The sequence below is a fragment of the Streptomyces sp. NPDC096136 genome (genome assembly GCF_044763325.1).
GTDB lineage: Bacteria > Actinomycetota > Actinomycetes > Streptomycetales > Streptomycetaceae > Streptomyces.
On record NZ_JBIWFZ010000007.1, the window covers coordinates 225,985 to 281,351 of the forward strand.

The 55,367-nt window shown below is 74.1% G+C and carries 51 protein-coding genes (2 of these 51 only partly in view); 13 read left to right on the forward strand and 38 right to left on the reverse strand.

What is annotated here, in order from left to right; all coding sequences use genetic code 11:
• On the forward strand, positions 1 to 317 hold the 3' portion of the coding sequence (locus ACIRBY_RS17665) for a glycerate kinase (protein ID WP_403901436.1). 832 nt of this gene lie to the left of the window's left edge; 317 of the gene's 1,149 nt are visible here — the last part of the coding sequence; the start codon falls outside the window, past its left edge; it ends in the stop codon at positions 315 to 317.
• Positions 318 to 400: 83 nt separating this feature from the next.
• On the opposite strand, the gene ACIRBY_RS17670 is transcribed toward ACIRBY_RS17665, so the two are convergent.
• A complete protein-coding gene (locus ACIRBY_RS17670) occupies positions 401 to 997 on the reverse strand; it encodes a cysteine hydrolase family protein (protein ID WP_403901437.1) in 597 nt (198 codons plus the stop codon).
• Between the two features lie 113 nt (positions 998 to 1,110).
• On the opposite strand from ACIRBY_RS17670, the gene ACIRBY_RS17675 reads away from it, so the two are divergent.
• Positions 1,111 to 2,097 carry a GlxA family transcriptional regulator gene (locus ACIRBY_RS17675; RefSeq protein WP_403901439.1) on the forward strand — a complete coding sequence of 329 codons (987 nt, stop codon included), beginning with the start codon at positions 1,111 to 1,113 and terminating at the stop codon, positions 2,095 to 2,097.
• Complete coding sequence (locus ACIRBY_RS17680) at positions 2,094 to 4,895, forward strand: SpoIIE family protein phosphatase (protein ID WP_403901440.1); 2,802 nt, start codon at positions 2,094 to 2,096, stop codon at positions 4,893 to 4,895. Before ACIRBY_RS17675 ends, ACIRBY_RS17680 begins: the two co-directional genes overlap by 4 nt.
• 45 nt (positions 4,896 to 4,940) lie before the next feature.
• Here ACIRBY_RS17680 and ACIRBY_RS17685 read toward each other — a convergent pair whose 3' ends face one another.
• The 7 genes from ACIRBY_RS17685 to ACIRBY_RS17715 form a co-directional block, all read right to left on the reverse strand.
• The gene (locus ACIRBY_RS17685; protein ID WP_403901441.1) at positions 4,941 to 7,019 is read right to left on the reverse strand and encodes a SpoIIE family protein phosphatase; all 2,079 of its coding nucleotides are present in this window, start codon (positions 7,017 to 7,019) and stop codon (positions 4,941 to 4,943) included.
• A 136-nt stretch (positions 7,020 to 7,155) separates the two neighbouring features.
• A complete protein-coding gene (locus ACIRBY_RS17690) occupies positions 7,156 to 7,635 on the reverse strand; it encodes a DUF3574 domain-containing protein (protein ID WP_403901443.1) in 480 nt (159 codons plus the stop codon).
• Between the two features lie 88 nt (positions 7,636 to 7,723).
• Positions 7,724 to 8,638, reverse strand: coding sequence for a DNA-binding protein (locus ACIRBY_RS17695; RefSeq protein WP_403901444.1), 915 nt, complete (start codon positions 8,636 to 8,638; stop codon positions 7,724 to 7,726).
• Positions 8,635 to 9,843 (reverse strand): MAB_1171c family putative transporter, encoded by a 1,209-nt coding sequence (locus ACIRBY_RS17700; RefSeq protein ID WP_403901446.1) that lies wholly within the window; start codon positions 9,841 to 9,843, stop codon positions 8,635 to 8,637. The genes ACIRBY_RS17695 and ACIRBY_RS17700 overlap by 4 nt, the downstream gene beginning before the upstream one ends.
• Positions 9,840 to 10,490: a hypothetical protein gene (locus ACIRBY_RS17705; RefSeq protein WP_403901447.1), complete on the reverse strand. Its 651-nt coding sequence runs from the start codon at positions 10,488 to 10,490 to the stop codon at positions 9,840 to 9,842. The genes ACIRBY_RS17700 and ACIRBY_RS17705 overlap by 4 nt, the downstream gene beginning before the upstream one ends.
• Before the next feature lie 202 nt (positions 10,491 to 10,692).
• Positions 10,693 to 11,889, reverse strand: a complete 1,197-nt coding sequence (locus ACIRBY_RS17710; protein ID WP_403901448.1) for an aromatic amino acid transaminase — start codon at positions 11,887 to 11,889, stop codon at positions 10,693 to 10,695.
• Positions 11,882 to 12,889, reverse strand: a complete 1,008-nt coding sequence (locus ACIRBY_RS17715) for a DMT family transporter (protein WP_403901449.1) — start codon at positions 12,887 to 12,889, stop codon at positions 11,882 to 11,884. Before ACIRBY_RS17715 ends, ACIRBY_RS17710 begins: the two co-directional genes overlap by 8 nt.
• Positions 12,890 to 13,048: 159 nt before the next feature.
• On the opposite strand from ACIRBY_RS17715, the gene ACIRBY_RS17720 reads away from it, so the two are divergent.
• A complete protein-coding gene (locus tag ACIRBY_RS17720; protein ID WP_403901451.1) occupies positions 13,049 to 13,537 on the forward strand; it encodes an Lrp/AsnC family transcriptional regulator in 489 nt (162 codons plus the stop codon).
• Positions 13,538 to 13,555: 18 nt separating this feature from the next.
• On the opposite strand, the gene ACIRBY_RS17725 is transcribed toward ACIRBY_RS17720, so the two are convergent.
• Positions 13,556 to 14,437 carry a LysR family transcriptional regulator gene (locus ACIRBY_RS17725; RefSeq protein WP_403901452.1) on the reverse strand — a complete coding sequence of 294 codons (882 nt, stop codon included), beginning with the start codon at positions 14,435 to 14,437 and terminating at the stop codon, positions 13,556 to 13,558.
• Between the two features lie 89 nt (positions 14,438 to 14,526).
• Between ACIRBY_RS17725 and ACIRBY_RS17730 the strand changes: the two genes are divergently transcribed.
• A complete protein-coding gene (locus ACIRBY_RS17730; RefSeq protein WP_403901454.1) occupies positions 14,527 to 16,128 on the forward strand; it encodes an AMP-binding protein in 1,602 nt (533 codons plus the stop codon).
• Here ACIRBY_RS17730 and ACIRBY_RS17735 read toward each other — a convergent pair.
• Positions 16,119 to 17,075, reverse strand: a complete 957-nt coding sequence (locus ACIRBY_RS17735; RefSeq protein WP_403901641.1) for a phosphotransferase family protein — start codon at positions 17,073 to 17,075, stop codon at positions 16,119 to 16,121. The two genes, ACIRBY_RS17730 and ACIRBY_RS17735, sit on opposite strands and share 10 nt — an antisense overlap.
• 85 nt (positions 17,076 to 17,160) lie before the next feature.
• On the opposite strand from ACIRBY_RS17735, the gene ACIRBY_RS17740 reads away from it, so the two are divergent.
• Positions 17,161 to 17,922: a GNAT family N-acetyltransferase gene (locus ACIRBY_RS17740; RefSeq protein WP_403901455.1), complete on the forward strand. Its 762-nt coding sequence runs from the start codon at positions 17,161 to 17,163 to the stop codon at positions 17,920 to 17,922.
• A 7-nt stretch (positions 17,923 to 17,929) separates the two neighbouring features.
• Here ACIRBY_RS17740 and ACIRBY_RS17745 read toward each other — a convergent pair whose 3' ends face one another.
• Entirely contained in the window at positions 17,930 to 19,012 is a 1,083-nt protein-coding gene (locus ACIRBY_RS17745) for a LuxR C-terminal-related transcriptional regulator (protein WP_403901457.1), read from the reverse strand.
• A 183-nt stretch (positions 19,013 to 19,195) separates the two neighbouring features.
• Here ACIRBY_RS17745 and ACIRBY_RS17750 point away from each other — a divergent pair, with 183 nt between their 5' ends.
• Positions 19,196 to 19,921: an IclR family transcriptional regulator gene (locus tag ACIRBY_RS17750; protein WP_403901458.1), complete on the forward strand. Its 726-nt coding sequence runs from the start codon at positions 19,196 to 19,198 to the stop codon at positions 19,919 to 19,921.
• Between the two features lie 4 nt (positions 19,922 to 19,925).
• On the opposite strand, the gene ACIRBY_RS17755 is transcribed toward ACIRBY_RS17750, so the two are convergent.
• The 3 genes from ACIRBY_RS17755 to ACIRBY_RS17765 form a co-directional block, all read right to left on the reverse strand.
• Positions 19,926 to 20,435: an O-acetyl-ADP-ribose deacetylase gene (locus ACIRBY_RS17755; RefSeq protein ID WP_403901459.1), complete on the reverse strand. Its 510-nt coding sequence runs from the start codon at positions 20,433 to 20,435 to the stop codon at positions 19,926 to 19,928.
• The gene (locus ACIRBY_RS17760) at positions 20,435 to 21,853 is read right to left on the reverse strand and encodes a phytoene desaturase family protein (protein ID WP_403901460.1); all 1,419 of its coding nucleotides are present in this window, start codon (positions 21,851 to 21,853) and stop codon (positions 20,435 to 20,437) included. The genes ACIRBY_RS17755 and ACIRBY_RS17760 overlap by 1 nt, the downstream gene beginning before the upstream one ends.
• Before the next feature lie 63 nt (positions 21,854 to 21,916).
• A complete protein-coding gene (locus ACIRBY_RS17765) occupies positions 21,917 to 22,744 on the reverse strand; it encodes an inositol monophosphatase family protein (protein WP_403901462.1) in 828 nt (275 codons plus the stop codon).
• 184 nt (positions 22,745 to 22,928) lie between these two features.
• On the opposite strand from ACIRBY_RS17765, the gene ACIRBY_RS17770 reads away from it, so the two are divergent.
• A complete protein-coding gene (locus tag ACIRBY_RS17770) occupies positions 22,929 to 23,939 on the forward strand; it encodes a glutathione S-transferase family protein (RefSeq protein ID WP_403901464.1) in 1,011 nt (336 codons plus the stop codon).
• A 43-nt stretch (positions 23,940 to 23,982) separates the two neighbouring features.
• Here ACIRBY_RS17770 and ACIRBY_RS17775 read toward each other — a convergent pair whose 3' ends face one another.
• From ACIRBY_RS17775 to ACIRBY_RS17790, 4 genes are read right to left on the reverse strand one after another with little or no spacing between them, the layout of a single operon-like run.
• Positions 23,983 to 24,996, reverse strand: a complete 1,014-nt coding sequence (locus ACIRBY_RS17775) for a TIGR03842 family LLM class F420-dependent oxidoreductase (protein WP_403901465.1) — start codon at positions 24,994 to 24,996, stop codon at positions 23,983 to 23,985.
• 56 nt (positions 24,997 to 25,052) lie between these two features.
• Positions 25,053 to 26,453: a dihydropyrimidinase gene (hydA, locus tag ACIRBY_RS17780; protein WP_403901467.1), complete on the reverse strand. Its 1,401-nt coding sequence runs from the start codon at positions 26,451 to 26,453 to the stop codon at positions 25,053 to 25,055.
• A gap of 9 nt (positions 26,454 to 26,462) precedes the next feature.
• A complete protein-coding gene (locus ACIRBY_RS17785) occupies positions 26,463 to 27,758 on the reverse strand; it encodes an aspartate aminotransferase family protein (protein ID WP_403901468.1) in 1,296 nt (431 codons plus the stop codon).
• The gene (locus tag ACIRBY_RS17790; RefSeq protein ID WP_390689395.1) at positions 27,755 to 28,597 is read right to left on the reverse strand and encodes a nitrilase-related carbon-nitrogen hydrolase; all 843 of its coding nucleotides are present in this window, start codon (positions 28,595 to 28,597) and stop codon (positions 27,755 to 27,757) included. Before ACIRBY_RS17790 ends, ACIRBY_RS17785 begins: the two co-directional genes overlap by 4 nt.
• A gap of 534 nt (positions 28,598 to 29,131) precedes the next feature.
• Here ACIRBY_RS17790 and ACIRBY_RS17795 point away from each other — a divergent pair.
• Positions 29,132 to 31,825, forward strand: coding sequence for an ABC transporter substrate-binding protein (locus tag ACIRBY_RS17795; RefSeq protein ID WP_403901470.1), 2,694 nt, complete (start codon positions 29,132 to 29,134; stop codon positions 31,823 to 31,825).
• Between the two features lie 44 nt (positions 31,826 to 31,869).
• Here the strand turns inward: ACIRBY_RS17795 and ACIRBY_RS17800 are convergent, their stop codons facing one another.
• Together ACIRBY_RS17800 and ACIRBY_RS17805 are read right to left on the reverse strand one after the other, a co-directional pair.
• The gene (locus ACIRBY_RS17800) at positions 31,870 to 33,447 is read right to left on the reverse strand and encodes a hypothetical protein (protein WP_403901471.1); all 1,578 of its coding nucleotides are present in this window, start codon (positions 33,445 to 33,447) and stop codon (positions 31,870 to 31,872) included.
• 102 nt (positions 33,448 to 33,549) lie between these two features.
• Complete coding sequence (locus ACIRBY_RS17805; RefSeq protein ID WP_366452941.1) at positions 33,550 to 33,801, reverse strand: helix-turn-helix transcriptional regulator; 252 nt, start codon at positions 33,799 to 33,801, stop codon at positions 33,550 to 33,552.
• Between the two features lie 64 nt (positions 33,802 to 33,865).
• On the opposite strand from ACIRBY_RS17805, the gene map reads away from it, so the two are divergent.
• Positions 33,866 to 34,633, forward strand: a complete 768-nt coding sequence (gene map, locus ACIRBY_RS17810) for a type I methionyl aminopeptidase (protein WP_403901472.1) — start codon at positions 33,866 to 33,868, stop codon at positions 34,631 to 34,633.
• A gap of 54 nt (positions 34,634 to 34,687) precedes the next feature.
• Here the strand turns inward: map and ggt are convergent, their stop codons facing one another.
• Positions 34,688 to 36,487 carry a gamma-glutamyltransferase gene (gene ggt / locus ACIRBY_RS17815; RefSeq protein WP_403901473.1) on the reverse strand — a complete coding sequence of 600 codons (1,800 nt, stop codon included), beginning with the start codon at positions 36,485 to 36,487 and terminating at the stop codon, positions 34,688 to 34,690.
• A 101-nt stretch (positions 36,488 to 36,588) separates the two neighbouring features.
• Between ggt and ACIRBY_RS17820 the strand changes: the two genes are divergently transcribed.
• Positions 36,589 to 37,311: a hypothetical protein gene (locus tag ACIRBY_RS17820; protein ID WP_403901474.1), complete on the forward strand. Its 723-nt coding sequence runs from the start codon at positions 36,589 to 36,591 to the stop codon at positions 37,309 to 37,311.
• Here ACIRBY_RS17820 and ACIRBY_RS17825 read toward each other — a convergent pair.
• The 6 genes from ACIRBY_RS17825 to murJ all read right to left on the reverse strand — a co-directional run bounded on the left by ACIRBY_RS17825 (position 37,271) and on the right by murJ (position 43,382).
• Entirely contained in the window at positions 37,271 to 38,512 is a 1,242-nt protein-coding gene (locus tag ACIRBY_RS17825) for a cytochrome P450 (protein ID WP_403901476.1), read from the reverse strand. The genes ACIRBY_RS17820 and ACIRBY_RS17825 overlap by 41 nt on opposite strands.
• 287 nt (positions 38,513 to 38,799) lie before the next feature.
• A complete protein-coding gene (locus ACIRBY_RS17830) occupies positions 38,800 to 38,973 on the reverse strand; it encodes a hypothetical protein (protein WP_403901478.1) in 174 nt (57 codons plus the stop codon).
• A 67-nt stretch (positions 38,974 to 39,040) separates the two neighbouring features.
• The gene (locus ACIRBY_RS17835) at positions 39,041 to 39,544 is read right to left on the reverse strand and encodes a hypothetical protein (protein ID WP_403901479.1); all 504 of its coding nucleotides are present in this window, start codon (positions 39,542 to 39,544) and stop codon (positions 39,041 to 39,043) included.
• Positions 39,541 to 41,004 (reverse strand): ATP-binding protein, encoded by a 1,464-nt coding sequence (locus ACIRBY_RS17840; protein ID WP_403901480.1) that lies wholly within the window; start codon positions 41,002 to 41,004, stop codon positions 39,541 to 39,543. The genes ACIRBY_RS17835 and ACIRBY_RS17840 overlap by 4 nt, the downstream gene beginning before the upstream one ends.
• A gap of 9 nt (positions 41,005 to 41,013) precedes the next feature.
• A complete protein-coding gene (locus ACIRBY_RS17845) occupies positions 41,014 to 41,694 on the reverse strand; it encodes a response regulator (protein ID WP_403901481.1) in 681 nt (226 codons plus the stop codon).
• Positions 41,695 to 41,735: 41 nt separating this feature from the next.
• Positions 41,736 to 43,382 carry a murein biosynthesis integral membrane protein MurJ gene (gene murJ, locus ACIRBY_RS17850; protein WP_403901483.1) on the reverse strand — a complete coding sequence of 549 codons (1,647 nt, stop codon included), beginning with the start codon at positions 43,380 to 43,382 and terminating at the stop codon, positions 41,736 to 41,738.
• Between the two features lie 333 nt (positions 43,383 to 43,715).
• On the opposite strand from murJ, the gene ACIRBY_RS17855 reads away from it, so the two are divergent.
• Together ACIRBY_RS17855 and ACIRBY_RS17860 are read left to right on the forward strand one after the other, a co-directional pair.
• Positions 43,716 to 44,942, forward strand: a complete 1,227-nt coding sequence (locus ACIRBY_RS17855) for an Ig-like domain-containing protein (RefSeq protein ID WP_403901485.1) — start codon at positions 43,716 to 43,718, stop codon at positions 44,940 to 44,942.
• 172 nt (positions 44,943 to 45,114) lie between these two features.
• Entirely contained in the window at positions 45,115 to 46,704 is a 1,590-nt protein-coding gene (locus ACIRBY_RS17860) for an alpha/beta fold hydrolase (protein WP_403901486.1), read from the forward strand.
• 16 nt (positions 46,705 to 46,720) lie between these two features.
• Here ACIRBY_RS17860 and ACIRBY_RS17865 read toward each other — a convergent pair whose 3' ends face one another.
• The 11 genes from ACIRBY_RS17865 to ACIRBY_RS17915 form a co-directional block, all read right to left on the reverse strand.
• On the reverse strand, positions 46,721 to 47,599 hold the full coding sequence (locus tag ACIRBY_RS17865) for an amino acid ABC transporter permease (RefSeq protein ID WP_403901488.1): 879 nt from the start codon (positions 47,597 to 47,599) through the stop codon (positions 46,721 to 46,723).
• On the reverse strand, positions 47,596 to 48,240 hold the full coding sequence (locus ACIRBY_RS17870) for an amino acid ABC transporter permease (RefSeq protein WP_366452929.1): 645 nt from the start codon (positions 48,238 to 48,240) through the stop codon (positions 47,596 to 47,598). The genes ACIRBY_RS17865 and ACIRBY_RS17870 overlap by 4 nt, the downstream gene beginning before the upstream one ends.
• Positions 48,241 to 48,257: 17 nt before the next feature.
• Positions 48,258 to 49,166 carry a glutamate ABC transporter substrate-binding protein gene (locus ACIRBY_RS17875; protein ID WP_403901490.1) on the reverse strand — a complete coding sequence of 303 codons (909 nt, stop codon included), beginning with the start codon at positions 49,164 to 49,166 and terminating at the stop codon, positions 48,258 to 48,260.
• 12 nt (positions 49,167 to 49,178) lie between these two features.
• Entirely contained in the window at positions 49,179 to 49,922 is a 744-nt protein-coding gene (locus ACIRBY_RS17880) for an amino acid ABC transporter ATP-binding protein (protein WP_390689381.1), read from the reverse strand.
• Between the two features lie 126 nt (positions 49,923 to 50,048).
• Complete coding sequence (locus tag ACIRBY_RS17885) at positions 50,049 to 50,492, reverse strand: DUF6278 family protein (protein WP_403901492.1); 444 nt, start codon at positions 50,490 to 50,492, stop codon at positions 50,049 to 50,051.
• A 63-nt stretch (positions 50,493 to 50,555) separates the two neighbouring features.
• Positions 50,556 to 51,335, reverse strand: a complete 780-nt coding sequence (locus ACIRBY_RS17890) for an exodeoxyribonuclease III (RefSeq protein WP_403901493.1) — start codon at positions 51,333 to 51,335, stop codon at positions 50,556 to 50,558.
• A 30-nt stretch (positions 51,336 to 51,365) separates the two neighbouring features.
• On the reverse strand, positions 51,366 to 51,998 hold the full coding sequence (locus tag ACIRBY_RS17895; protein ID WP_403901494.1) for an MBL fold metallo-hydrolase: 633 nt from the start codon (positions 51,996 to 51,998) through the stop codon (positions 51,366 to 51,368).
• 24 nt (positions 51,999 to 52,022) lie between these two features.
• On the reverse strand, positions 52,023 to 52,613 hold the full coding sequence (locus tag ACIRBY_RS17900) for a hypothetical protein (RefSeq protein ID WP_403901496.1): 591 nt from the start codon (positions 52,611 to 52,613) through the stop codon (positions 52,023 to 52,025).
• Positions 52,610 to 53,770 carry an ROK family glucokinase gene (locus ACIRBY_RS17905; protein WP_403901498.1) on the reverse strand — a complete coding sequence of 387 codons (1,161 nt, stop codon included), beginning with the start codon at positions 53,768 to 53,770 and terminating at the stop codon, positions 52,610 to 52,612. The genes ACIRBY_RS17900 and ACIRBY_RS17905 overlap by 4 nt, the downstream gene beginning before the upstream one ends.
• On the reverse strand, positions 53,767 to 54,645 hold the full coding sequence (locus ACIRBY_RS17910) for an ATP-binding cassette domain-containing protein (protein ID WP_403901500.1): 879 nt from the start codon (positions 54,643 to 54,645) through the stop codon (positions 53,767 to 53,769). The genes ACIRBY_RS17905 and ACIRBY_RS17910 overlap by 4 nt, the downstream gene beginning before the upstream one ends.
• Positions 54,612 to 55,367: the 3' portion of an ABC transporter permease gene (locus tag ACIRBY_RS17915; protein WP_403901502.1), read on the reverse strand. Its footprint extends 282 nt past the window's final position; only the last 756 of its 1,038 coding nucleotides appear in the window; its start codon lies beyond the right edge, outside the window; it ends in the stop codon at positions 54,612 to 54,614. The genes ACIRBY_RS17910 and ACIRBY_RS17915 overlap by 34 nt, the downstream gene beginning before the upstream one ends.

Genomic DNA, 55,367 nt, shown 5'->3' on the forward strand with positions numbered 1-55,367 from the left:
AGCTGATGCTGGAGGTGCTGGGCTTCGCCCCGGCGCTGGAGCGGGCCACGCTGGTGATCACCGGTGAGGGCTCCCTGGACGAGCAGACCCTGCACGGCAAGGCCCCGGCCGGTGTCGCGGCCGCGGCGCGGGCCGCCGGCAAGCCGGTGGTGGCGGTGTGCGGCCGGCTGCTGCTGGGCCAGGAGGCCCTGGAGGCCGCCGGCATCCGCAAGGCGTACCCGCTGACGGACCTGGAGCCCGACCCGGCCAAGTCCATCCCGAACGCCGGCCCGCTGCTGGAGCGCGTCGCGCAGAACATCGCCGCCGACGTCCTGTAGGTCCCCGGCTCCGTGGCCCGGCGCCCCCGCGGGGGTGCCGGGCCACGGCCGTGTCCGGGGGCGGCCCGCGGGCGGCGCATCCGCTACGCGGGCCCGGCCGCGGCCAGCAGGCCGGCGGTGGTGGTCACCCGGGCGAAGCCGCCGCCGTGGAGGTTGACGGCGGTGGCGGCGGCCAGCTGGTCGGCGGTGAGGGCCCGGCCCTCCGGGCCGGCGAGGTCGAAGGTGTGGGTGGCGTCCAGCGGGACGAGCACCTCGTAGCCGAGGTTCCCGCCCATCCGCGCCGTGGTCTCGACGCACATGTTGGTCTGGATGCCGACGACCACCAGCTGGCGGATCCCCCGGTCCTCCAGCCAGTCCGCGAGGTCGGGGGTGCCGTAGAAGGCCGAGTTGACGGTCTTGGTGATCAGGAGGGACTCCTGCCCGGTCCGCTCGGCGACGAAGTCCTTGAAGGCGTATCCAGGATGGTCGGCGGCCAGGACGGAGCCGGGCCGCAGCGAGGCGTGCCGGACCAGCACCACCGGGCGGCCGGACTCCTGCCAGGCGTCCATCAGGGCGGCGATGTTGTCCTCGGCCTCCGGGTTGTTGCGCGGCCCCCAGAAGGAGGCCTCGTCGAAGCCCTTCTGCACGTCGATGACGATCAGGGCACTGTCGGGGGCGATCTCGATCGCGTTCTCGGTCATGGATCGATCATGTCCGCCGGGGTCCCGGCGCCCCAGGGGCTGCGGGGACGGCGAACGATGGGATCCTGCCAGGCTGGCAGGATCACCCGGGCGGTCTCTGGCAGAGTGGCCGCATGCACCGCGTCGCGATCGTCGCCCAGCCCGGGATCCGCGCCTTCGACCTCGCCGTCATCACCGAGGTCTGGGGGCCCGACCGCAGCCGCTCGGGCGTGCCCCCGTTCGAACTGCGCCGCTGCGCGCTGGAGCCCGGGCCGATCACGCTGCCCGGCGGGCTCACCCTCGCCCCCGACCGGGGCCTGGACTGGCTCGACGAGGCCGACCTGGTCGTCGTGCCGGCTCTGGCGGAGCCCTCGGACCCGACGCCCGGGCCGGTGCTGGCCGCCCTGCGCCGGGCCCACGCCCGGGGGGTGCCGGTGGCCGCGCTGTGCGCGGGCGCGTTCGTCCTGGCCGAGGCGGGGCTGCTCGACGGGCGGCGGGCGGTGACGCACTGGTGGCTGGCCCCGCAGCTGGCCGCCCGCCACCCGGCGGTGCTGGTGGAGGAGGCCCCGCTCTTCGTGGAGGACGACGGGCTGTGGACCTCCGCCGGAGTGGCCTCGGGCATCGACCTGTGCCTGCACCTGGTGCGCGAGGCCCACGGCGCGGAGGCCGCCGCCGCCATCGCCCGTTCGATGGTGACCGGCCCCTTCCGCACCGGGGACCACGCCCAGTACCTGGACCGGCCCACCCCGGCCGCCGACCGGACCGCCGAGGCGCTGGCCGCCGTGCGCCAGCAGGCCCTGCGCCGGCTGCACGAGCCGCTGGACGTGGCCACGCTGGCCCGCTGGGCGGGGATGTCCCCGCGCTCCTTCGCCCGGCACTTCGCCGCCTCGACCGGGACCACGCCCCACAAATGGCTGCTGAGCCGCAGACTGGACGAGGCCCGCAAGCTCCTGGAGCGCACCGACCATCCGGTGCCCGAGGTGGCCCGCCGGGCGGGGTTCGCCAGCGAGGTCACCTTCCGCCAGCACTTCCGGGCGGCCTTCGGGCGCGGGCCCCGCGCGTACCGCACGGCGGCCGCCAACGCTCCCCTGACCGGTGACAGTGTTAGAAAGGGCTCATGACCGGACGTTCGGGTCGGAACAGGGAGGCGCGGCCGGCGAGCCTGCTCGCGCGCCTCTCCCTGGCCCGGGACAGTCTCGCCGGTCAGGTGTTCTCGCTCCAGGCCCTGATCGTGCTGCTGCTGATCACGGCCGCCGCCCTCGCCCTGGTGTTCCAGGCCCGCTACGACAGCGAGAAGGACGCCCGCAACCGCTCGCTCGCCGCCGCCGAGGCCTTCGCCCGCGCGCCGGGACTGCCCGCCGCCCTGGAGTCGGCGAACCCCACCGCCGAGCTGGAGCCCCTGGCCGACGGCGCCCGCAAGGCCTCCGGGCTCGACTTCATCGCCGTCATGACCCCGGACGGGATCCGCTACACCGACTCCCGCCCCGAGCTGATCGGCAAGCGCGCCACCGGCGACTTCGCCCGGGCCGCCGCCGGGCAGTCCTTCACGGAGGTGTTCCGGGGCGCCCCCAGTGACGCGGTCCGCGCCGTGGTCCCCGTACGGGACGCCCGGGGCAAGGTGGTCGGGCTGGTCTCCACCGGCATAGAGATCGAGAACGTCGGCCATACCGTCGAGGGCCAGATCCCCCTGCTGATCGGCGCCGCCCTGGGCGCCCTGCTGCTGGGCACCGCCGGCGCCGCGCTGGTCAGCGGGCGGCTGCGGCGCCAGACACGGGGCCTGGGCGCCGCCGAGCTGGCGCGGATGAACGAGCACCACGAGGCGGTGCTGCACGCCGTGCGCGAGGGCGTGCTCATCGTGGACGCCGACCACCGGCTGCTGCTCGCCAACGACGAGGCGCGCCGGCTGCTCGACCTGCCGGCCGACGCAGAGCAGCGGCACGTCGGCGAGCTCGGCCTCGATCCGGGCATCGCCGAGCTGCTGCTGTCCGGGCGGGTGGCGACCGACGAGGTCCACCTGGCGGGCGACCGGCTCCTGGCCCTCAACGTGCGGCCCACCGCGCCCTTCGGCGGGCGGCTGGAGGGCAGCGTCATGACCCTGCGCGACACCACCGAGCTCGCCTCGCTCTCCGGCCGCGCCGAGGTGGCCCGCGAACGGCTCCAGATGCTCTACGACGCGGGGGTGCGCATCGGCACCACCCTGGACGTGGTGCGCACGGCGGAGGAGCTGTCCGAGGTGGCCGTGCCGCGCTTCGCGGACTTCGTCACCGTCGAGCTGCTGGAACCGGTGCTGCGCGGGGACGAGCCCTCGCCGGTGGAGGGCATGCACACCCGGATGCGGCGGGCGGCGATGAGCGGGGTGCGCACCGACCAGCCGCTCCAGCCGGTCGGGGACACGATCTTCTTCGCGGTGCCGACGGCTCCGATGGCGGCGGCCCTGGACGCCGGGCACGCCGTGCTGGCCGCCGATCTGCACGCCGCGATGGGCTGGCGGGCGGCCGACGCGCCCGGGACCCGGGTGGCCCTGGAGTACGGGTTCCACTCGCTGATCTCCGTACCTCTCCAGGCGCGGGGCGTGGTGCTGGGCATGGCGAACTTCTGGCGGGCGGCGGACACCCCGGAGTCCTTCGACGAGGAGGACCTCTCCTTCGCGGAGGAACTGGGGGCGCGCGCGGCCGTCTCCATCGACAACGCCCGCCGCTTCACCCGCGAGCACGCCACCGCCGTGACCCTCCAGCGCAGCCTGCTGCCGCGGGTGCTGCCCGACCTGAGCGCGGTGGAGACCGCCTTCCGGTACCTGCCGGCGAAGGCGGGGGTGGGCGGGGACTGGTTCGACGTGATCCCGCTGCCGGGGGCGCGGGTGGCGCTGGTGGTGGGCGACGTGGTCGGGCACGGGGTGCACGCGGCGGCCACGATGGGCCGACTGCGCACGGCCGTGCACAACTTCTCGACGCTGGACATGCCGCCCGACGAGCTGCTGAGTCACCTGGACGAGCTCATCGACCGGATCGACCAGCTGGAGAGCGGCGGGGAGGCCGGGGGCGCGGAGCCCGGCGCCGGGCTCGGCGACGGGGCCGAGGAGCCGGCCGGCATCACGGGCGCCACCTGCCTGTACGCCGTCTACGACCCGGTGTCGGGGCACTGCGTCATGGCCAGCGCCGGCCATCCGGGGCCCGCCCTGGTCCACCCGGACGGGCGGGTGGAGTTCCCCGAGCTGCCCACGGGGCTGCCGCTGGGCGTGGGCGGGATGCCCTTCGAGGCGGCGGGGCTGATCCTGCCCGAGGGCAGCCGGCTGGTGCTGTTCACGGACGGGCTGCTGGAGGACCGCGACCGGGACTTCGACGCCGGGCTGGAGCTGCTCGGCCGGACCCTGGCCCAGCCGGGCCGCAGCCCCGACCAGGCCTGCGCGGACGTCCTCGCGGCGATGCTCTTCCCCGCCCCGAGCGACGACATCGCGCTGCTGATCGCCGAGGCCCGGCGGCTGGACCCGCGGCGGATCGCGGAGTGGGAGGTGCCCGACGACCCGGCGGCCGTCTCCCGGGTGCGCCGCGCGGCGGCCGGACAGCTGGAGGCGTGGGGGCTGGAGGAGCTCTCGTTCACCGCCGAGCTGGTCCTCAGCGAGCTGATCACCAATGCCATCCGGTACGGGAACGAGCCGATCCGGGTCCGCCTGCTGGACGACCGGAACCTGATCTGCGAGATCTCCGACGGCAGCAGCACCTCCCCGCACCTGCGGTACGCGGCCACCACCGACGAGGGCGGCCGGGGGCTGTTCCTCGTCGCGCAGTACGCGGAGCGCTGGGGCACCCGCTACACGCAGCGGGGCAAGGTCATCTGGGCGGAGCTGTCGCGCTCGGCGGGCGCGGAGCCGCCGCTGCCGCTCGACCTGGACCTGGACGCCCTGGGCGACCTGGCCTGGTGACCCGCCGGGCCGGCGGTCCCGCGCGTTCCACCGGTTCTGGCGGGGTCAGGGCCTGACCGGCCGGTCGGTGGTGCGGGCCAGCAGGACCGCGACGTCGTCCTGGGGGGCGGTGGGCAGCAGCCGGGTCAGGATGCCGTCGCAGAGTTCCTCCAGCGGCCGGGCGGGCCGGCCCAGGGCCCGGGCGAGCCGCTCCATCCCCTCGTCGAGGTCCCGGTCGCGGGCCTCGATCAGCCCGTCGGTGTAGAGCGCGAGGAGGCTGCCGGGGGGCAGCGGGACCGTTTCGGTGCGGAAGGAGCGGCCTCCGGTGCCCAGGGGGGTGCCGGAGGGGCCCCGCAGGAAGGTGACCGTGCCGTCGGCGGCGACCACGGCGGGCGGCGGGTGGCCGGCGCGGGCGATGACGCAGCCGCCGGTGGCCGCGTCGTGGACGGCGTAGACGCAGGTGGCCATCTCGTCCTCGCCGAGGTCGGAGACGACGGCGTCCAGCGAGCGGAGCATCCGCGCCGGCGCCACGTCGTGCCGGGCGAGGGTGCGCACGGCGGTGCGCAGCTGGCCCATGACGGCGGCGGCGTGGATGCCGTGGCCCATGACGTCGCCGATGACCAGGCCGGTGCGGCCGCGGGGCAGCCGGATGACGTCGTACCAGTCGCCGCCGACGTCGTGGTCGCTGGCCGGCAGGTAGCGGCCGGTGAGTTCGAGGCCGGGGACGCACGGGAGGGCGTGGTTGGTGAGGCTGCGCTGGAGGGTGAGGGCGGCGTGGCGCTGGGCGGTGTACATGCGGGCGTTGTCGATGTTGAGGGCGGCCCGGGCGACGAGTTCGTCGATGAGGACGCAGTCCTGCGCGTCGAAGGGCTCGCGGCTGCGCAGCCGGGTGACGGCCACGGCGCCGAGCACCTTGCCGCGGGCGACGAGCGGCACCATGCGGGCGGAGCCGAGGGTGGCGAGGTAGGCGCGCAGGGCGTCGGCGCGGGGGTCGGTGATCAGGGCGGGGACGTCGGAGGCGTAGAGGTTCATGGGCACGCCGTCGGCGACGACCCGTTCGTAGACCGTCCCGACCGGGATCTGGAAGGTCTGGCCGGCGGCCAGGCGGGCGGTGGGGGCGTCGGGGTCGGGGAAGGAGGCCGCGAGGCGGCGCATGAGCCCCTGGGTGGCGGCGGCGGCCGCGGCGGTCTCGTCGGGGTCGAGGGCGGATTCGAGGAGCTGTACGTCGGCCGAGTCCGCGAGCTGCGGCACCAGCAGGTCCACGATCTCCTGGGCGGTGCGGCCCAGGTCGAGGGTGGTGCCGATGCGGGTGCCGGCCTCGGCGAGGAGGGCGAAGCGGGTCCGGGCCCGTTCGGCCTCCAGCTGGGCGCGCTGCCCCTCGGTGATGTCGATGAGGGAGGCGATCAGGCCGAGGGTGCGGCCGGAGCCGTCGAGCAGCGGGGCGTAGGAGCAGGACCAGGTGTGGTCGTGCTCGGGGTCGGCGGGGGTGCGGCCGGTGCGGCGGACGTCGAGGACGGCGGTGCCCCGTTCGAGCACCTGCCGCATGGTGGCCTCCAGGGCGGTGGCGTTGACCCCGGGGACCACTTCGGTGAGGCGCCTGCCGAGGTGCTCGGCGGCGGAGACGCCGTTCATCCGGGCGAGGGCGTCGTTGACGCGCAGGAAGCGCAGGTCGGGGCCGAGGGTGGCGAGGCCGATCGGGGACTGGGTGAAGAGGCTCTGGAGGGCGGCGAGGGAGTCCCGCATGTGCAGGACCTGGGAGGTCTCGACGGCGATGAGCATGGCGCCCCGGCGGCCCCGCGGGTCGGCGGCGGGCACGATCCACATCTCCATGGCGACGCGGTGGCCGTCGCGGTGGCGGACGGGCAGGGTACCGACGACGGTCTCGCCGGCCTGGACGCGGCGGGTCAGGTCGTCGGCGAGGGCGCGGTTGGCCTCGGGGACGAGGACGGCGGCGCCGGGGCGGCCGAGGACGTCCTCGGGGCGGTGGCCCAGCAGCTCCTGGGCGGCCAGGGACCACTCCACGACCCGTCCGTCCGCGTCCTCCCGCCACAGGGCGATCGGCAGCAGCTCGCGGAGCACGCCCGCGTACCCGACGGCCGCGTCCGGCGGATCGGGCACCCTGCTCGCCGACTGGTACGTGTCCAATGCACCGACCTCACCCCGAGGGGTCCCCTTCGTACCGATTCACCCTATCCGAGGGCCCGGCGCGGGGCGCTGCGGCGGGGTCGGGGCGGCGCCGGGGGGCTGATCCGCTCCCCCGGCGCCGGGCGCGCCGGCCCCGTCAGAAGTCCACCTGGGCGCGGACGTCGGCCCGGCCCACGGACTCCAGCTCCCAGGTCTTGCAGTACAGGCGCCGGATGTACTCGATGTCGGCGTTGCGGGCGGCGGCCTCGCGCACCGGGTACATCACGGTGAGCTCGAACGATCTCTCGCGGTTGATGTCGCCCTCCTTGTCACGCCACTGGCCGCGCCCGTCCTGGAGGGTCAGCCCGGACGGGAACCGCGGGGTGACGACGTCGGCGACGAACTTGTTGAACTCCTCCTCGGTGATCGGCGGGTTCCCGTTGTGCCGGCCCGTGCCGAAGTAGAGGTGCGTGGAGATGTACGGGCTGCCCTGCTCGACGGCGGGCTGCGGGGTCGGGGCGGCGGAGGCGGCGGGCGTGCCGAATGCGGCCTGCGACACCGGGCCGCCGAAGGCGAAGAGGAGGGCCGCCGCGGCCAGCAGGCCGGCCGCGGGCGTGGAGATCCTTGGGGAGCGCATGTCGTCGTCCTGTCTGTGGAAGGGTGCGTGTCCGTGTCGCGTCGGGGGGCCGCCGGGCGGGATCCGTCCGGGGGGCGGCCGGGGCCGGTCAGGCCGGCAGGGACTCCCGGAGGAAGGCGGCCGCGTCCCGCAGTGAGGCCGGGGCGCCGCAGCTGCGGCGCAGGGCGGCCGCGGTGGCGGCGAGCGTCTCGGTGGTGCGGGCCGAGCCGATGCCCGCGGCGCGGGGGGCGACCCGTCCGATGAGCTCCTCCGCCTCCCGCCAGGCCCCGGCCCCGGCGAGGGCCGCGAGGAGCTCCGCGGTGAACAGGTGCCGGTAGGAGGGCCCGGGGGCGCCGGCCGCCTCGTACAGCAGGGGGATGGCCCGGTCCCAGCGGCGGAGCCGGGCCTGGACCCAGCCCTGGTGGCCGAGGAGCTCGGTCTGGTCGATCCACCAGGCCCAGTGCGGGTCCCGGCGGGAGATCCCGTCCAGGAAGCGGCTCTGGGCGCGGGCGATCAGCTCCAGGGGCTCCCGGCCGCCGCCGAGCACGGCGATCGCGTGCGCCCGGCGGACCAGGACGAGGCTGGCGACCCGGGCGGGCAGCGGGCGGGGCCCGGCCACCCGGGCGGCGGCGGCGAGGGCGGCGCGCGGCCGGCCGGTGTGGGTGGCGAGCATGCTGTGGTTGAGCAGGGTCAGCCGGGCCGTCCAGCGGTCCCCGCACAGGGCGGCCAGGGCCAGGGAGCGGGCGTTCATCCGGTGGGCGGGCCCGTAGTGGCCCGCGTCGAAGAGGATCCAGCCGATGACCTCGGCCAGCTCGGCGAGGGCGGCGAGCCGGTCGGCGCCGAGGCCGCCCAGGGCGGCCGGGTCCGCCGACAGCTGCGGGACCGTGCGCACGGCCTCCCGTACGGCGGGCACGGCGGCGGCCGCGCCCCGTCCGGCGTCGAGGGCCACCAGGCGTGCGACGGTGCGCAGCGCCAGCGGGACCAGGCCTTCGGGGCCCTCGGGCTCCCGCTCCGGCGCCGTCATGACAGCAGGCCGGCGTCGACCGGCCCGGGGCGGTCCTGGCCGAGCCGGTTGAACGACGAGGCCACCTGGCTCAGCCACTCCACCTCGTCGCGGAAGTCCTCGTACGGGGGCCGCGCCGGGATCTCGGAGGCGTCGGCGCGCTCGGCCCGCTCCTCGGCCGGCCGGCTCAGGACGGCGCGCACCTGGAGGGCCTCGCCCAGCGGCGAGGTGGGGTCCTCGGGGAGGTCCAGGGAGCGGGCCACGCGCGCGAAGTCCTCCAGGGAGAGCGAGGTGCGCAGGATCAGCTGGCCGTCGCGGATCTCGATGACGCGGCGGTAGAGGCTGTAGTGCGGGTCCCGGGGCGGGACCAGGTCGCGCAGCCAGGACCGGGGCGGGTCCAGGGCGATGTCGGGCGAGGCCTGGTAGAGGGCCCACCACAGGGGCCGCAGCCGCCGGTAGGAGCGGTAGGAGCGGGCCCAGCCCCGGGCGCGGGTGATGCGGATGCCCCAGGAGGGGATGGTCCAGCCGGCGATCTGGAGGAGGGCGCCGACGCTGCCGGCCGTCCACTGGATGGGGTCGAGGGCGCTGCCGTCGAAGTCCAGGCGGGTCCCGGCGATCTGGACGCCGCGGGTGACGCAGTACACCAGGATCATGCTGGCGCCGACGGTGACGGTGCGCATGCCGACCTTGAGCCACTGGCGGTTCGCCATGGTCGTGAAGCGCAGCGACAGGCGTACGGTCTCGAACTGCCCGACGGCGCAGATCAGCAGGTAGAAGGACATGTAGAGGGCGTATCCGCCGTGCTGGATGCTGAGCAGGATCGTCGAGGTCGCCGTCTCGGAGTGCGCCACCGGCCCGACCGCGAAGGAGGAGACGACGAGCACGGCGAGCGCGCCGCCGAAGACCAGGACGCGGTTGCGCGCCATGCGCCGGGCCTCGGCGGGCGGCGAGGACCAGTAGACGAGGACGACCTGCTGGGCGGCGGTGAGCACCACGACCGCCGCCTGGGTGATCAGCGAGGTGATGTTGGGCAGCCCGAAGAAGGCGGAGATGTGCAGCCGCAGCAGGTCCAGGTCGACCAGGAAGCTGATGCCCGAGCAGAGGAAGTAGGTGCACAGCGCCCACAGGGCCACGTCGTGCCGGCGCCGCAGCAGGTCCGGGAGCCGGTACGCGAAGGCCGCCAGGCCGACGAAGGCGCAGACCCAGGCGAGGATCGCGTAGATCACGCCGGCCCCTGCTCGGGCCGGCCCAGGCCGCTCTCGATCCGGGCCACGATCTCGGCGGCCTCGTCCGGCACTCCCCAGGCGGGCTCGGTCCAGCGCTTGTTGGCCCGGGCCAGGATCAGGGAGGCCATGGTCTCGGCCTCCTGCTCCTCGTCGTCGCTGTACCGCGAGCGCATCAGCACGCTGCGGACGGCCTCGGGGTCGACGTCGGAGAACAGCAGGCCCGCCTCCCCCGCCTCTCGCACCTCTCCCGCCTCTCGCACCTCTCCCGCACCGTCCGGCTCTTGTGCACCGGGGTCGGCCTGGTCCAGTTGCAGGGACCCTTTGTGGTCGAAGGCGATATGGGCGAGTTCGTGGGCGATGATGTGTTCCTTGTGCGACGCCGAGGCCGCCTTCTCGAAGGCGATGATGTCGAAGTCATCCGTTTTCAGCCATATCCCGAACAGGTGGCGTTCGGGGAAGGCCGTCGGAATCAAATGGATCGGGCGCCCGCGCTGCTCGCTGAGATATGCGTGGAGTTCGTCGATGCCGCAGCCGTGCTCCATGCCCCATTCCGCGAGCAGCCCCTCGCAGGTCCGGCGCACCTTCTTCAGGCGACGCCTGAGCGTCCGGTCCTCCGACGCCGGTAACGCGGAGCCAGGTAACTTCATCCCTCACTCCTCCGGCGAACCCAGCGGTCGACAACGCGGCCATGATGCCATACGGCCAACTCCCCACCGCGCGCGGTGAGTTCTATCCGGCCATTCTCCAGGTGCCTTCGACCGGGGTTAGTCCGCCGCCCGCTCTTCGAACGCGGGGAAACGCGCGGGGAAATCCGCTGTGCGCCGGAATTCGGTCGTCCGGCGCACCGGTTCAGCGGCCCGCGAGCACGCCCGCCACCCCGCGGGCGAGACAGGGGATCCGCCCGGCCTCGATGCCGGCGATGTTGATCCGCCCCGCGGTGGTCCCGTAGATCGCGTACTGGCGGCGCAGCCGGAGCATCTCCTCCGGGGTGAGGGGCAGCATCGAGAACATCCCCCGCTGCCGGGCGAGCGAGGCCGCCTGTGCCTCCCAGCCCAGCTCGCCGAGGTGGGCGGCCAGGCTCGTGCGGTTGGCCTCGATGCGGCCGCGCATGACGTCGAGCTCGGACCGCCAGGCGGCCCGCAGGCCCTCGTCCTCCAGGATGGCCGTGACGACTGCGGCCCCGTGCTCCGGCGGCATCGAGTACAGGGTCCGGGCGGCGTTCTGCAGGGCGGTCTCGGCGTGCCGTACGGCCCGCTCCGAGGCGCCCAGGACGATGGCGCAGCCGGTGCGGTCGCTGTACAGGCCGAAATTCTTCGAGCAGCTCACGGCGACCAGCATCTCCGGCACCCGTTCGGCGAGCAGGCGGGTGGCCCGCAGGTCGGCCTCCAGTCCGTCGCCGAGGCCGTGGTACGCGAGGTCGACGAACGGCACCCAGCCGTCGCGGGCGGCCCGTTCGGCCAGCGCCGCCCAGTCCTCGGGGTCGGGGTCGACCCCGGTGGGGTTGTGGCAGCAGCCCTGGAGCAGGACGACGTCGTCGCGGGCCGCCGCCGCGAGGTCGCGGAGCACGCCCTCGGCGTCGAAGCCTCCCTCGGCGTCGCGCCAGCCGTAGGTGCGGACCCTGAGCCCGGCCGCCTCCAGGATGGGGCGGTGGTTGACGTACGCGGGGTCGCTGATCCACACCGTGGCCCCGGGGCGGGTGCGGCAGATCAGGTCGGCCAGCAGCCGCAGCGCGCCGGAGCCCGCGACGGTCTGGACGGCCGCGGCCCGGCCGGCCGGGCCCTGCGGGCCGCCGTCGCCGAGGATCAGGGTGAGCAGGGCGCGGTTGAAGGCGGTGTTCCCGGAGAGGCCCCGGTACTCCTTGGACTCGGAGCGCTCCGCCAGCCGGATCTCGGCCTCGCGGACGGCGGCCATGACGGGCGTGCGGCCGGTGTGGTCGCGGTAGACGCCGAGCACCAGGTTCAGCCGCTCGGCCCGCTCGTCGGAGCCGAACTCGTACGTCAGGTCCCACAGCGGGTCGGTGGGCGGCGGGGGGAGGAGCTCAAGCATCTGCGGGGACCTCGGGACGGGGGTGGGCGGACGGACGGGTACGGGATCCGGGGCGGCGGTTGGCGAGGACGACGCCGACGGTGATGAGGGGGACGCCGACGAGCACGGCGGCGGTCGGGGACTCGCCCAGCACGGGGATGGCGAGCAGGACGACGGCGACGGGGCTGAGGCTGCCGACGACGGAGCTGCGCTCGGCGCCGAGCCGGCGGATGGCGAAGGCGTACAGCAGGCCCGCGCAGAGTCCGACGCCGAGTCCCTGCACCACGAGGAACAGGGCGATGTCGCCGCCGGCGGCGTGTGCCAGGCCGGTCGGGAGGACCCCGGTGAGGACCAGCAGCGCGATCACGGCGAAGGAGGGCAGGCACAGCAGCCCGATCGACCCGACGGGGTCGAGGTCCACGTCGCGCAGCCCCACGGTGTACAGGGCCCACAGGCCGCTGGCCACCAGCAGGGTGCCGGCCCCCTCCAGCACGTCGGCGTCGACGGGGACCACGTAGCGCCACACCAGGGCGGCCACGCCGGCCGCGATCAGCGCGAGCCCGGCCACCTGGGCGCCGCGGGGCAGGCCGCGGCCGCGGGCCGCCATCAGGGCGGCGACGAAGAGCGGGACCATGCCGGGGACGATCGAGCCGACGAAGGCCGCCGAGGTCAGGGCCCCGCCGTGCATCGCGGCGAGGAAGAAGGGCACCCCGGCCCCGCAGACGATCTTGAGCGCGGCGCCGGGGCGGACCGCGGCGATGCGGCGCCTGCGCCGCCACAGGGCGGGGGCCAGGACGAGGACGGGGACGCCGAAGCGCAGCAGCGCGGCGTCGGCGGGCCGCAGGGTGGAGGCGCCGAGGGCGCGGGCGCTGAGCGCGAAGGCGGCCCAGATCGCCACGGTCACCGCGAGGGCCAGCATGCCCTCGGCGTGCGGGGAGAGCCCGAACCGGCCGGTGTTTCCGGCCGGCGGGCCCGCCGTGTCGACAGGCGCGGACGCGCCGGTGGTGTGGGTCGCGACCAAGGGATGCACTCCAGCCTGTGAGAGCGGGCCGGTCCGGCCCGTTCACCGGCAACGTTAGGTCCTGGGCCGGGGCAGCCGATTGCCAGTTCTGCCGTTCGGACATACGTTTGGGGCAGGATCTGCCAACAATCGCCGAGAAAGCGCCGAGGGACCCCGGGAATGGCCATGGACGCCGTCGACCTCCAGATCATCCGGGAGCTGCAGGCCGACGGGCGGCTCTCCAACCAGGACCTCGCCGACCGCGTCCGGCTGTCCCCCTCGCCCTGTCTGCGCCGGGTCCGCCGGCTGGAGGAGGCGGGCCTGATCCGGGGCTACACGGCGGTGGTGGACCAGGTCGCCTTCGGGCTGCCGATCACCGTCTTCGTCCGGATCCGCCTGGAGCGGCACACGAAGGAGGCGGTCGCCCAGTTCGAGCAGCACGTGGCGGTGATCGAGCACATCCAGGACTGCTATCTGATGGCGGGCAGCAGCGACTACCTGCTGCGGGTGGTCATCGAGGACCTGGAGGCGTACGAGGCCCTGGTCCGCCACCGGATCCACGCCATCCCCGGGATCGCCTCGATCGAGTCGAGCTTCGCCTTCGGCAGCGTCAAGCAGTCCCGCACCTACCCCCGGCCCACCCCGGGGACGGCGGCCCGGACCCTCTGAGACCTCGGGCCCGCGGCCTCAGCCGTCGCCGCGGAAGTGCGCGACGGCGAAGTCGGCGAAGTCCCGGACGGCGGCGGGTGCGAAGGCGTCCCGGTCGCGCACGAGCCACAGCACCCGCCGGCTGTCGGGGGTCGCCAGCCGGGCCCAGGCCACCGTCGCGCGCGGTCCGGCCTCCCGCGCCATCGCCGGGAGCAGGGCGACCCCCAGGCCCGCACCGGCCAGGTCCAGGAGGGCGCCCGGCTCGTTCCCCTCGCACACCACCGCGGGCCGCAGCCCGGCCCGGGCGAACAGCCGGTCGGCGAGCTCCCGCTGCCAGTGCCCGGGCCCGGGGGTGAGGAACGGCTCCCCCTCCAGCTCGGCCACGGCCACGTCCTCGCGCCCGGCCAGCGGGTGCCCGGCGGGCACGGCCAGCAGCACCTCCTCCCGGAGCAGCTCGACCGACTCCAGTCCCGGGCCGGCGAGCGGCTCGGAGGCGAGGCAGAGGTCCGCCTCCCGGGTGCGCAGCAGGTGGGCCATCGCGTCGGCGGGGCACTGGCGCAGCCGGAAGTCGACGCCCGGACGGGCGGCGCGGTGGCGCCGGAGCAGGGCGGCCAGGGTCATCAGGGTCTCGGTGGCCACCGTCACGGCGCCGCTTCCGGTGCCCGCCGCCTCCGCCAGTTCGCGGCGGCCGTCCTCCAGTTCGCCCAGGGCCCGGTCGACGCGGCGCAGGAAGGCGGCGCCGTGCCGGCCGAGGCGGATGCGGCGGCCCCGGCGCTCGAAGAGCTCCACGCCGAGCTCGGCCTCCAGGCGGGCGATGGTGCGGCTCACCGAGGGCTGTGCCACGCGCAGTTCGGCGGCCGCCCGGCTGATGTGCTCGTGGCGCGCGACGACCTGGAAGCAGCGCAGCGCGAGCAGATCCATTCCCCGCCCCCCTCATCACCGTCGAGGCATCTTTTCATGGCCGAACCGGTCTTGGACCGCGCGAAGGGCGCGCCCCTAGCCTGCGGAGCATGACCGAGAACACCGAGAACAGTCACAACCCGGTTCCTGCGCACGGGAGTTACGTGGAAGCCGTGCTGGAGGTGCTCGCACGCTCCCCCGGCCGCCCGGCCCTGGTCCCGGCGCGGGGACCCGCCCTCCTCGCCGGGGAGTTCCGGGACGGGGTCCTGCGGACGGCGGCGGAGCTGGCGGAGCGGGGCGTCGGGCGGGGCTCCACCGTCACCTTCCTGACGGGCAACCAGCCCGAGGCGCTGATCGCCCGGTACGCGGTGAACCTGCTCGGCGCCCGCGTGGTGTTCCTCGGGGAGGGCACGGCCCCGCAGGCGCAGGCCGGGATCGTGGAGGGCGTCGACACCGCCGTGCTGCTGGTGGCGCCGGGGGCGGAGGCCGCCGCCCGGGCGCTGCTCGCGCGGGCGCGCGTGCCCGCCGTCCTGTCGCTGGGGCCGGCCCCGGCCGGCGAGGAGCCCCCCGGCGAGGACCTGACGGCGGCCGCAGCGCTGCGGCCGCCCCGCCCCGTACGGGGCGGGGCGCGTCCGGAGGACGACTGGTGCGTGCGCTTCACCGGCGGCACCACCGGCAACCCCAAGGGCGTCCGGATGGCGCACGGCCCGTACGCCCGGGTGCTCGCCCTCCACGCGGGCCGGATCCCGGCCGGGAGCCGGCCCCGCGCCCTCGCCTGCACCCCGCTCGCGCACATGGCGGGCGTCCTCGCGGACATCACCCTCCTCGCCGGCGGCACGGTCGTGCTGCAACCCGCGTTCGACGCGGGCGAGGTGCTCGCCGCCCTCGCCCGCGAGCGCGTCACCGACGTCTGGCTGCTGCCTCCCCTGCTCTACGAGCTGCTGGACCACCCGGACCGGCCGGCGGCCGACCTGTCCGCCCTGCGCCGCGTCTTCTACGGCGGGACCGGTGCGTCGGCGGGGCGGCTGCGGGAGGCGGCCCGGGCGTTCGGGCCGGTGCTGCACGGCTGGTACGGGCAGACGGAGGCGGGCAACATCGCCGAGGTGCTGCCGCACGAGCACGGGGTGACGGGCCCCGGCGGCGTACCGACGGCGGGGCGGGCGGCGCCCGGCGTCGACATCGAGATCCGCGGCGCCGACGGAGGGCCGCTGCCCGCCGGGGAGGCCGGGGAGATCGTCGTCCGCACGCCGATGGCGATGAGCGGGTACTGGCGGCGGCCCGGAGCGACCGCCGGGGTGCTGCGCGACGGGTGGATCCGTACCGGGGACGTCGGCTGCCTCGACGCCGAGGGCCGCCTGTTCGTCCTGGACCGGCTCGGGGAGCAGATCGTGGTGGTCGGCGGGCACGTCCACCCGGCGGAGCTGGAGGAGCTGCTCCTCGCCCATCCCGCCGTCGCCCGGTGCGCGGTGTTCGGGGTGCGCCGCGCGGACGGGACCGAGGAGGTGCACGCCGCGGTCGTCCCGGTGCCGGGGCGGGACGCGGGGCGGGAGGTGGTCCGGGAGTACGTCACCCGGCACAAGGGGGCCATGTACGCGCCCCGCGCCGTGCACACCGTGGACCGCATCCCGCTCACCGGGGTCGGCAAGCCCGACAAGCGGCTGCTGGCCCGGACCCTGGGCGGTCCGGGGGGACGGCCCGCGGCTCAGGCGTAGCGCTCGAAGAGGGCGTCGAGGTAGCCCTCCAGCCGGTCCGCCATCAGCCGCGGGGTGAGGTCGGTCCGTCCCAGCGCGCGCCAGGGCACGGCGACCTTCTCCGCGTCCGGGGCGAAGGCCAGGGCGTCCAGCAGGCGCCAGTAGAGGTGGTCGGCCGGGTCCTCGGCCAGGGTTCCCCCGGCCGCCGTGTAGCGGTCGGCGAAGCCCATGCCCGCGGGCACCCCGTGCAGCAGGGCCAGGGAGGTCGAGCAGTGGGCGACGTCCAGGTCGGCCGGCCCCCAGGAGGTCTCCACCCAGTCGACGACCCCGCTGACGCGCAGGCCCTCGCCGGCCCCCTCGAAGAGGACGTTGCCGGGGTGGAAGTCGCGGTGCAGGAAGCAGGCCCGGTGCTCCGGGGGCTCGCGGCGGATGGCGTCCGCGGCCCGCCGCCACAGCTCGGGCCGCCCCGTGCGCTCCGGCGCGGCGACCCGCTCGGCGGAGGTCCACGCCTGGTAGGCGCGGGGCCGGTCCGCCGCGGGCACCCGCAGCCGGTGGATGCCCAGCAGTTGGCGGGCCATCAGCGCGGAGCGCGGCCCCAGTTCCCCGTCGTCGACGCGCACGGTCCCGGGCAGCAGGGACATCAGCAGGGAGGGGTGGTCGCAGTGCTCCGCCGTCGGGTCCACGGCCACGAGCGAGGCGGCGGGGACGTCCGTGCCGGCGAGCAGCCGCAGGATCGCCGCCTCGCGCGTCAGCAGGCCCTCGGCGTGGCGCAGGTAGAAGGGCCGGACGAAGGAGCGCAGCACCAGCGACCGGGGGCCCGCCTCCCCGCCGGACAGCTCCAGACGGCGCATCCGCGAGGTCCAGCCGCCCTGGAGCGGCGCGGCGCCCTCGATGCGCTCCCCGTCGGGCAGCGTCCCCTCCACCCACGAGCGGGTCGCCGCCCAGTCCTGCTCCGTCTCCGCGCGCATCACCATGGCCGCAGCCTAGTTGCACACCGCACGGACCGGGGGAAAACCGGAGCGGTCACCGCGCCCGGCCGCCTAGGCTCCTCCCATGCCCGGCTCGGAGATACAGCAGATCACGACCTTCCTCGCGGCCTTCGCACGCCGCAAGGCCGCCCGGACCGTCGATTTCCCCGGCGGGTTCGCCGCGCTCGACGACGCGTTCCCGCTCTCGTACGGGAACAACTACGCCGTCGTCGACGCAGCGGTCGACCCGGAGGCGCTGCCCGCCCTGGCGGACGAGGTGCTGGGGCACCTGCCGTACCGGCTGCTCACGGTCCTCGACGACGGGGCCGGGAAGGCCTGCGCCGGGCCGCTGCTGCGGGCCGGCTACGCGCACCGCGTCTACCTCGTGATGCTGCACGGGGGTCCGGTGCCGGCCGGCGGCGGGGCGCAGGAGGTGGACCTCGACGCGCTCCGCGTGCCGCTCGCCCGGCGCTGGCGCGATTTCCTGCCCGATGCCGGCGAGGAGGTGATCCGCCAGCTCGTCGACCGCCGCGAGACCTGTCGCCGCGGGGCCGACACCGTGCGGTTCATCGGCGCCCGCACACCGGACGGCGAGGTCGCCTCGTGGGCCGACCTCTACCTGGACCCCGCCACGGGCACGGCCCAGATCGAGGACCTCGTCACCTCCGAACTCCACCTCGGACGCGGCTACGCCGACGCGGTCCTGGCCGCCGCCCTGCGCCGGGCCGCCGACTCGCACTGCGCCACCCGCTTCCTGACCGCCGACGCGGCGGACTGGCCGCGCCACTGGTACGAGCGCCGGGGCTTCTCGGTCATCGGCCGGTGCCACGGTTTCGAGCGGACCTGAGGCCGCACTACCCGGACGGACCGAGCGGCGGCTCGGGCAGGTACTGCTCGAAGAAGACCTGCCCGACCAGCTCGCGGCGGGAGCGCACCCCGGTCTTGGCGAACACCGACTTGAGGTGGTCCTGCACCGTCAGCCGGGACAGGGCCAGGCCCGTGGCGATCTGCGCCGTCGACGCGCCGCGCAGCACCTGCCGCAGCACCTGGCACTCCCGCGGGGTCAGCGCGTACGCCCGCAGCAGTGCGGCGATCCGGTCGGGCGGCGCGGCCGGGCCGACGGACAGGGCGATCTGCGGCGCGGGGCCCCCTTCCAGGCGCCAGCCCTCGATGCCCGCCCAGCCGCCCGAGCGGGTGGGCGCGCACACCCGGCTGCCGCCGCTCGTACTGCGCAGGGCGGCCGCCGCCACCCCGTACGCGGCGGCCGGCAGCCCGGCGGCGCCGGACGCGGGCACCTCGGCCAGCTCGGCGAACCAGGCCCGGGCCGTGGCCGAGGTGGTGAGCACCTCGTACTCGGCGCTGAGCAGGACCATCGCCCGGGCCTGCGGATCGCGGCTGCCCCGCGCGGCCGTCAGCGCATCGCGCAGGACCCGGCCCAGGGGGGCCGAGAGCCGGGCGGCGAGGTCCGTCTCGGCGGCGGAGAACGGCGGCCGGCCGGCGTCGCGGACCATGACCAGCGCGCCCCACACCCGCCCGGCGTCGCGCAGCAGCACCCGCATCTCGTCGCCGAGCCCCTGCGGTCGGTAGATGTCGCGGTAGCGGGTGCTCCGTTCGAGCCGGCCGTCGAGTCCGGTGTGCAGGGTCCCCACGGGCGCGGTGCCCGACCGGGCGAGGGCGGGCATCTGGAGGGCGTCGCCCTCGCGGTACTCGATGTCGAGCATCCGGGGCATCCACTGCGCGCCCACGCCGTGCCGGTAGACGCCGCCGACGTTGAGGAGGGTGTCCGGGTCCAGCAGCACCCCGGCCCACAGCTCGAAGGGGACGGTTCGCGCCAGTTCGGCGGCGGCCGCCTCCAGCACGGGTACGGGTCCGGTCGCGTCCTGCGCGGCCCGGACCGTACGCCGGTACGCGTGCTGCCCGAGCGTGGGGCCGGTCATGGGTCCTCCCGATCGCCCGCCCGGCGGGGCGGCCACGGGTCCAGAATCGGCCAGGGCGCTGAACGTTCGCTAAACGGCTCCGGCGGCGGCCGCACCCCCAGATTGCTGGGATGGCGCCACGGGCGCGCCGCCCGCACACTGCGGAGGACCTCCGGGTCCGGGGGCGATGCGTCGGGGGGACTCATGACGGGGAAATCAGCGGGCAGGGGCGTGCTCGACGGGGCGTTCGCGCTGCTCGACGCGTTGCGTCGGGCGGGCGGGGAGGCGGGGCTGACGGAGATCGCCGAGGCGTGCGGGGTGCCGAAGGGGACGGCGCACCGGCTGCTGGAGCAGCTGGCCGCGCTGGGGGCGGTCGAGCGGCGCGGGCGGCGGTACGTGCTGGGGCCGCAACTGTTCCGGCTGGGGCAGTCCTGGCAGCCGTATCCGGGGCTGCGGACGGCCGCGCGGACGCCGCTGCTGCGGGTGCGGATGACGACGGGGGCCAGCGCCGTCCTGGTGGTGCTGCGGGACGGTCTGGCGCTGACGGTGGCCTCGGTGCCGGGGCGCGCCGAACCGCTGGTGCCGGTGCGCGACGGGATGGGCTTCCCGCTCACCACGGCCGCCGGCCTGGCGCTGACCAGCCGGGAGCGGGGTCCGTTCGTGGACCGGGAAGGCGTGGTGCCGGGGCTGTGCTGTGCGGCGCTGCCGGTGCGGGGCCGGGACGGGCGGGTGGTGGCCGCGCTGGCCGCGCTGACCCCGGCGGACCAGCCGCAGGCCCCGCTGGCCGCGGCGGTCGCGGGGGCGGCGGCCGCGGTGGGAGACCGCCTGGCCCGCGCCGACGGCACCTGGCCCGACTGCCCGGCGCAGGCGCACGCGAGCTGGTCGCGACTGCTGCGGCGGGCCCGGGTCGGGGAGGCGGAGGGCGCGTGAGGGCCTAGGCCAGAGCCGCGGCGAAGGCCGCGTGGGCGGAGGCGTCGAAGAGGACGAAGCGGACCTCCTCCACCCGGGTGGCGGCGGTGCGGACGGTCTCGATCGCGATGCGGGCGCCGTCGTCCATCGGCCAGCCGTAGATCCCGGTGGAGATGGCGGGGAAGGCGACGGTGCGGGCGCCGAGCTCGTCGGCGACGCGCAGGGATTCCCGGTAGCAGGAGGCCAGGAGCTCCGAGCGGTCCTCCTCGCGGGACCAGACGGGTCCCACGGTGTGGATCACGTGGTCCGCCGGGAGGCGGCCGGCCGTCGTGGCGACCGCCCGGCCGGTCGGCAGGCCCTTGCCGTAGTGGGAGCGGCGCAGGTCCTCGCAGGCGGCGAGGATCTCCGGGCCGCCCCGCCGGTGGATGGCGCCGTCCACTCCCCCGCCGCCGAGGAGCGAGGAGTTGGCGGCGTTGACCACCGCGTCCGCCTCCTCGGCGGTGATGTCGCCCTGGACGAGGGTGATCCGGACCATCAGCGTTCCTTTCGCAGGTGGCGCCAGACGGCCTTGGCGGCGTTGTGGCCGGACATGCCGTGGACGCCGGGGCCGGGCGGGGTGGCCGAGGAGCAGAGGAAGACCGCCGGGTGGGCGGTGGTGTACGGGGAGAGGGTGAGCCGGGGCCGGAGCAGCAGCCGCAGGCCGGCGGCGGAGCCGCAGGCGATGTCCCCGCCGACGTAGTTGGGGTTGCGGGCGGCGAGCTGCGGCGGGCCGGCGGTGGCGCGGGCGAGCACGAGGTCGCGGAAGCCGGGGGCGAAGCGCTCCAGCTGCCGTTCGACGGCCTCGGTGAGGTCGCCGTCCCAGCCCGCTGGGACGTGCCCGTACGCCCAGAAGACGTGCTTGCCCTCGGGTGCCCGGCCGGGGTCGGCCAGGCTGGGCTGGGCGGTGATGAGGAAGGGGTTGCGGGGGGCGCGGCCGCCCGAGGCCAGCTGGAGGGCGGCGTCGATGTCGCGGCTGCCGGGTCCGATCTGGACGGTGCCGGCGCGGCGGGGGGCCTCGGCGGTCCACGGGACGGGGCCGTCGAGGGCGTAGTCGAGCTTGAAGGCGGCCGTCCCGTACCGGTAGCCGTCGTAGGCCCGGCCCAGGCGGGCGATCCGGGCCAGCGCGGTCGGCGAGGTGTCGAAGACGTACGCGCGGGCCGGCGGGAGGTCGTCGAGCCGCTTGACCTCGAAGCCGGTGTGGACGGCTCCGCCGAGGTCGGCGAGGTAGCCGGCGAGCGCGTCGGACACGGACTGGGAGCCGCCGCGCGCCATCGGCCAGCCGCCCGCGTGCGCGGCCAGCGCGAAGACCAGGGCGACGGCGCCGGTGCCGATCCCGCTGAGCGGGGCCATGACGTGCGCGGCGAGCCCGGCGAACAGGGCCCGTGCGCGGTCGTCGCGGAAGCGGCTCAGCAGCCAGGTGGCGGGCGGCAGGCCGGTGAGGCCGAAGCGGGCGAGGAGGAGCGGGTCGCGGGGCAGGGCGGTGTTCGGCAGGGACATGAAGTCGCGGGCGAGGGTGTCCCACCGCCCGAGGTAGGGCGCCACCAGGCGCCGGTACGCGCCCGCGTCCCGGGGCCCGAGGGAGGCCGCCGTCTCCGCGACGGAGCGGGAGAGCACGGCGGCCGTGCCGTCGTCGAAGGGGTGGGCCATGGGCAGCGGGGCGTGCAGCCACCGCAGGCCGTACCGGTCGAGCGGCATGGTCTTGAACACCGGGGAGCCGATGCCCAGCGGGTGCACGGCCGAGCAGGGGTCGTGGCGGAAGCCGGGGAGGGTGAGCTCCTCGGTGCGGGCCCCGCCGCCGACCGATCCGGCGGCCTCGAAGACGGCCACCGAGTGACCCCGGCGGGCCAGTTCGACCGCGGCCGTCAGGCCGTTCGGCCCCGCCCCCACCACGACTGCGTCGAGAATCGACGGCACTTGACAGCTCCTTCGTCCGACGACGGCCACTGCCCCCAGCTTATTGCGCCCGCCCCCGCCCGCTCAGGCCCCGCCGCGCAGCAGCTCGCGGACGCGGACGGCGGTGGCCTCGTCGCGGCCCACCGCGAAGGGCAGCGCGTTGTCCCGGTCGATGCGGAAGGGCACCCGGTCCACCGTGCTCTGCGCGCCGCCCGCCTCGGCGACCAGCAGCAGCCCGGCCGCGTGGTCCCAGGCAGAGGGCCAGGTGAAGGCCAGGGCGTCCATCTCTCCGCGCGCGACCCTCAGGTACTCCAGGCCCGCCGAGCCGCAGGGCCGGGGGGCGACGCCGGGGACGTCGAGCCGGGACAGGAAGCGCCGGTCCGCCTCGGAGGTGTACAGCGGGTGGGCCGTCGCGACGCGCAGGTCGGCGCCCGGCTCCGGCGAACCGCTGTGGATCCGCTCGCCGTTGACGTACGCGCCCTGTCCGCGCACGGCGGTGGCCAGGACCTCCAGGGCCGGGGCGTAGGTCCAGGAGGCGAGGATCTCGCCGTGCCGCGCGAGGGCGACGAGCGTGCAGAAGTGGGGGTCGCCCTCGACGAACTGCCGCGTGCCGTCGACCGGGTCGACGATCCACACGGGTGCGTCGCCGCGCAGTGCCCCGTAGACCTCGGGGTCGGCGTGCACGGCTTCCTCCCCGACGACGGCGGAGCCGGGCAGCAGCCGGGTCAGGGAGGCCGTGAGGTGCTCTTCGGCCTTGCGGTCGGCGACGGTCACCAGATCGTGCGGGCCGCTCTTCTGGTCGACCTCGTGCTGGGCGAGCTGCCGGAACCGCGGCATGATCTCGACCGCCGCCGCCTTGCGGACGGCCTCTTCCACATCGGGCAGGCCCTGGGCCAGGAACTCATCGATCATGCCCCCATCACATCACGGGGGGCCGTCGATCCCCACCGACGGTCCGGGGCGTCCGGCCGGACACCGGGTGACGCCGAAGTGAACCCGGCCGGCCGCGGGGCGCGGTCCGGCCGCCGGGACGAGGGACGGCGGAGTCCCGGTGGAGCGGGCGCTCGCGGCCGCGGTTCCTGGGTATGGCCCCCGCATGAGTTCTGTAGGCCCCGCCAAGGGGTACACCCGCGACAGCCGCTACATCACCACCCGGATCACCGCCGACGGACGCGACGGCTTCCCGGTGGAGCCCGGCCGCTACCGCCTCGTGGTGAGCCGGGCCTGCCCCTGGGCGCACCGCACGGTGATCACCCGGCGACTGCTCGGGCTGGAGAAGGCCCTGCCCATGGCCATCGCCGGGCCGACGCACGACAAGCGCAGCTGGACCTTCGACCTCGACCCGGAGGGCCGTGACCCGGTGCTCGGGATGGAACGGCTCCAGGAGGCGTATTTCGCCCGCTTCCCCGACTACGACCGGGGCATCACCGTGCCCGCGATCGTGGACGTGCCGAGCGGCGCGGTGGTCACGAACGACTACGCGCAGCTGACCCTCGACCTGTCGCTGGAGTGGGGGGCGTACCACCGCGACGGGGCGCCGGACCTGTACCCGGCGGCGCTGCGGCCGGAGATCGACGCGGTCGGCGAGGAGATCTACCGGGACGTGAACGACGGGGTCTACCGCACCGGGTTCGCCAAGTCGCAGGAGGCGTACGAGGAGGCGTACGGCCGGCTGTTCGCCCGCCTCGACCGGCTCTCGGAGCGGCTGGAGAGCTCCCGCTACCTCGTCGGCGACACCATCACCGAGGCGGACATCCGGCTGTTCACCTCGCTGGTGCGCTTCGACGCCGTCTACCACGGCCACTTCAAGTGCAACCGGCAGAAGCTGACCGAGATGCCGGTGCTGTGGGCGTACGCCCGGGACCTGTTCCAGACGCCGGGCTTCGGGGACACCGTCGACTTCGACCACGTCAAGCGTCACTTCTACGTCGTCCACGCCCACATCAACCCGTCCGGGATCGTTCCCGCGGGCCCCGACCCGTCGGGCTGGCTCGAACCCCACGGCCGGGAGGCGCTGGGCGGGCGCCCGTTCGGGGACGGCACCGCGCCGGAGCCGCCCTCCCCCGCCGAGACCGTCCCGCCCCTGCGGGCCGCGTCGCGCCCCTGACACGGGCGGGCACGGTACGGGCGGCACCGGTCTCCGCCGGGCGTCAGGTGAACAGGGGGATGACGTCGGAGCCGTACGCGTCGATGGTCGCCTCGCGCGCGTCGTGCATGTCGTAGACGGCGAACTGGTCGACGCCCAGGTCGCGCAGGGTGCGCAGCTTCTCGACGTGGGCCTCGGCCGGGCCCAGGAGGCAGAAGCGGTCGACGATCTCGTCCGGGACGAAGTCGGTGGAGGGGTTCCCGGCACGGCCGTGGTGGCTGTAGTCGTAGCCCTGGCGGGCCTTGACGTACTCGGTGAGTTCGTCCGGGACCATGCCCGAGTGCTCGCCGTAGCGGGAGACGAGGTCGGCGACGTGGTTGCCGACCATGCCGCCGAACCAGCGGCACTGGTCGCGGGCGTGGGCCAGGGCGGCCGGTGAGTCGTCGGCCGTGACGTACGCGGGGGCCGCGACGCAGATGGTGACCGACGCCGGGTCGCGGCCCGCCTCGGTGGCGGCGCGGCGCACGGCCTTGACCATCCATTCCGTGAGGAAGGGGTCGGCGAGCTGGAGGATGAAGCCGTCGGCCTTCCGGCCCGTCAGGGCGAGGGCCTTCGGCCCGTACGCGGCCATCCAGACGGGGAGCCTGCCGTCCTTGACCCACGGGATGCGGAGCGGCTTGCCGTCGACCTCGGCCTCGCGGCCCTCGGCGAGGTCGCGGATCACCTCGATGGCCTCGCCGAGTCGGGCCAGGGTGTTGGGGGCGCGGCCGGCGACGCGCATCGCCGAGTCGCCGCGGCCGATGCCGCAGACGGTGCGGTTGCCGTACATGTCGTTGAGGGTGGCGAAGGTGGAGGCGGTGACCTCCCAGGTGCGGGTGCCCGGGTTGGTGACCATCGGGCCGATGTGCAGCTTCTGCGTGTTGGCGAGGATCTGGCTGTAGATGACGAACGGCTCCTGCCACAGCACGGCGGAGTCGAAGGTCCATCCGTAGCGGAAGCCGTTGCGTTCGGCGCGCTTCATCAGGCTGATCACCTGGGAGGCGGGCGGGTCGGTCTGCAGGACGAGACCGAAGTCCATGCGTCGCTCCTTGCTGGGGAGTGCGGGCGCCGGGGCGTGCGGGCCCCGGGCGCCCCCTAGAGGTACTGGCAGGTGGAACGGTGGACGAAGGCCCCGTGGCCGGCCCGGCCGGTGAACTCCCGCCGGTCGATGACGGGTTCGCCGCGCGAGAGGACCGTGTCGACGCGGCCGGTGATCCGCTTGCCCTCGTACGCGGAGTAGTCCACGTTCATGTGGTGGGTCTCGGCGGAGAGGACCTGCTCGGCGTGCGGGTCGTAGAGGACGATGTCGGCGTCGGAGCCGGGGGCGATGGTGCCCTTCTGCGGGTAGAGGCCGAACATCCGCGCCGGGGTCGCGCAGGCGATCTCGATCCAGCGGCGCCGGCTGATGTGCCCGTCCAGGACGGCCTGGTGGAGGAGGTCCATGCGGTTCTCCACCCCCGGCAGGCCGTTAGGGATCTTGGAGAAGTCCCCGCGGCCGAGTTCCTTCTGCCCCCGGAAGCAGAACGGGCAGTGGTCGGTGGAGACGACCTGGAGGTCGTTCGTGCGCAGGCCCCGCCAGAGGGCCGCCTGGTGCTCTTTCGGCCTCAGCGGGGTGGAGCAGACGTACTTGGCGCCCTGGAAGTCCGGCTCGGCCAGGTTGTCGGTGGACAGGAACAGGTACTGCGGGCAGGTCTCCCCGAAGACCGGCAGCCCCTTGTCCCGGGCCGCCGCCAGCTCGGCCACCGCCTCCTGCGCCGAGACGTGCACGACGTACAGCGGGGAGCCGGCGACCCTGGCGAGCTGGATCGCCCGGTGCGTGGCCTCGGCTTCGAGGAGCACCTTGCGGACCTCGCCGTGGTGGCGGGGGTCGGTCTCCCCGCGGGCGAGGGCCTGTTCGACGAGGACGTCGATCGCGATGCCGTTCTCGGCGTGCATCATGATCAGTCCGCCGTTGCCGGAGGCCCGCTGCATGGCCCGCAGGATCTGCCCGTCGTCGCTGTAGAAGACGCCCGGGTAGGCCATGAACAGCTTGAAGGAGGTGACGCCCTCGCTGACGAGGAGGTCCATCTCCTTCAGGGTGTGCTCGTTGACGTCCGAGAGGATCATGTGGAAGGCGTAGTCGACGGCGCAGTTGCCGTCGGCCTTGGCGTACCAGGTGTCGAGCCCCTCCCGCAGGGAGCGGCCGACGCTCTGGACGGCGAAGTCGACGATGGTGGTGGTGCCGCCCCACGCCGCGGCCCGGGTGCCGGTCTCGAAGGTGTCGGAGGCGGAGGTGCCGCCGAACGGCAGCTCCATGTGGGTGTGGGCGTCGACGCCGCCCGGGATGACGTACTTCCCGCTCGCGTCGATCGTGCGGTCGGCGGTCCAGGCCGCGGCGGCGGCCGAGCCGGTGGCGGCGAGGGCCGCCACGCGGCCGTCCTCGACGAGGACGGCCGCGTGGAGCTCGTCGGCGGCGGTGACGACCAGGCCGCCTCTGATCAGGGTGCGGATGCTCATGTCGGTCCCCTACTCGATGCTGCGGAGCGCCTGTCCGAGGATCTCGGCCCCCTCTTCCGCCTCGGCGACGGTGAGGGAGAGCGGCGGCGCGATGCGCAGCACGCTGGTGTCGTGCCCGCCGCCCTTGCCGATCAGCAGGCCGCCCGCCCGGGCCGCCTCCAGGACGGCGGCGGCCGCCTGCGGGTCGGCGCGGTCGGTGCCGGGCTCGGTGATCTCCAGACCGGCCATCAGGCCCCGGCCGCGGACCTCGCGGACGGCGGGCGAGGCGGCGGCGAGGGCGCGCAGCCGCTCCAGGAGCAGGCCGCCGACGCGGCGGGCGTTGCCCTGGAGGTCGTGTTCCAGGACGTACGAGAGGTTGGCGAGGCCGGCCGCCATGGTGACGGGGGAACCGCCGAAGGTGGAGATGGAGTTGGAGTCGAGGCAGTTCATCACCTCGGCCCGGGCCACGACGCCGCCGATGGACATGCCGTTGCCGATGCCCTTGGCGAAGGTGAGCATGTCCGGCGCGCCGCTGCGCGCGTGGGCCTGCCAGCCCCAGAAGTTGTCGCCGGTGCGGCCCCAGCCGGTCTGCACCTCGTCGCTGATCCAGAGGATGCCGTGCCGGTTGAGGACCTCGCGGAAGGCCGCGTACAGCCCGTCGGGGGGCGAGGTGAACCCGCCGACGCCCTGGATGGGCTCCGCGATGAGGGCGGCCACTCCCCCGCGCGCCTGGCCGAGCACGTCCTCCAGGTCGGCGACGGCCGCGGCGGTGAAGGCGGCGTCGTCGAGGGCGGCGAAGGGGCCGCGGGTGCGGACCGCGCCGTGGACGTAGTACGTCTGGAGCGGTGACAGGCTGGTCGGGGACCAGCCCCGGTTGCCGGTGATGCCGACGGTGGAGAAGGACCGGCCGTGGTAGCTGTTGCGCATCGCCAGGATCTGGTTGGAGCGGCGGTACGTGGTCGCGAGCAGCAGGGCGGCGTCGTTGGCCTCGGTGCCGGAGGTGGTGAAGAAGACCCGGGCGTCCGGGATGCCGGACAGGGCGGCGATCCGTTCGGCCAGCTCGACCATGGGCCGGTTGAGGTAGAGGGTGGAGGAGTGGATGATCCGCCCGGCCTGCTCGGAGACGGCCTTGGTGACCTCGGGCAGGGCGTGGGCGGTCATGGTGGTGAGGATGCCGCCGAAGAAGTCGAGGTAGCGGTTCCCGTCCGCGTCCCAGACGTGGCGTCCCTCGCCGTGGGTGAGCTCGATGGGGCGGTCGTAGTAGAGCGCGAGCCAGTCGGGCAGGACGGTGCGGTGGCGGCTGTGCAGGGGGGTCGGGTTGGTCACGGCTGAACCAGTCCTCCGTAGGCGTCGGGGCGGCGGTCGCGGTAGAAGGCCCACTGCTCGCGGACCTCCCTGATCAGGTCGAAGTCGAGGTCCCGGACGAGGAGTTCCTCCTCCTTGTCGCTGGCGACCTCGCCGACGAACTGGCCGCGGGGGTCGACGAAGTAGCTGGTCCCGTAGAAGTCGTTGTCGCCGTACTCCTCCTGGCCGACGCGGTTGATGGCGGCGACGAAGTACTCGTTGGCGACGGCGGAGGCCGGCTGCTCCAGCTGCCACAGGTACGCGGACAGGCCCCGGGAGGTGGCGGACGGGTTGTAGACCAGCTGGGCCCCGGCCAGGCCGAGTTGGCGCCATCCCTCGGGGAAGTGGCGGTCGTAGCAGATGTAGACGCCGACGCGGCCGACGGCGGTGTCGAAGACGGGCCAGCCGAGGTTGCCGGGGCGGAAGTAGTACTTCTCCCAGAAGCCCTTGACCTGCGGGATGTGGTGCTTGCGGTACTTGCCGAGGTAGCTGCCGTCCGCGTCGATGACGGCGGCGGTGTTGTAGTAGAAGCCCTCGCTCTCCTTCTCGAAGACGGGGACGACGATGACCATCCCGGTCTCGCGGGCCAGTTCCTGCATCCGGCGGACGGTGGGGCCGTCGGGGACGGGCTCGGCCCAGCGGTAGTGCTCGGGCTCCTGGACCTGGCAGAAGTAGGGGGCGTTGAACACCTCCTGGAAGCCGATGACCTTCGCCCCCTGCGCGGCCGCCCTGCGGGCGTGCGCCTCGTGCTTGGCGATCATCGACTCGGTGTCTCCGGTCCAGGTGGCCTGGACGAGTGCGGCGCGGACGACTTGGGCCATGAGCTGCTCCTCGCGACGGGAACGCCGACTTCTACGCACGTAGACGGTGTGCGTAGGGAGTCGAAGGTAGGCCCCGTCACAGCGTGGGGCAAGACCACCTTGCGCGGTTGGAGTAGTCGATCAAGTTACGTCGCCACACGGTCGATTGCGGTCACCGGAGGGACGCTTCACGCGAGCCGGGCCCGCCCGGCCGATCCGATGGGGCACCGGAACCACACCCCTGGGCAATACGCCTACAGGCCATGTCGGAGAACCGGCACCCGGGCCGCCCGATCGGCAGGTGCGCCCGCCGCCGCGGCCGGCGCGGCCGTGCCGGAAATCCGGCCCCCGACCGGCCCCCGGGGCAACCCGTGCGTTTCCCGGCGGGAAGACGGCGCACCCCGCTAACGTGGCGCACCTCACTGCCGTTGGGGGGCAGGCGGTCGATCGCGAGCGCCAGTATGCGATGCCACCTGGCCGAAACCTGCCGTGCGGCAGTGTTTCCGGAGGACGGCGGGCGTCGCCGCCCGTCGTCCCGACGCGCAGAGGAGTAGCGTGCACCGGCCGCTTCCGCAGGGGATCGAGTACCTCATCGAGCAGTTCGACACGTTCGCGGCCAACCGGCGCGCCGGCCGCCGGTTACCCGTGATGCTGCTCAAACGGGACTCCGCGCCGCCCGGGTCCGTCCACGCGTCCACGGCGGAGACGGTCATCCTGGGCTACGCGGACCGCCTCTGCGACACGGACCTCGACCGGACGGTCGACCTCCTCCCGCACGCCGTGGTCGAGGACGGCGACCTCGGCCCGCAGGACACCACGCCCGGCGCGCCGGCCGAGGACACGGTCGAGCGCCACCTCGCCCTGCTGGACGCCATCGTCGATCAGCTCGAGAACTCGATGCCCCCCGACGCCGGCGAACTTCGCCTCCCGCGCTTCCACACCTGCCGCGATGCCTTGAAGACGACCGTCGGCGCCGGGTCCGCCGCGAGCAAACGACGACGGCTGCGCGATGAGCTCTACCTGCGCCTCCTCCTCCGACGCCCTTTGCTGGGAACTCTGGCCCGGGTGGCGGGTGCCACCGGGGACAACTTCCTCGCCAGTGTCTGGCTCACCCTCTTCCAGCTCGTGGTCGTCGGGCTGCCGCGCCGCGTCTACGGCCTGTGGCTCAGCCAGCCCCGCAGCCTGCGCTGGGTCGGCTCGCGGCGCCCCAAGGGCGCGAACTTCCTGCGGATGGCACTCGCCATCACCCCGTCCGGGACCTCGCGGCACAACCTGGCCCTGATCCAGCGCATGCTGCTCATGGCCCTGCTCAACGACCTGTCCAGGGCGGCCGCGCCGTCCCGGCTCTGGGTCTACCGGGCCCGTCGGCGCTGGCCCTTCGTCCTGCTCCTGCCGAAGGTCGGCGAGGAGGGCACACCGGTGCGGCAGCTGCTCGACACCTACGCGGACGTCATCCGCACCGAGCCGCCGGCGCCGCTGATGGTGCTCGGGGCCCTGACGGGTGAGCCGCCCTCGTACGCGCAGACCCTGGCCGCCGATCCCCTCAGCGTGACCGGTCTCGCCGACCGCGTGCACAGCCTGTACACCCGCAGCTCCCCGTCGGCCGTGTACGTCGTCCCGCTGTCCGCGAACGACGACGACGGGCCGGCCGAACGCTGGCTGGAGACCAATCCGAAGGTCCCCGTCCGGCCGAACGGCCGGGGGGACTACGCGCGGGTCGTGGCGGCCCCCGTCCTGGCGCTCGGCCTCGTCGCCACGGGTCTGTACCTCTTCGGGCCCGAGAGCGGCCCCTCGCCGTCGTGCCACAAGGTGGCCACAGGAGAGACCGTCGGTGTCACCGACGGGCGGGAATGCCACCTGGGCGTGGCCGGCCGGGACAAGGAGCTGCTCGAACTGGAAGCGGTCGCGGCCAAGCAGAACGAGAGCGCCATCACGAGCGGGCGCCCGTACCGGACGGTCGTGTTCTTCGCTCCCCTCACCGGCGAGCCCGGCGACTCCACCCCGGTGAGCATGCAGAACCTGCGCGGCGCTCTCACGGCCCAGAACCAGATCAACAGCCGCACGGGCGACATCGTCCAGATACGCCTGCTGATCGCCAACCCGGGAAAGTACTTCGCCTACGGATCGCAGAACGCCCAAGGCCCCGACGTCGCCAAGGAGATCATCGCGCGGAAGGACCGGGACAGGATCGCCGCCGTGGTCGGCATCACGCAGAGCCGCCAGTCCTCGTACTCCGCGGTGGGGGAGATCTCCGCCGCGAGCATCCCCGTGATCGGCAACTCCGTCACGGGCAGCAGGATGGTGGACGAGCGGTCCTCCTCCTACTACTTCCAGGTGTCCCCCTCGAACGACCGCATCGCCGAGGTGATGGCCGAGTTCGCCGCGCACTCCGAGCAGATCGGCGAGCTGACCACGGACAAGGGCGACGGCAGGACGGCCGTCGTGGTCTACGACCCCGACGACGAATTCTTCAGCTCCGACCTCCAGGGCAAGTTCTCCGCGCACTACAAGGGCGGCAAGGTGGTCACCGTCCCCTACTACGAGAACCGCAACGGACAGATCGTCCCGGACGTGGCTCGGGACATCTGCGACAAGGTGCAGGCCTCCGGCGGTTACATCGTGTACGCGGGCCGCTCGGGCAAGATGCCGGAACTCCTCGACGCACTCCAGGGGACCGCCGACTGCCGCAAGGCGGACGGGAAGCAGGTCGCGATCTTCGCCGAGAGCCTGGCGGCGACCTACCTCCAGGACCCCCAGGAGCTGCTCAGGAAGCACTCCGTGTTCAAGCCTTACTACGTGATGCTGAACGACTCCAACGGCAACGCGAGCCCGAACACCCCGTACTCCGAGTTCACCTCCCGCTTCCGGGAGGTCTTCGGGAACGGCTCGGTGCCGGAGGGGAACGCGGCAGGGGCCTACGATGCGCTGCGGGTGGCATCCGAGGTGATCAACTCGGTCTACGCACAGTACAAGACCGCGGAGAACAGCAGTGCGGCGTTCCAGCCGACCGACGTGTACGCACGGCTCTCGAACCCGGGTGTGCAGAACTTCGCGGGCGCCTCGGGCCTGCTGTCACTGGACAGCCGGCACAAGTACCCGCCGAACAAGGCGGTCTACGTCATGGAGTCGCACCTGGACAAGAGCGTGACGACATGGATGGCGTGCGGCCTGCTGCCCGACCAGCCGCCGGGCCTGAACAACCCGGCCACCTGGGGCCTCCCCGGCAAAACGCACCCCTGCCCCCAGTGATCCGGTGGCGGGGGTCCGGGGATCGGCCTCCCGGACGACACGTCTCAAGCCGACGGGAGGCCGGCCACGCGCAGGGCGTGGGAGAGGTCGCGGTGGCGGGCGGCGGAGAGGGCGCGGGCGGCGCGCAGGAGGCGCGGGGTGAACCAGTGGGGGTCGTGGCGGGCCAGGGCGGCCGTCTCGTCGGCGGTGCGCAGCCGGACGAAGGCCTCCAGGAGGGACCCGGTTTCGCGGTCCCGGCCTGCCGCGCCGAGGGCGAGGGCGGTCTCGGCGACCTCGGCGGCCGGGCGGGCCACGCCCTGGCGCAGCAGCCGGTCGGCGTCGGCCTCGCGGCCGGCCTCCCCGAGGGCCCCGGCGGCCGCGGCGAGGCGGTCGGGCGGGAGGGAGGCCGTCTCCCACAGCAGGGTGGCCCAGTCGGCGGCCAGCCCGGCGTGCCCGAGTTCCTCGGCGAGGCCCGGCAGTTCCCCGGCGGGCCACAGGGCCGCCTCGCAGAGAAGTGCGTGCGCCTCGCCGCTGTGGCCCCGGGCCCGCAGGGTGAGCAGCTCGGCGACGAAGGCCCCGCGCGCGACGCCCCGGGGCACGCTCCCGGCCCCCGCCGCGGGGACGGCGCCGCCGGGTGCCTCCCCGAAGTCCGCGGACGCACGGTCCGCCCCGTCCCCGGCCACCGGATCCGGCGACCACCGCGCGGGGGCGGCCGACGGCCGTCCGGCGACGGCCGGCGGCCCGGGGGGCGGGGGTGCCGGGGACAGGGCGGCCGGGGGTGCCGGGGCCGGGGTGGTCGGAGGGGCCGGGGCCGGGGTGGTCGGCGGCTGTGCGGCGTAGGAGGCCGGGGGCCCGGGGGGCGGGGGTGCCTGGGCCGGGGGTGGCGGGGGCGGGGCGTAGCGGGCGCCGCGGGGGGTGCGGAGGGGGGTCGCGGGTGTGGCGTCGGCGGGAGTGGGGGCCGGTGCCGGGGCGGGACCGGCGTAGCGGGCCCCGCCGGCCCGGCGGGCGCCGCGCAGCCACCGGCCCTCGGCCCGACCGACCGGCGGCTCCGGCCGGCCCGACCGCGGATGGGGCCGACCGGCCGGTGGCCCGACCGGGTCGGCCGGGGGTAAGGGGCCGGCGGGGTCGCGCTGGCGGGGGACGGCGGCCAGGGAGAAGGACGACAGGCGGGTTTCGAGGTCGCTCTGGCGGGCCGCCGCGCGGGTCGCGTCGTCGCGGGTCCAGGCCAGTTCACGGGAGAGGGCCTCCGCCTCCGCCGGGTCGCTCGCGCCGCCCAGCCGGCCGCTCAGGTACCGCAGGGCCTCCTCCATGGCGACCCGCTGCTCCGTCGCCGCGGCGAGCAGGATCCCCAGCTCCCGCGCCCCGCCCGGCCGCGCGTCCCACGCGGCGACGGCCGCGGCCCGCAGGCCCGCCGCGTGCGCCGCCTCCCGCGCGGCCTCCCCGGGGGTTCCCGGGAGGTCCAGCAGGAGGGATTCCAGTACGTCCCACGGCGGTAGGGCGATCCCGTCGAGGCAGGCCCGCATCCCCTCCGGGTCGCGCCGCAGGAACTCCCCGTACCAGCCGGTCCCGGGATCCAGTCTCTGCGTCAACCCCCGCAGGTAGTCCGTGAGTTGCCCGATCACCAGCGCAGTCGGCGTCTCCATCCCCGCATTGCATACCACCCGTGTTACGGGCGCACTACGGGAGCCTCAAACCTTGACGGCGAACCCGCGTCCGCCGGAGGGGGCGGGCGGCGGAGCGCCGCGTCAGGCGGGGACCAGCGCGCAGCGGCGCATGACGTCGTCGAGGGAGAGGCCGAGCGTCCCGGCGAGGGCTGCCACGGTGAAGAAGGCCGGGGTCGGCGCCCGGCCCGTCTCGATCTTGCGGAGGGTCTCGGGCGAGAGCCCGGCGCCGGCGGCGACCTCGACCATGCTGCGGCCGCCGCGCGCCTCGCGCAGCAGCGCGCCCAGCCGCTCGCCGCGCTCGCGCTCTTCGGGGGTCAGGGGGGTTCGCACCATGACCCCATCCTACCCCGCGCGCCCATAACTATCCCGTTAAACTTATACCGGTATAGTTATCGGCATGGTGCACTTGAAAACGGACGAAGCGATCGACGAGATGCGTGCCGCCGGCCGGGTGGTCGCGCACGCCCTGGCAGCCGTACGGGAGGCCGCCCGGGTGGGCGTGTCCCTCCTGGAACTGGACGCGGTGGCCCGCGCGGTCCTGCGCGGGGAGCGGGCCACCTCCCCCTTCCTCGGCTACCGCCCGCACTTCGCGCCGGTGCCCTTCCCCGGCGTGGTGTGCGCCTCGGTGAACGACGCGATCGTGCACGGCGTCCCCGACGGCTACCGGCTGCGCGACGGCGACCTGGTCAGCATCGACTGCGGGGCCAGGCTGCGCGGCTGGGTCGGCGACGCGGCCGTCAGCTTCACCGTCGGCCGGGCCCGCCCCGCCGACCTGCGGCTGATCGGGACCGCCGAGGCGGCCCTCGCCGCCGGCATCGCCGCCGCCGTCCCCGGCAACCGGATCGGCGACATCGCGCACGCCGTGGGCCGCGTCTGCCGCGCGGCGGGCTACGGCATCCCGGAGGGCTTCGGCGGGCACGGCGTGGGCCGCAGCATGCACGAGGACCCGGGCGTCCCCAACGAGGGCCCGCCGGGACGCGGCATGAAGCTGCGCCCCGGCATGGTCCTGGCGATCGAGCCGATGCTGATCGCGGGCGGTACGGACGACTACGCCTGCGACCCCGACGGCTGGACCCTGCGCACCACCGACGGCTCCCGCGCCGCGCACGTGGAGCACACGGTCGCCATCACCGCCGGCGGCCCCAGGATCCTGACGGCGCCGTAGCCCGACGCACCGCCGGCCGTCCGGTGGGCCGCCCACCCCGCGGGCCGGTCGCGGCTACGGCTGTCCGTGCGGGTGCACGACCATCGCCGAGCCCCCGCCCCGCCGGGTGGTCTCGGCGGCCGCCAGCCAGCGGCCGTCCGGGAGCCGCTGGACGCCCGTCGCGGCGCCGATCTCCGGGTTCTGCCGGAACGCCTGCCCCAGCCCCTCCAGTTCGGCGCGCAGCGGGCTGTTCCACAGCTCCGGTTCGAGTTCCGTCGTCGTCTGGTTGCGCTGGCTGGCGCGCGGCGCCCTGATCGCGTCGACCAGCGGCAGGCCCCGGTCCAGCCGGCCGATCAAGGTCTGCAGGACGGTGGTGATGATGGTCGCGCCGCCCGGGGAGCCGACGGCCAGGACCGGGCGGCCGTGGTCGAGGACGATGGTCGGGGACATGGACGAGCGCGGCCGCTTGCCCGGGCCGGGCAGGTTCGGGTCCGGGACGCCGGGGGCCGCCGGGGCGAAGGAGAAGTCCGTCAGCTCGTTGTTGAGCAGGAAGCCGCGGCCCGGGACGGTGATGGCGCTGCCGCCCGTGGACTCGATGGTCAGGGTGTACGAGACCACGTTGCCCCAGCGGTCGGCGACCGTCAGGTGCGTGGTGTTCTCCCCCTCGTAGGTGGTGGGCGCCGCCTGCCCGGTGGTGGCGCAGGGCGCCGGGTCGCGCGGGTCCCCGGGGGCCAGCGGGCTGGTCAGGGTCCGGTCCGGCCTGATCAGGCAGGCGCGCGAGTCGGCGAACCGCTGTGAGAGCAGCTCGCGGGTCGGTACGGGCTGGGCGGCAGGGTCGCCGACCCAGCGCCCCCGGTCGGCGAAGGAGATCCGGGAGGCCTCGATGAACCGGTGCAGGTACTGCGCCTCGGACAGCTTCGACAGGTCGGTGCGCTCCAGGATGTTCAGCGCCTCGCCGACGGTGGTGCCCCCGGAGGAGGAGGGGGCCATGCCGTAGACGTCCAGGCCCCGGTAGCCCACCTGGGTCGGGGCCTGCCGCTTGGTGGCGTACGCGCGCAGGTCGGCGGCGGTGAGGTCGCCGGAGCGGACGGTCCGGGTGGCGGCGGGGTCGACCGGGGGCTTGCGCACGGCCTTGACGATGTCGTCGGCGATCGGGCCGCGGTAGAGCGCTCCGGTGCCCTTGCGGGCGAGTTCGGCGTAGGTGTCCGCGAGGTCGGGGTTCTTGAAGGTGGAGCCGACGACGGGGAGCTGTCCGCCGGGCAGGAACAGCCTGCGGGTGTCGGGGAAGTCCTTGAAGCGGTCCTGGTTGGCCTCGGTCTGGGCGCGGAAGGTGGCGTCGACGGTGAACCCGTCGCGGGCCAGCTTCTCGGCGGGGCGCAGCAGTTGGGACAGCGGCCGGGTACCCCAGGCGTCGAGGGCGGTCTTCCAGGTGGCGGGGGTGCCGGGGACGCCGACGCTGCGGCCGCTGGTCTGGCCCTCGGCGAAGGGGATGGGGACGCCGTTCTCCTGGAACAGGGTCTCGGTGGCCGTGGCGGGGGCGGTCTCGCGGCCGTCGATGGTCTGCACCCGGTGGGAGGCGGCGTCGTAATGGACGAGGTAGCCGCCTCCGCCGACACCGGCCGAGTAGGGTTCGGTGACCCCGAGGGCGGCGGCGGTGGCGATCGCCGCGTCCACGGCGTTGCCCCCGGCCCGCAGGACGGCGATCCCGGCCGCCGAGGCGTCGGCGTCGACACTGGCGACGGCCCCTCCGTAGCCCACGGCCACCGGCACCTTGGCCGGGGCGGCCTCCGGCGGGGGCGGAGCGGCGGCTCCGGTGGAGACGAGCGCCCCGGCGAGGGCTGCGAACGCTAACTGACGTGCTGCGCGAGCGCGCATCCGGTTCCTCCAGTCGACTGCCTGTCAGACCATGGACCGGCAGCCTAGCTTCGGCGCACCCCCCGCGTCATGGAGGCGGTGCGGCGGCTACCATCCGCCGCATGGACGACGACGTGCGCAACATCGTGCTCGGAGTGGTGGCCACCGCCGTCAGCGGCGGCTTCGGCTGGTTCACCCGGACGTACCTGTGGCGCCGAGCGCTCCGCCGCAAGCAGGCCTTCTTCGGGCTGCCGACCGGCTCGGACTGCCTGTTCGTGGTCAACCGGCAGATGGGCGGGACGGAGACCTCGCTGCACCGCAACGACGCCTTCGCGCTGCTGGAGATATCGGCCCTCATCAAGGACTGCGGGGCGACGGTGCAGATCGTCACCCACGAGGCCCGCCAGGGCTTCGGCGAGCGCGCCGAGTTCTGCGTCGGCGGACCCGCCTCCAACTCCCGTACGGTGGCCCACCTGCACTCGATGCTGCCCGGCGTCCGGGTCGACGTCTCCGCGGAGGCCGGCCCGGACCGGGGGTCGATCGGCGTCGGCGGGGAGACGTACCGCATGGAGCCGGGCCTGGTCGAGTACGTGCTGCTGGCGCGGCTGACGACCGATCAGGGGGCGCGGCCGGTGTTCCTGCTGTCGGGGCAGACCGCCAACAGCAACCAGGCCGCGGCCCGCTACCTGGCCCGCCACCACGAGAGGCTGGCCCGCTCCTACCGCGGGTCCGGCTTCTGCCTCCTGCTGAAGGTGGTCAACTCCGGTGCCTACGGCCCCGATGTGACGGAGCTGGTGGCGGACGTCACCGCCGCGTCCCGGACACCCGCAGCGGCAGCCGCGTGATCCCGTTGATGAAGTTGGAGACCAGCCGGCGCGGCTCGCCGGTGAGTTCGGGCGCGGGCATCGACGTGCGCCACTCCTCGTAGAGGGTGCGCAGCTGGAGCCGGGCGAAGTGGGCGCCGAGGCAGACGTGCGGGCCGTCGCCGAAGGAGACGTGCGGGTTCGGGGAGCGGCCGAGGTCGAGGCGGTGCGGGTCGGGGAAGACGCGTGCGTCGTGGTTGGCGGAGGCGTGGAAGACCACCACCTTGTCGCCGGCGCGGATCCGGGTCCCGGCGAGCTCGGTGTCGCGGGCGGCGGTGCGGCGGAAGCTGAGCACCGGCGGGTGGACGCGCAGGAGTTCCTCGACGGCCCGGCCGGCCGGGGCGCCGCCGTCGGCGAGCGTGCGGTAGGCGCCGGGGTCGCGGGCCAGGGCGAGGAGGCCGCCGGGGGCGGCGCTGCGGACGGTGTCGTTGCCGGCGACGGTCAGCAGGAAGAAGAACATCTCCAGTTCGGCGGGGTCCAGCCCGCCGTGGGCGAGGGCGGTCATCACGTCGTCGCCGGGGTGTGCGCGCTTGTGCGCGGCGAGCTCGCGGGCGTAGCCGAACATCTCGCCGAGCAGGGCCGGTGAGCGCGGGTTCAGCGGCTTCCCGTCGGGGCCGAGGAGGGGGGCCGGGGCGTCCTCGGGGTCCTGGTAGCCGATGACGCGTACGGTCCACTCCAGCAGCAGGCCCCGGTCGGCGGCGGGGACGCCGAGCAGGTCGGTGAGGTTGAGCAGGGCGTACTCGTCGGTGACGGCCCGCACCACGTCGGCGGTCCCGTCCTCGGCGCCGTCCCGGGCGGCGGCCAGGAGGGTGCGGGCGCGCTCGCGGACCCGGCCCGCGAAGGCGTCGACCCGGGCGGGGGTGAAGGCGCGGGAGACCAGGCGGCGCAGCCGGCCGTGGTCGGGCGGGTCCTGGTTGAGCATGGTGCGCCGCAGGAAGGGCAGGTCGGCGGGGTCGGGGTCGCGGATCTGGGTGGCGCCGAGCCAGGAGGAGTACGCCCTGTGGTCGCGCAGGACCCGGACCACGTCGGCGTGCCGGGTGACGGCCCAGAACCCGGGCCCGGCGGGCCAGCCCAGTACCTCCGGCTCCTCCTGCCAGGCCACCGGGGCCCGGTCGCGCAGGAGCCGGTAGCGCTCGTGCGGGACGCCTGCGGCGTAGAGGCGCGGATCGAACACGTCGGGCACCGCGGCACCGTCCGGGGCACCGGGCCCCTCCGGAAAGCCGGCACCGCCCGGGGTGCCGGACGCTGCGGGGGCTGCGGGCGCTGCCGGGGTCCCGGGGCCTGCCGGGGCTGCGGGAGCTGCCGGAGCTACCGGAGCGACCGGGCCTGCCGGAGCTGCCGGAGCTGCGGGAGCTGCCGGAGCTGCCGGAGCTACCGGAGCGACCGGGGCTGCGGGGGCTGCGGGAGCTGCCGGAGCTGCCGGAGCTACCGGAGCGACCGGGGCTGCCGGGGCTGCGGGCGCTGCCGGAGCTACCGGAGCGACCGGGCCTGCCGGAGCTGCCGGAGCTGCGGGAACTGCCGGAGCGACCGGGGCTGCGGGAGCTGCGGGAGCTGCGGGAGCTGCCGGAGCTGCCGGAGCGACCGGGGCTGCGGGGGCTGCGGGGGCTGCGGGGGCTGCGGGGGCTGCGGGGGCTGCGGGATCATGTGCGGCACGTTCCATGGCCCACACCGTGACGGCACGCACCGCCCGGCCACAAGACGCCGGCCGCCGTCAGCGGCCCGCGTCGCAGCCGGCCGCCGGCAGGGCGGTGTCGGTGCCGCGCAGGACCACCTCGTACAGCGGGTCCATGGTGGACAGGGCGCTGCACACCAGCTGGCGGCGGCCGACCGGGTCGAGGCCGGCGACGGGGAAGGGCAGGCGCACCTCCAGCCGGTCGCTCACGGCCACGGCCACCCCGCCCTCGGCGGCCTCCTCCCCGACGACCGGAACCCGGGTGGCGAGCCCCGCGTCGCGCTCCGCCTCGCCGGGGCCGCGCAGCAGCCCGATCACGCTCCCCCGGGGGCCGCCCTGGGTGTACTCGGGCTGCGGCGCGGGGGCCAGGTGCCCGTCGGGGGTGACGAAGTAGGCCATGGAGCCCCCGGCCCGCGCGACGGCGACCCGGGCGGCGGCCCCGCTCTCCACGACCCCCGTCGGCTTGATCCCGCAGGCGGTGGCCGTCCACAGCGGGGCCAGCAGGGCGGCGGCCACGGCGGGTCCGCGCAGCGGCCGGCTCACGGGGCGGCCTCCAGGGGCATGTCGAGCGTGAACACCGCTCCCCCGAACGCGTCCGCATCGGGCTCGGCGTTGGCGGCGATCAGGGTGCCCCCGTGCAGCCGGACGTTCTCCAGGCTGATCGCGAGGCCGAGGCCGCTCCCGGCGGAGCGGGTGCGGGCCGCGTCGGCCTTGAAGAACCGGTCGAAGATGTGCGGCAGCACCTCGGCGGCGATCCCGGGGCCGCTGTCGGCGACCTCCACCACGAGTCGCTCCCCCTCGGGGGCGGCGGCGGTGCGCACGGCGACCCGCACGGGAGCGGCTCCGTGCCGCAGCGCGTTGCCGACCAGGTTGGCGAGGACCACGTCGAAGCGGCGGGGGTCGAGGCGGGCGCGGATCCCCTCGGGCAGGTAGGTGGTGACCCGGCCGTCGTCCCAGTGGCGGCGCTGGAGGGTCTTGCCCACGGCCTCGGCGACGTCCACGTCGTCGAGGTTGAGGCCGGCGGCGCGGGCGTCGAAGCGGGAGATCTCCATCAGGTCCTCGACGAGCACGGCGAGCTTGCCGGTCTCGGCGCTGATCAGCCGCAGGGCCTTGGCCGTGTCGGCGTCGAGCTGCTCGGCGTCCTCGTCGAGGACCTCGGTGACGGCGAGCATCCCGGCGAGCGGGGTGCGCAGTTCGTGGGAGACGTCGGCGGCGAACCGGCGGGCCCGGGCCTCCGCCTCCCGCAGCTCGGCCACGGACTCCTCCAGGGCTCCGGCGGTCTCGTTGAAGGTGCGGGCGAGGCCGGCCAGTTCGTCGGCGCCCCGGACCTCGATCCGGGTGTCGAGGCGGCCGCGCCCCAGGTGCTGGGCGGCGCGCCGCATGTCGCGGACGGGGCGCAGCACGCTGCGCGCGGCGAGCAGGGCGGGGACGACGGCGATGGCGAGGCCCGGGACCGCGCCCTGCTTGGCCGCCTGGACCATGGCGTCGACGGTCTGCTGTTCGGTGGAGAGCGGCATGACGGCGTAGAGGACGGCTCCGGTGGCCTCGCGGGCCCCGTTGTGCAGGAAGACGGCGGGCATGCCGATGGTCAGGTACGGCTCGCCCCGGTCGCCCGTGACCCGCTGGAAGGCCCCGTGGGGGTGGGCGACGACCTGGGCGCGGAGCGTGTCGGTGAGGACGTCGGAGACGGGCGCGCCGAGGTCGGCGGAGGAGGCGCGCAGGGTGCCGTACTCGCCGAAGACCACCCAGGGGTGCGGTTTGCCGCGTCTGCCGAGGTCGTCGACGAGCCGCTGGAGCTGGCGCTGGTCCATCGGCAGGGTCAGGGCCGCGGCCTCCAGCTGGTCGCGCAGGGTGCTGACGGCGGTGTCCTGGCTCTGGGTGAGGACGGCGCTGCGCGCCTGCCGGTAGGTGAGGGCGGCGGTGCTGACCGCGGAGACGGCGGCGACCAGGAGGAACGCGGCGATCAGGCGGGTGCGCAGGCCGAACGGCGCGCGGCTGGGCACAACGGTCTCCTAGAGCGGCCCGAAGCGGTAGCCGAAGCCCCGCACCGTCTGTATGTAGCGGGGGCCGCGGGCGGGGTCCTCGACCTTGTGGCGCAGCCGCCGGACGCAGGCGTCCACGAGCCGGGCGTCGGCATGGTAGCTGTGCTCCCACACGCTCTCCAGCAGCTGCTGGCGGGAGAAGACCTGTTCCGGGGCGGCCGACAGGTGGAGCAGGAGCTTGAGCTCGCTGGGGGCGAGGGGCAGCCGTTCGCCGTTCTTGGCGACGGTCAGTCCGGCGCGGTCGACGGCGAGTTCGCCGTGGTGTTCGGTCCCGAGGCGGCCGAGCGGGTCCGGGCGGCGGCGCAGGACGGCGCGGACGCGGGCCTCGATGATCTCGGTGCGGGCGGGTTTGACGATGTAGTCGTCGGCCCCGGCCTCCAGGCCGACGACGATGTCGAAGTCGTCGCCGCGCGCGGTGAGCATGATGATCGGGACCAGGCTGGTCTCGCGGATCCGGCGGCAGACCTGGACGCCGTTGATCCCGGGCAGCATCAGGTCGAGCAGGACGAGCTCGGGGTGGAAGGAGCCCGTCAGGGCGAGCCCCTCCTCCCCGGTGCCGGCGGCTTCGACCTCGTGGCCCCGGCGGCGCAGGCCGAGGGCGACTCCTTCCCGGATGGAAGGGTCGTCCTCGATCAGCAGTACGCGTGGCATCCGGTCCAGTATCCCAAGGTGTTCTGCCGCTTTTCCTCCCCCTACCGGCCGGTCTTGCGGCGCAGGGAGTCCAGCAGGTCGGTGATCTCGGCCAGGCGCAGGGGCCCGGCGAGGAGTACGACGACCAGGGCGAGCGCGGCGGTTCCCGCCCCGGCCGCGGCGAACGCGCCGAGTCCGTCGGCGGCGCGGGCGGCCCCGTACCCGGCGGCGGCCGCGGGCAGGCAGGCGGCGAGGAGCCGCAGGTGGGTGCGCAGGGCGGTGGCGGTACGGGGGCCGGTGCGCGGGCCGAGCCGGCGGGAGAGGGCGTAGGCGGTGACGGCGGCGCCGCCCGTGAAGGCGAGGGAGGTGGCGGCGGCCATGCCGGTGACGGCCCAGCGGGCGGGCAGCAGCAGGTAGGCGGCGTAGGAGAGGCCGGCGTTGAGGGCGACGACGACCAGGTTGAGGAGGAAGGGGGTGCGGGTGTCGGAGAGGGCGTAGAAGCCGCGGGCGAGCACGTACTGGGCGGAGTAGGCGACCAGGCCGGGGGCGAAGGCGACGAGCATGCCGGCCATGGCGGCGACCCCCTCGGCGGTGACCTGTCCGTATCCGGAGACGCAGTCCATCACCCAGGGGGCCAGCGCGGCGAAGAGCGCCGCCGCGGGCAGGACGAGGGCGGCGCTGGAGCGCAGGGCGTACGAGACGTCCTCGCGGACGGCGCCGAGGTCTCCCCCGGCCGCGGCCGAGCTCATCCGGGGCATGAGGGCGGTGACCAGGGAGACGGTGACGATGCCCTGCGGGACGACCCACAGCTGGTAGGCGCTGGTGTAGGCGGCGTAGCCGAAACCGGAGCCGCCCGGCGAGTCCTGGACGGTGGTGGAGAGCTTGGTCACCACCCAGTAGGCGAACTGGTTGGTGAGCACGAGCATGACCAGCCAGCCGGCGTTGCGCAGGGGGCGGGTGAGGCCGCTGCCGCGCCAGTCGAAGCGGGGGCGCCAGCGGAAGCGGGCGGCGCGCAGCGCGGGGACCAGGGCGAGTGCCTGGACGACGATGCCGGCGGTGGTGCCGAGGCCCAGCAGCCGGGTCTCGGCGGCGGTGAGGCCGTCCCGGCCGCCGCCGGAGGCGTGGAGGAAGTAGCCGAAGACGGCGATGATCACGAGGTTGTTGAGGACCGGGGTCCACATCATCGCGCCGAACCGGCCGCGGGCGTTCAGCACTTGGCCGAGGAGGGTGAACAGCCCGTAGAAGAGGATCTGGGGCAGGCACAGGCGCGCCAGGGCGACGACCGTGGCACGCTGCGCGTCCGTGTACGAGGAGGGGGTGTAGGCGTCCACGACCACCGGTGCGGCGAGGACGGCGACGGCGGTCAGCGCGAGGAGCGCCACGGTGCAGGCGGTCAGCAGCCGGTCGGTGTACGCGGCCCCGCCGTCGCGGTGGTCCTTGGCGGCGCGGACGAGCTCGGGGACGAAGACGGCGTTGAGCGCGCCGCCTATGAGCAGCATGTAGAGGATGTTCGGGACGGTGTTGGCGACGGCGAAGCCGTCCCCGAGGAACGCGGTGCCCAGCGCGGCGAGGACCACGGCGGAGCGGAGGAAGCCGGTGGCGCGGGAGACGACGGAGCCGGCCGCCATGAGGGCGCCGCTGCGCAGCACCGAGGTCGTCGCCGGAGCCGCGGGCTCCGCTGCGGCGGGCCTGGTGTCGGTGGCTGTCACGGGCGGTCTCCCTGGGGGTTCGGGTGTGCGGGGTCGAGGGTGGAGGGTACCTGGCGGGACGGAAGCCCCTCCTCCGGAATTCAGTAGCGGAAGATGTCATTCGCCCCTTTCCGTAGAGCCGGAGGTCCTTTATCCGGGTCCAAGACGGCTATCGGCCAGGCCCGTGAGAACCGGTCACCGGCCCCCGACGGCGGCGAATGTGACCGTATGGCAACCGTTTCGCTGCGGCCCATGTCACAAGGGCTTGGACGGGCTTTTCCGAGGAAAGCGCAACCTAAAGTCGTCCCGTTCACTCCTTCCTTGTGGACGATCAATGCTTCGGAGGGGTTTTCCTTGAGCCGCACACGCCGTACCGCACTTCCGCGCCGCCGGGTCCGCCACGTGGCGCTCGCCGGCACCGCGCTGCTGACCGCCGCGCTGACCGCCTGTTCGGGCGGCTCGGGCGACGGTGCGGCCGGCGGCGGCAAGGCGGACGCGAAGAACAAGCCGGCCATGGCCGTCTCGGTGAACCTGACGGGCGACCAGGTCAAGGCGGGCGAGCCGGTCAAGGTGACCATCGCCGACGGCAAGCTGGCGCAGGTGAAGGTGACGGACGGCAAGGGCGGCGAGCTCGCCGGGCAGATCGCCTCCGACGGCAGGACCTGGACCTCGGGCCGGGGCGCGGCGCCCAACACCGAGTACAAGGTCGAGGCGCAGAACACCGACAGCCAGAACGCGGGCACGCAGTTCAAGACCTCGGCCGCCGACAAGGTGAACAAGGTCTCCATCAACATCCCGAAGGGCAGCACGGTCGGGGTCGCGATGCCCGTCTCCCTCGTCTTCGACAATCCGGTGAAGAACAAGGCCGAGGTCGAGAAGCAGCTGAAGGTGACCACCTCGAACAACACCGAAGGCTCCTGGGGCTGGTTCAAGGACTATTCCGGCAACGACCGGGTGGACTGGCGGCCGAAGGACTACTGGAAGTCCGGCACCGACGTGAAGGTGGAGATGAACCTGAACGGCGTGGACTCCGGCACGGGCGGCGGCCTCTTCGCCCGCGACTACAGCACGGAGTTCAAGATAGGCAAGGACCGCCGGATCGAAGTGAGCCTCGACACCAAGAAGATGTCGATCACCGAGGACAGCCAGGTCGTGAGGACGGTCCCGGTGTCGGCGGGCACTCCGGGCGGCCAGAAGGCCTCCTGGTCCGGGAAGATGGTGCTGATGGCCAAGGAGGGCACCATCCGGATGGACTCCCAGACGGTGGGCCTGGGCGACGCCTACGACAAGATGGTCGACTACTCGATGCGCCTGACCTGGTCGGGCATGTACGTGCACGCCGCCCCCTGGAACTCGGCCCACTTCGGCAACGCCAACACCAGTTCCGGCTGCGTGGGCATGAGCGACGCCAACGCGAAGGCCGTCTACGAGCAGGTACAGGCCGGCGACCCCCTCGAGGTGGTCGGCAGCGGCTCCAAGGGCAAGGCCGACATCGGCAACGGCTACGGCGAGTGGAACCTGTCCTGGGACCAGTGGAAGACCAAGAGCGCCCTGGCTGGCGGCGGCACCCAGGCGGGCTGACCCCCGGGCCCGGGCGGACCGGGGCGAGCCGGGCGGACCGGGGCAGGCGCCTCGGATCCTGACGTTCCACCAATTGTTACCGCTACGTAACTTACTCGTGGGTTACCTTGAGTAAGTCCCTCCCGTTACCGTCGGTTCACTTTCGGACACCGGCGCACGCGAGGAGCGTTCGATGCAAGCCCGCCCCCACACCGCAGCGGCCGCGGCCGCCCTGATCGCGGCGACCGCCCTGGGCCTGGCCCCCCACCCGGCCCAGGCGGCACCCGCCGCCGCCCCGCAGACGTCCGGGCGGCAGTCCTCCGACGTACGCTTCCACGACATCCCCGGCTCCGGCGGGATCACCCTCAAGGGCAACGTCTTCACCCCGGCCGGCGCCGAGCCCGGCCGGACGTACCCGCTGATCGTGCTCCCCACCAGCTGGGGCCTGCCGCAGGTCGAGTACCTCGCCCAGGCCAGGCAGCTCGCCGACTCCGGCTACACCGTGGTCAGTTACACCTCCCGCGGGTTCTGGCTCTCCGGCGGGCAGATCGAGACGGCCGGACCCGCCGACATCGCCGACGTCTCGGCCGTCGTCGACTGGGCCCTGGCCCACACCCCCGCCGACCCCGCCCGCGTGGGACTGGGCGGGGTCTCCTACGGCGCGGGCATCAGCCTGCTGGCCTCCGCGCACGACCCCCGGATCAAGGCCGTGGTCGCGCTCAGCGGCTGGGCCGACCTCATCGAGTCCATCTACTCCGGGCGCACCCAGCACCTCCAGGCGGCCGGGCTGCTCGGTGCGACCGGCTACCTCACCGGCCGCCCCGGGCCCGAACTCCGGCAGGTCCTCGGCGACTTCCTCGGCTCCCGGCTGGAGAACGAGCAGGCGATGATCGCGTGGGGGAAGAAGCGCTCCGCCTCCGAACAGGTGGACCGGATCAACGCCAACGGCGCCGCCGTCATGCTGGGCAACGCCTGGGGCGACACCGTCTTCCCGCCCAACCAGTACGCGGACTTCTTCGAGAAGCTCACCGGCCCCAAGCGCCTGGAGTTCCGCCCCGGGGACCACGCCACCGCCGAGGCCACCGGTCTGTTCGGCCTGCCCAACGACACCTGGACCAACGCCCACCGCTGGTTCGACCGCTACCTCAAGGGCGAGCGCAACGGGGTGGACGCCGAGGCCCCCGTCCAGATCAAGTCCCGCAGCACCGGGGGCTACGAGGGCTACGCCGACTGGAAGTCGGTCGGCTCCGGCGGCCGCGAGGTGCTCCCCCTCGCCGAGAGCGAGCACGTGTGGGCCAACGTCGACTCCGGCGCCGACGGCGGGACCGTCCTCCTCTCCAGCATCCTCGACCAGTTCGCCAAGGCGCCCCCGGTCGCCTCCGTCCCGCTCCTGCCCCGCGCCTTCGCCGCCGTCTGGCAGTCCCCGCGCCACGACCGCGAGCGCCGCGTGCGCGGCACCGTGCGCCTGCACACCACCGTCACGCCCACCAAGGGGGACGGGACCTTCGTCGCCTACCTGTACGACGTCGGCCCGCTCGGCCTCGGCAAGCTGGTCAGCAACGCCCCGTACACCTTCCACGGGAAGGCCCCCGGGCAGCCGTTCGGGGTGGACCTGGACCTCTTCTCCACCGCCTACGACGTGCCCGCGGGCCACCGGCTGGCCCTCGTCATCGACACGGTCGACCCGCTCTACGCCGAGCACAACCCGGCCGGCGCGCAGCTGGCCTTCTCCTCGCCGCGCACCGACCCCTCGTACGTCTCGGTGCCGCTGCGCGAGCAGTGAGCGGCGGGCCCGGCGGCTACCTTCCCGGCAGCACCGTGCCCGGTTCGGCGGGGGCGACCACGACGGCCCTGGTCTTGAGGCTGCGCCGCTCCCGCCGGGCCACCCAGGTGGCGAACCAGGACAGCAGCATGCACATCCCGATGTAGATCGGCGAGATGATCATCACCACGGGGATGAACGGCAGGTCGTAGTCGAGGTTCGAGGCGATCAGCTTGCCCGCGTGCAGGAACTCCTCGTAGGTGATCAGGTAGCCGAGCGAGGTGTCCTTCAGGGCCACGACCAGCTGGCTGATGATCGTGGGCAGCATCGCCCGGACCGCCTGCGGGGCCAGGACGGAGGTCATCACCTGCGTCTTGCGCATGCCGAGCGCGTACGCCGCCTCGCGCTGCCCCCGCTCCACCGAGTCGATCCCGGTGCGGAAGACCTCCGCGAGCACCGAGCCGTTGTACAGGGTGAGCCCCGCCACCAGGGCGGGCAGCGGCTGCACCTTCAGCGCGACGAAGATGAAGAAGATCATCACCAGCACCGGCATGGCCCGGAAGAACTCCACGCACAGCGTCGCCGGCCAGCGCGCGGCCCGGTGCACCGAGAGCCGGCCGGCGGCCAGCACCGCGCCGAGCGCCAGCGAGAGCACCGAGGCGTACAGGAAGGCCTTGAGGGTGTTGCCCAGGCCCCGGAGCAGCAGTTCCTGGATGCCCTTGTAGGTGAAGGGGCTCCACTTGGCCGCGGTGAACTGGTGGGTGTCGAAGAGCAGGTAGAGGACCCAGGCGAGCAGGCCGAGGATCACCGCCGTCGAGACGATCCCGTAGACGAAGTGGCGGTGCAGGGTCTTCGGGCCGGGCAGGTCGTAGAGGGCGGTGGACTCCTGGTCCCCGTGCAGCGCGTGCGCGGTCATCGGACGACTCCGTAGCGCTTCTCCAGCACGTGGAAGAGCGCGCTGATGGACAGGGTGATGATCAGGTAGCCCACGGCGATCCAGACGAAGGTCCAGACGATGTTGTAGCCCATCTCGTTGAGCGGCTTGTAGGTGCCCAGCAGCTCGGTGACGCTGAAGGCCCCGGCGATGGCCGAGTTCTTGGCGAGGGCGATCAGCGTCGAGCCGATGGGCGGGATGACGGAACGGAAGGCCTGCGGCAGCACGACCGTGCCCAGGGTCTGCCGGAAGTCCATCCCCAGGCTGCGGGCGGCCTCCCCCTGCCCCTTGGGCACGGTGTTGATGCCCGAGCGCAGCACCTCGCAGATGAAGGCCGAGGTGTAGCAGCCGAGGGTGAGGACGGCGAAGACCTGGAAGGGCAGGACCAGCCCGAAGCGCGGCAGGCCCAGCAGCACGGCGAAGAAGAGCAGGGTGAGCGGGGTGTTGCGCAGCACGTTCACCCAGACCGTGCCGAAGACCCGGAAGGAGCCGACCGGCGCGACGCGGAAGGCGGCCATCAGGAAGCCCAGGACCAGGGCGAGGAGCGAGGAGTAGACGGTGAGCTCGACGGTGCCGAGGAAGCCCTTGCCGTAGAGCGCGAAGTTCTCGGTGAGTACGTCCATGGTGGTGTGCCCTCCCCTCAGCCCGCGGGATAGCGGTCGATGGCGGGCGGTCGGGGGGCCGGCCGGCCGGAGAGGCCGAGCGTGGCCCCGTAGGCCTTGCTCCAGTCGCCGTTGGCCTCGTGCGCGGCCAGGGCGTCGTCGATGGCGAGGCGCAGGGCGGTGTCGGAGCGCGGGACGCCGACGCCGTACGGCTCCTTGGAGAAGGGACTGCCGACGACCTTGAGCTCCTCGGGGGCCTTGGCGGCGTAGCCGAGGAGGATCGAGTCGTCGGTGGAGACCGCGTCCACCTGGTAGGTCAGCAGGTTGTCCACGCAGACCGCGTAGGTGTCGTAGGCGACGAGCACCGCCTCGGGGTGCTCGCTCTGCAGGCGCTGGTACGGGGTGGAGCCGGCCGCGGAGCAGACCCGCTTGCCGGCGAGGTCCTCGGGACCCTTGATGTCCTTCTCGCCCCGGCGGACCAGCAGGGACTGTCCGGCCATGAAGTAGGGCCCGGCGAATCCGACCTGCTTCTTGCGCTTGTCGTTGATGGTGTAGGTGCCCACGTAGTAGTCGATCTGTCCGTTCTGGAGGGCGGTCTCGCGGTTGGCGGAGGAGATCGTCTTGAACTCGATCGTCTTGGGGTCGAAGCCGAGCGAGGCGGAGATCATCCTGGCGATCTCGATGTCGAAGCCGGAGTAGGCGCCGGTGGCGGGGTCCTTGGACCCCATGTACGGCTGGTCCTCCTTGGCCCCGACCACCAGGTGGCCGCGCTTCCTCGCCCTCTCCCAGGTGGGCGACGCGGGCAGCTGGAATCCGGTGTCGACGCGGTAGACGGGCAGGTCCTCGGGCTGCGGCCCCTTGACCGGGGGGCTGCCGCTCCTGCCGCAGCCGCAGACGGCCGCGAGCAGGGCGAGGACCAGGGCGAGCGTGCGCAGGACGTGCTTCATCGGGGCCGCCCCTCAGTGCTTGAGGATCTTGGAGAGGAAGTCCCGGGCCCGCTCGCTCTCGGGGGCGGAGAAGAACTCCTCCGGGGTCCGGTCCTCGACGATCCTGCCGTCGGCCATGAAGACGACGCGGTTCGCGGCGGAACGGGCGAAGCCCATCTCGTGGGTGACCACGACCATGGTCATGCCCTCGGCGGCGAGCTGCTGCATGACCTCCAGGACCTCGTTGATCATCTCGGGGTCGAGGGCGGAGGTGGGTTCGTCGAAGAGCAGGGCCTTGGGGTTCATGGCCAGGGCGCGGGCGATGGCCACGCGCTGCTGCTGTCCGCCGGAGAGCTGGGCGGGGAGCTTGTCGGCCTGGCTCGCCAGGCCGACCCGGTCGAGGAGTTCCCGGGAGCGCTTGTCGGCCTCCTCCTTGCCCCGCTTCCTGACCTTGATCTGGGCGAGGGAGACGTTGGCGAGGACGGTCTTGTGCGCGAAGAGGTTGAAGGACTGGAAGACCATGCCGACCTCGGCGCGCAGCCGCGCCAGCTCCTTGCCCTCGGCGGGCAGCGGGCGGCCGTCCAGGAGGATCTCGCCGGAGCCGATCGTCTCCAGGCGGTTGATGGTCCGGCAGAGGGTGGACTTGCCGGAGCCGGAGGGGCCGATGACCACCACGACCTCTCCGCGGCCGACGGTGAGGTCGATGTCCTGGAGGACGTGCAGATTCCCGTAGTGCTTGTTGACGCCCCGCAGCTCGATCAACGGTTCGACGGCCATACGCTGCCCTGCCCCTTTGTGGGTGTGTCGAGGTCAGCGCAAACTATCCAGCCGCCGAAGGGCACTTCACCTCGACACGCCCGAAAGGTACATAAAGCACATGAGGCTGTCGGCGGACCCGCCCGGTCAGCCCTCGGAGGCCTCCGCGTAGACCTGGCTGAGCTCGGGGGAACCGGTCATCGCCCAGGACACCCCCGACTCGACCACGTCGAGCTCCCGCCCCGAGGCCAGCCGGAGCACGGGCCGGCCGTTGGGCCACACCTGCCAGCCGGTCCCCGGGACGGTCCGCACGATCACGGTCCCCAGGTAGAAGCCCGCGTCGCTGCCCAGCCAGGGCACCGCCTCGGGGTCGCGCCGCCAGCGGGGCATCAGCTGGTCGAGCGCCTCCAACGAGGCCGGGGTCCGGTCGAGTTCCAGACCCGCCGCCCTCGCGTGGTCGCGCAGCAGCTCGCACTCCGAGAACAGCTCGGCGATGCCCTCGGGATCGTCCGCGAGGGCGACGGCAACTGTCGCGGGCCCCCGTTCCGTCTCGTCCCGGTGCAGCCAGTTGGCCAGGAAGGGGATGCGCATACCGCCCAGCCTGGCACCAGGATCCCCGGCTGGCCACAGGGCGCGCCCCGATCCCGCGGCCTTCTACAGATCGAGGTCGACCACGACCGGCGCGTGGTCGGAGGCGCCCTTGCCCTTGCGCTCCTCGCGGTCGACGTAGGCGTCCTTGACCGCCTTCGCGAAGGGCTCGTTGCCGTAGACCAGGTCGATGCGCATGCCCTTGTTCTTGGGGAAGCAGAGCTGGCGGTAGTCCCAGTACGTGTACGGGCGGTCGTACTTCAGGGGGCGCGGCACCACGTCGGAGAGGCCGGCGCCGCGCAGCGCCTCCAGGGCGGCCCGCTCGGCGGGGGTGACGTGGGTGAGCCCCTCGAAGACCGCCGGGTCGTAGACGTCCTCGTCGGTGGGGGCCACGTTGTAGTCGCCGAGGACCGCGAAGGGGCGCGGGCCGGCCGCGTCCTCGGCGACCGCCGCGGTCAGGGCGCGGAACCAGTCCAGCTTGTAGCCGTAGTGGTCGTGCTCGACCTCGCGGCCGTTGGGCACGTACACCGACCAGAGGCGCACGCCGCCGCAGGTGGCGGAGACGGCGCGGGGCTCCTGGACGCCCTCGTAGTCGGGGCCGCCGGGGAGCCCGACGACGACGTCCTCCAGCCCCACCCGGGAGAGCAGGGCCACGCCGTTCCACCGGCCGGTGGCGTTGACGGCCGACTCGTAGCCCAGCTCGCGCAGCGCGTCGGCGGGGAACTGCTCGGCCGAGCACTTGGTCTCCTGGACGCAGAGCACGTCGGTGCCGGAGGCCTCCAGCCAGGCCAGCAGGCGGGGCAGCCGGGCGGTGATCGAGTTGACGTTGAACGTGGCGATACGCATGTCCACCAACCTACCGCCCGGCACCGACAGTCAGAGGGTGGCGCTCTCGCCCGCCCCGAGCCGGCTGTGGGGGGCTCCGCCGAGGTTGTCCAGGGCGCCGTCGTAGATCGGCCGGGCGAGGTCGGCGAGGTAGGCGTCGTGGATGTCGATCGCCCGGCGCGGCTTGACCTCGCGGACGTAGTCGACCACTTCGGAGATCTTGTTCCAGGGGGCGTGCACCGGGAGCATCAGGGTCTCGACGGGGGCGTCCGGCACGGTGAGCGCGTCCCCGGGGTGGAAGAGGGAGCCGTCGACGAGGTAGCCCACGTTGGTGACGCGGGGGAGGTCCGGGTGGATCACGGCGTGCAGCTCGCCGTGGACCTGGACCTCGAACCCGGCGGCGGTGAAGGTGTCGCCGTGGCCGACGGCGTGCACCCGGCCCGGGTAGGCGGCGGCCATCCGCTCGGCGACGCTGCGCAGGGTCCACAGGGCCGCCGCCGGGTTGGCGTCCAGGGCGGCACGCAGCCGGCCCTCGTCGAAGTGGTCGGGGTGCTCGTGGGTGACCAGCAGGGCGTCCGCCCCGAGGCCCGCGTCCGGTTCGCTGAAGACGCCCGGGTCGATGACGAGCGTGTGCCCGTCCTTCTCCAACTGGACGCAGGAGTGCAGCCGTTTGGTGAGCTTCATGATCCCCACCCTATGCCGGGCGGCCTAGGGAACGGTGGTGGAGACCACGTAGACGCGGGGGGCCCGGGGATTGGCGAAGTCGACGGTGACGTCGCGGGTGGGGCGCGGGTCCTGGGCCTCCAGGGTGATGCCGGACCACTGGTGCCGGGGGCTCCAGCTCCAGCCCGCGACGTGGGCGTCGCGCTCGGAGATCGAGACCCCGGGGGTCAGCGCCCCGCGGCTGGTGCCGACGTCGGCGAGGAAGGTGTCCAGCTGCTGCGGGGTGACCTGGAACTGGACGTACAGCCGGCTGGTGTGCCAGTTGTTGGTCTCCAGGTAGCCCACGGAGGAGGCCATCAGCGGGATCGGCACCTCGTAGATGCTGCGCTGCACCTTGGAGGGCCAGTCGGGGCGCACCTTGACGGCGCCGACCCGGGCGGCCTTGTCCCTGCCGCTCTCCCGGCTCTGCTGGGCCGAGATGAACAGGTAGCCGGCCGGGACGCCGACGAGCAGCAGGATGATGAGCGCCGTGACCCAGCGGCGGCGCACGGTGCTGCGCCGCTCCTCGGCGGTGGGGGGCCGGCCGCCGCCCGCCTCGGGGGAGGAGGCCTGGCGGGGCAAGGTGGGCGGTGTCACTGCTGTTCCTGCTCCTCGGGGGCGGCGCCGGCGCGGCGCCCGGACTGCGCGTAGCGCTCGTACCGCTCGACGCGCCTGCGCGTGGCGCGCCGGAAGCGGCGGGCGACGAGCCGGGCGAGGTCGGCGGCTCCGACCATGCCCGCCTCGGGTCCCAGCTGGGCCTTGGCGATGCGGGCCTCGGGGCGGTAGCCGCGGCCGGTGAGGTGGCGCCGGAAGGCGTCCCGGGCGGGGCCGATGAGCAGGTCGTCGGCGGCGCTGACGCCGCCGCCGATGACGAAGCACGAGGGGTCGAGGGCGGCGGCGAGGTTGGCGATGCCGACGCCGAGCCACTGGCCGATGTCCTGGAGGAGCTCGACGCACATGGCGTCGCCCTCGCGGGCCAGCTCGGTGATGAGGGGCCCGGTGATCTCGTGGACGTTGCCGCCGACCCTGGCGATGATGTCGTGGGCGACCGGGGAGTCGGCGGCCGCCAGCTCGCGGGCCTCGCGGACCAGGGCGTTGCCGGAGCTGTACTGCTCCCAGCAGCCGCGGTTGCCGCAGGGGCAGCGGTGTCCGCCGGGGACGACCTGCATGTGGCCGAACTCGCCGGCCACCCCGTAGCGGCCGCGCTTGACCTGGCCGCCCTCCAGGATGGCCCCGCCGATGCCGGTGCCGAGCGTGATCATGACGAGGTGGTCCTCGCCGCGGCCGGCGCCGAAGCGCCACTCGGCCCAGGCGGCCGTGTTGGCGTCGTTGTCCACCATGACGGGGACCGCGAGGCGCGCCTGGAGGGCGTCGCGCAGCGGCTCGTCCCGCCAGGCGAGGTGGGGGGCGAACAGCACGCGGGAGCGGTCGGCGTCGACCCAGCCGGCCGCGCCGATGCCCACCGCGTGCACGTCGTGCCGGTCGGAGAGGTCGAGGACCAGCTCGACGATGGTGTCCTCGACGACCTTGGGGCTCTTGGACTTGTCCGGGGTCTCCGCGCGGATCTTCTCCAGGATGGCCCCGTCGGCGTCGACCACGCCGGCCATCACCTTGGTGCCGCCGATGTCGATGCCGACGGTCGGGACGCGGGGGGCGGTCAGGTGCGACCGGCGCTCACGGGTCCCGATGGTCCGCAGGACGGTGCCTCGCGCCGACCCGCGGTGGGCGAGCGAGAAGTCCCGGTAGGTGCTCATCGAGTCGTGTCGTCCCTGTCGGAGGCGGTGGCGGGGGCGGTCCCGGAGGGGGTGTCCCGTCCTGATTCTGCCACCCGCTGCAGTTCGTGGCTCAGCTCCTCCAGCTCGGAGCCCCCGGCCATCTGCCGGGTGAGCTCGTCGAGGGTGATCGAGTCGCGGGTGTGGCTGCCCGCCATGGTGCCGCGCTTGAGGAGGACGAAACGGTCGCCGACCAGGTGGGCGTGGTGCGGGTTGTGGGTGATGAGGACCACGCCGAGTCCGGCGTCGCGGGCGGCGGCGACGTACTTGAGGACCACGCCGGACTGCTTGACGCCGAGGGCGGCGGTGGGCTCGTCCAGGACGAGGACCTTGGCGCCGAAGTAGACGGCGCGGGCGATGGCCACGCACTGGCGCTCGCCGCCGGACAGGGTGCCGATCGGCTGGTCGACGTCGCGCAGGTCGATGCCCATGCGCAGCAGCTCGGTGCGGGTGGTCTCGCGCATGAAGGCCACGTCGAGGCGGCGCAGCGGGCCGCGCCCGCGGGTCGGCTCGGAGCCCAGGAAGAAGTTCCGCCAGACCGGCATCAGGGGGACGACGGCGAGGTCCTGGTAGACGGTGGCGATGCCGCGGTCGAGGGCCGCGCGCGGGTTGGCCAGCCCGGTCGGGACGCCCTCGATCTCGAAGGTGCCGGCGTCGTGCCGGTGCAGCCCGGCGATGATCTTGATGAGGGTGGACTTGCCGGCGCCGTTGTCGCCCAGGACGCAGGTGATCTCGCCGGCCGAGACCTCCAGGGAGACGTCCTGGAGGGCGCGGATGTTGCCGTAGTACTTGCTGACTCCGGTCAGCTTCACCAGGGGCGTGCTCATGCCCGTGCCTCCGCCCGCTTGCGGACCCATGCGTTGAGCAGCGTGGCGAGCAGCAGCATGGCCCCGAGGAAGAACTTGAACCAGTCCGGGTTCCACTGGGCGTAGACGATGCCGTTGCTGGCCATGCCGAAGATGAACGCGCCGACGGCCGCGCCGATCGCCGAGCCGTAGCCGCCGGTCATCAGGCAGCCGCCGATGACGGCCGCGATGATGTAGAGGAACTCGTTGCCGACGCCCTCCCCGGACTGGACGACGTCGAAGGAGAAGAGGATGTGCTGCCCGGAGATCCAGGCGCACAGCGCGACGCCCATGTAGAGGCCGATGCGGGTCTTGACGACCGGGACGCCGGTGGCGCGGGCCGCGTCGGCGCCGCCGCCCACGGCGAAGATCCAGTTGCCGGCGCGGGTGCGCAGCAGGATCCAGGTGGCGACGGCGACCAGGGCCAGCCACCACAGGATGGTGACCTTGAGGGTGACCGAGCCGACGTTCCACTGGGAGGCGAAGAGCGCCCGGGCCGAGGGGAAGCCCTCCATGTCGGCGATGGACTTGGTGGAGACGGTTCCGCTGATCAGCTTGGTGAAGCCGAGGTTCAGGCCGGTCAGCATGAGGAAGGTGCCGAGCGTGATGATGAAGCTGGGCAGCCCGGTGCGGGTCAGCATGAACCCGTTGAAGAAACCGATGCCGAGGGTGACCAGCAGGGACACGCCGACGCCGACCCAGACGTTGGCGGTCATCTGGTAGCTGAACATCGA

Bases quoted from the DNA above. Each gene is read 5' to 3' on its own strand.
- ACIRBY_RS17880 (WP_390689381.1), bottom strand. From the start codon at position 49,922: ATGGCCGTCGAACCGTTGATCGAGCTGCGGGGCGTCAACAAGCACTAC.
- ACIRBY_RS17755 (WP_403901459.1), bottom strand. From the start codon at position 20,435: ATGGTCCGGATCACCCTCGTCCAGGGCGACATCACCGCCGAGGAGGCG.
- ACIRBY_RS17775 (WP_403901465.1), bottom strand. From the start codon at position 24,996: ATGGACTTCGGTCTCGTCCTGCAGACCGACCCGCCCGCCTCCCAGGTG.
- ACIRBY_RS17845 (WP_403901481.1), bottom strand. From the start codon at position 41,694: ATGCCACGCGTACTGCTGATCGAGGACGACCCTTCCATCCGGGAAGGA.
- ACIRBY_RS17675 (WP_403901439.1), top strand. From the start codon at position 1,111: ATGCACCGCGTCGCGATCGTCGCCCAGCCCGGGATCCGCGCCTTCGAC.
- ACIRBY_RS17885 (WP_403901492.1), bottom strand. From the start codon at position 50,492: ATGCGCATCCCCTTCCTGGCCAACTGGCTGCACCGGGACGAGACGGAA.
- ACIRBY_RS17895 (WP_403901494.1), bottom strand. From the start codon at position 51,998: ATGAAGCTCACCAAACGGCTGCACTCCTGCGTCCAGTTGGAGAAGGAC.
- ACIRBY_RS17805 (WP_366452941.1), bottom strand. From the start codon at position 33,801: ATGGTGCGAACCCCCCTGACCCCCGAAGAGCGCGAGCGCGGCGAGCGG.
- ACIRBY_RS17905 (WP_403901498.1), bottom strand. From the start codon at position 53,770: ATGAGCACCTACCGGGACTTCTCGCTCGCCCACCGCGGGTCGGCGCGA.
- ACIRBY_RS17710 (WP_403901448.1), bottom strand. From the start codon at position 11,889: ATGCTTGAGCTCCTCCCCCCGCCGCCCACCGACCCGCTGTGGGACCTG.
- ACIRBY_RS17745 (WP_403901457.1), bottom strand. From the start codon at position 19,012: ATGACCGGCCCCACGCTCGGGCAGCACGCGTACCGGCGTACGGTCCGG.
- map (WP_403901472.1), top strand. From the start codon at position 33,866: ATGGTGCACTTGAAAACGGACGAAGCGATCGACGAGATGCGTGCCGCC.
- ACIRBY_RS17765 (WP_403901462.1), bottom strand. From the start codon at position 22,744: ATGATCGATGAGTTCCTGGCCCAGGGCCTGCCCGATGTGGAAGAGGCC.
- ACIRBY_RS17820 (WP_403901474.1), top strand. From the start codon at position 36,589: ATGGACGACGACGTGCGCAACATCGTGCTCGGAGTGGTGGCCACCGCC.
- ACIRBY_RS17705 (WP_403901447.1), bottom strand. From the start codon at position 10,490: ATGAAGTTACCTGGCTCCGCGTTACCGGCGTCGGAGGACCGGACGCTC.
- hydA (WP_403901467.1), bottom strand. From the start codon at position 26,453: ATGAGCATCCGCACCCTGATCAGAGGCGGCCTGGTCGTCACCGCCGCC.
- ACIRBY_RS17875 (WP_403901490.1), bottom strand. From the start codon at position 49,166: ATGAAGCACGTCCTGCGCACGCTCGCCCTGGTCCTCGCCCTGCTCGCG.
- ACIRBY_RS17770 (WP_403901464.1), top strand. From the start codon at position 22,929: ATGAGTTCTGTAGGCCCCGCCAAGGGGTACACCCGCGACAGCCGCTAC.
- ACIRBY_RS17860 (WP_403901486.1), top strand. From the start codon at position 45,115: ATGCAAGCCCGCCCCCACACCGCAGCGGCCGCGGCCGCCCTGATCGCG.
- ACIRBY_RS17730 (WP_403901454.1), top strand. From the start codon at position 14,527: ATGACCGAGAACACCGAGAACAGTCACAACCCGGTTCCTGCGCACGGG.
- ACIRBY_RS17830 (WP_403901478.1), bottom strand. From the start codon at position 38,973: ATGATCCCGCAGCCCCCGCAGCCCCCGCAGCCCCCGCAGCCCCCGCAG.
- ggt (WP_403901473.1), bottom strand. From the start codon at position 36,487: ATGCGCGCTCGCGCAGCACGTCAGTTAGCGTTCGCAGCCCTCGCCGGG.
- ACIRBY_RS17680 (WP_403901440.1), top strand. From the start codon at position 2,094: ATGACCGGACGTTCGGGTCGGAACAGGGAGGCGCGGCCGGCGAGCCTG.
- ACIRBY_RS17670 (WP_403901437.1), bottom strand. From the start codon at position 997: ATGACCGAGAACGCGATCGAGATCGCCCCCGACAGTGCCCTGATCGTC.
- ACIRBY_RS17890 (WP_403901493.1), bottom strand. From the start codon at position 51,335: ATGCGTATCGCCACGTTCAACGTCAACTCGATCACCGCCCGGCTGCCC.
- ACIRBY_RS17870 (WP_366452929.1), bottom strand. From the start codon at position 48,240: ATGGACGTACTCACCGAGAACTTCGCGCTCTACGGCAAGGGCTTCCTC.
- ACIRBY_RS17910 (WP_403901500.1), bottom strand. From the start codon at position 54,645: ATGGGTCCGCAAGCGGGCGGAGGCACGGGCATGAGCACGCCCCTGGTG.
- ACIRBY_RS17735 (WP_403901641.1), bottom strand. From the start codon at position 17,075: ATGCGCGCGGAGACGGAGCAGGACTGGGCGGCGACCCGCTCGTGGGTG.
- ACIRBY_RS17865 (WP_403901488.1), bottom strand. From the start codon at position 47,599: ATGACCGCGCACGCGCTGCACGGGGACCAGGAGTCCACCGCCCTCTAC.
- ACIRBY_RS17800 (WP_403901471.1), bottom strand. From the start codon at position 33,447: ATGGAGACGCCGACTGCGCTGGTGATCGGGCAACTCACGGACTACCTG.
- ACIRBY_RS17690 (WP_403901443.1), bottom strand. From the start codon at position 7,635: ATGCGCTCCCCAAGGATCTCCACGCCCGCGGCCGGCCTGCTGGCCGCG.
- ACIRBY_RS17740 (WP_403901455.1), top strand. From the start codon at position 17,161: ATGCCCGGCTCGGAGATACAGCAGATCACGACCTTCCTCGCGGCCTTC.
- ACIRBY_RS17750 (WP_403901458.1), top strand. From the start codon at position 19,196: ATGACGGGGAAATCAGCGGGCAGGGGCGTGCTCGACGGGGCGTTCGCG.
- ACIRBY_RS17790 (WP_390689395.1), bottom strand. From the start codon at position 28,597: ATGGCCCAAGTCGTCCGCGCCGCACTCGTCCAGGCCACCTGGACCGGA.
- ACIRBY_RS17695 (WP_403901444.1), bottom strand. From the start codon at position 8,638: ATGACGGCGCCGGAGCGGGAGCCCGAGGGCCCCGAAGGCCTGGTCCCG.
- ACIRBY_RS17720 (WP_403901451.1), top strand. From the start codon at position 13,049: ATGGCCATGGACGCCGTCGACCTCCAGATCATCCGGGAGCTGCAGGCC.
- ACIRBY_RS17725 (WP_403901452.1), bottom strand. From the start codon at position 14,437: ATGGATCTGCTCGCGCTGCGCTGCTTCCAGGTCGTCGCGCGCCACGAG.